This is a genomic window from Aphanothece hegewaldii CCALA 016, assembly GCF_003007785.1.
Lineage (GTDB): Bacteria > Cyanobacteriota > Cyanobacteriia > Cyanobacteriales > Microcystaceae > Chroococcus > Chroococcus hegewaldii.
Genome location: NZ_PXOH01000012.1, coordinates 1 through 55468, shown reverse-complemented (window position 1 = coordinate 55468; position 55468 = coordinate 1). Strand labels below are relative to the sequence as shown.

Below are 55468 nucleotides of genomic sequence, written 5' to 3'. Positions count from 1 at the left end.
TTTGGACAGTGGTGGGATAATCTACCATTACTACCACTGTGTCTTTCTTAAGAGAGGGATTTAAAATAGATTAATCCTTTTTGAGCTACAGTTGGCTTTAATCTATGTCTTGGAGTCCTCTTAGTTATCGTCTTGAAGAATTACCACTCATTTTAGCAGGGCCTATCCTGAAAAAAACTGAGAAACATTCTGTAACGGTTTGGGTGGCACTCAAGAAAGCTTGCACCGTGAAGCTACAAGTTTATACGACCCAAGATGGACGAGGAAACAACCAACAAGCGGTAATTTTTGCGGGAATTCGGGAAACTGTAGCCGTAGGACAGCATTTACACATCCTTGCAGTAACGGCAAAATCAATCAACGGTACAATACTGGAGTCGGGTAATGTTTATCTCTATGATTTATCTTTTCAACCAATTGAAGAAGAAAGCGAAAAGTTAACACTAAGACAAGCTCTAGAGATTAATCTTAGCTATTTTGAACATGGTTTACCCAGTTTTGTTCTACCACCGCAAAACATCAATCATTTACGCATTGCACAAGGTTCGTGTCGCAAACCCCAAGGAGAAGGTTTAGACGCGCTTCCTATTCTCGATGATTTAATTAAACAATATGCCGATAATCCTAACTTAAGACTTCATCAACTTTTCTTGACAGGTGATCAAGTTTATGCAGATGATGTAGCAGATCCCTTATTATTCGCTTTGACGGATATTGGAGATACTTTACTGGGTTGGGAAGAAAGTTTACCCTTAGCGAGTTCGTCGGTTCACCCAAAACAGCTAAAACCGGGAAAACGCAGTCAAGTCGCTAAAGTACAAGCAGGGTTAACCGCAGGACTACCAAAAAAAATCGAAGCAAAAAGCCATCTAATGAGTTATGGTGAATATTGCGCTACTTATTTGTTATTCTGGTCATCAACACTCTGGCCGCATCAATTCCCATCAGGACAAGAAATACATCAAGATAGTAAATTAGCTAAACAGTGGGACAAAGAATTAAAATCACTGACTTCCTTTATCTATACATTAAATAAGGTACAGCGTTTGTTGGCGAATATTCCCACTTACATGATTTTTGATGATCATGATATTAGCGATGATTGGTATCTTAATCAAGAATGGTGTTTAAGAGTACTCGGAAAACCATTAGGAAGACGTACCGTACAAAATGGTTTACTTGCATATTCATTATTCCAAGCTTGGGGAAATATACCCGAACAATTTACCAATGGGGAAAGTGGCGAAAAATTACTCGAATTAGTTCCCAAATGGTCACAGTCTCAAGGAAATGATCCCATTATAGAAAAATCGATCGCATCTTATCTCGGTTTACCCCCAATTGATCCTAAAACTGGACTTCCTCAGATGAGACAAGATGGTGATTATTTTATTTTAGACACTTCTGCTCACGCTTTAAAGTGGCATTACACCGTTAGAACACACAACTATGAAGTCTTAATCTTAAATACGCGAACTCAACGAGGTTATCCTGTTCCACCTGCAAAAACGATCGCACCTCCTAGTTTACTCAGTCCAACAGCATTTGAGCAACAAATCCAAAAACCTCTGCAACAAACCAAAGATAATAAAGAAATTCAAGCTACATTAGTCATTGCACCGACTAATTTAGTTAGTTTACAACTCATTGACTGGGTACAAGAAAGAGAATTAAAGAAAGGAAAAGTATTCGGTAATGATGTGGGTGATGGGTGGAACTTGAACGAATCTGCATTAGCCACACTCTTAAAAGTATTATTTGAACAACGTCAACAAGTCATCGTTCTTTCGGGTGATATCCATTATGGTTCTGCGGTTCGTTTAGAATATCAAAAATCATCAGCACAAAACCTTAATATATTAGTGCAAATGACTTCTAGTTCCTTGAGTAATGCTGAACTAAAAACCCGCATCGTTCATACAAAACTTAAATCCTTATTTCCTGAAGCGTATAGAAAATGGTATGTTTGGTTTCATCCTGCTGAAGTTAAAGAAATTAAATCCGCAAAAAAACAATTCTTGGATACACCCGATGCTATGTATTCTATCAAATGGATTAAACGCCAACCGTCACACATTGCTCTAAAAGATGTAACTTGGCTAAAATCTTATCACCAAATGCGTCGGGCTAAAAATTGGCTATCTTTCATCTGGAAAAACAAATGGCTACAAGAAGGGACAGAAGTCGTTGGATTGAACAATTTAGGGGTAATTTCTTTTAATATTGCTGAAAATACCGATATTATTCAAGATCTCTACTGGTATGCTCCTTGGAAACCTAATAATATTGTTTTTAGTCGCTATACCGTGTTGTTAGAGAAACTTTGATCCCAAGCTTGTAACGCCATTTGATGTACAATGCGCCAAGGTAAGTTATATTTACGAGCAATTGCCGCACAATCTTCGTATTCTGGTTGTATATTCAATATCTCTTGATCTTTTTGTGCAACCTTAACTCGTATGCGTCCGTATTCCGTATTGACAAAATGTATATCTCGTGCAAGAAAAGAACGCTCTTGAGTTAAACGACGAATGCCTAAAGTCGTGGTTTCCCGAAAAATAATAGCTTCACATAGTGTAATTTTTTCTGGTGGACAAATCACCGTTAACAGAAAACCGGGCCGAGATTTTTTCATGGAAATAGCTTGAGTAAAAACATCAAGCGCACCCGCATCAAAAAGGACATCATAAAGATAACCGATCGCTTGAGGATTAAGATCATCAATTTGTGTTTCTAAAACTGTAATTTTTTCCTTATGTGTGCTATGATGGGAAGTAGACCCTAAAATCCAAAGCCGTAAAAGATTAGGAATCGAAAAGACTTTAGTACCCGCCCCCAAACCGACTTTAAGGAGATTCATCGCCGGAGGAGGGCCAAACTGAACAGATAAAGCAGTAGCGATCGCAGCCCCAGTCGGTGTCACTAACTCTGCTTCAATTCCGTTACTATAAATAGGAACTTGTCGAGATTGCCAGAGTTTAAGCACAGCAGGAACCGGTACACTTAAGCGTCCATGTGCCGCTTTAACCGTCCCTCCGCCCGTCGGCATCGCTGAACAGTATACCTCATCAACACCTAACCAATCGAGTCCGATACAAGTTCCTACAATATCTACAATGGCATCTGTCGCCCCCACTTCATGAAAATGAACTTTTTCTGGTGGAATTCCATGAACTTCACCTTCTGCTACAGCGAGTTGATGAAAAATCTTGAGACTCCACTGAGTGACTTTGGGAGGTAAAGACGCGTGTTGGATGATATATTCAATGTCTTCTAGATGACGATGATGATGTGATTCATCAAAAGTGAGATCTACATGAACTTTTGTCCCTTTCTGACCGTGTTGTTTTACGATTTCCGCCCAAAGATGGTATTCTCGTTCTATAGATAACTGCTTTAATTGTTCTTGCAGATATTCTAACGGGACTCCTACATCAACTAACGCCCCTAAACACATATCACCTGCAATGCCACTTGGACAGTCAAGATAGGCTATCTTTTTCATAAATAAGCTATGGCTAAAGTATATACTCTACATCCGAAAAATCCCCAGCCTCGAAGTATACAAGAAATTTGTCGTGAGCTTAAAGGGGGGGCTATTATGTTATATCCTACCGATACAGTGTATGCGATCGGTTGTGATATGAACGTAAAATCTGCGGTCGAACGCGTCAGGAAACTGAAACAATTATCTAATAATAAACCCCTGACGTTTTTGTGTTCCTCCCTGTCGAATATATCCGAATATGCGATCGTATCTGATGAAGCATACCGGATCATGAAACGTTTAATCCCAGGTCCATATACATTTTTATTACCTGCAACGAAATTAGTCCCCAAACTCGTCGTCGATCCCAAACGCAAAACCACTGGAATTAGAGTACCAGATAACGCCGTTTGTCAAGGTTTGTTACAAGAATTAACAAATCCGATTATTTCAACTTCAGCCCATTTATCGAATGAAGAGGGAGAATTTCCGACGATTGGTTTAGAACAGGCTAAACTATTTGATGAGTTAAACAACATGGTCGATCTAATTATTGAAGATGGTTCAGAGCAAGGATTTGAAGTTTCTACAATCATAGATTTCACCAATCAACAGCCAGAAATTGTCCGCAAAGGTTTAGGATGGGAAGAATTACAACACTGGATTGATGTAGAAAATTAATGCTCTAGGTGAAATGAAACCAAAAATCAAAAATTAGAGATTATGAGCGATCGCTTTTAATTTTCTACTCGTTCAGCTTCTATATAAGCTAACATTTCATCAAATTGTAGATCATCTTTGTATTTTCCTGCCAATTTTAGCCAATGGTTGTCCCGCTCTTCTAATTCGTTCTGAAGTGCCTCAAATATCGCTTTCTTTCTTTCTAAAGGTAATCGCTTAACCAACGCAATTATTATTTGCTCAACCGTTACATCTGATAATATGGACATATTGATGACTTCAGCTAACTCATTCTAGTTTTATTATATATATCCGTCGTCGGATTAGTTCCAGCCTTGGCATCATAAGTAATTAACTGGGGAATTTATGATTCTCTCATGATAAAACTAATTAGGGATTTGGTTTTAAATTCCAGTTACTAATAGGGTCTCCAGACCAAACCCCTACAATCTTCAAATCAAGGGGCATTCACTATTGTACTAGCAAAAAAAGGATGAGTATAAACCCATCCTCTTATTAGCTTAAATTAACTTAGAATTAATAGTCAAAGTCACCACCGCCACCAGCAGGAGCAGCAGGCTTATCTTTTTCGGGTTTATCAACGACGATACATTCAGTGGTTAGAACCATACCTGCGATCGATGCTGCGTTTTGTAGAGCCGAACGAGTCACCTTAGCCGGATCAACAATCCCCGCCTCAAACATATCAGCAAACTCGTTATTAGCGGCATTATAACCGACGTTGAACGGCTTTTCTTTGACACGTTCAGCAATAACAGCACCGTTTTGACCTGCGTTTTCGGCAATGCGTTTTAGAGGTGCGGGTAAAGCACGAGCGACGATCATCGCACCGGTTAACTCTTCATTAGAGAGGTTATTGGTTGCCCACTCTTCGAGTTGAGGAGCCAAATGAGCTAAAGTTGTACCACCACCGGGGACAATTCCTTCTTCTACGGCTGCTTTAGTGGCGTTAATCGCGTCTTCTAAACGAAGCTTGCGATCTTTCATTTCAGTCTCGGTAGCCGCCCCTACTTTGATTACAGCGACACCACCTGCGAGTTTTGCGAGACGCTCTTGGAGTTTTTCTTTATCGTAAGATGATTCGGTTTCTTCGATCTGACGACGAATTTGCTCACAACGCGCTTTAACACCTGCTTCGTTTCCTTCAGCAACAATAGTCGTGTTGTCTTTGGTGATGTTGATGCGACGTGCTTTTCCAAGCATATCAATTTTAGCCGTTTCGAGCTTAAGTCCAGCTTCTTCGCTGATCACTTCGCCACCGGTTAAAACGGCAATGTCTTGTAACATGGCTTTACGACGATCGCCAAAACCAGGAGCTTTGATCGCAGCCACATTCAGAACACCGCGTAAACGGTTAACGACTAAGGTAGCTAAAGCTTCTTTTTCGATGTCTTCAGCAATAATAACTAAAGGTTTGCCTTGACGGGCGACTTGTTCGAGAATGGGTACTAAGTCTTGTACTAAAGCAATTTTTTTATCGGTGATCAAGATGTAGGGATCTTCAAGAACCGCTTCCATCCGCTCAGGATCGGTAACAAAGTAGGGAGAGATATAACCTTTATCAAAGCGCATCCCTTCGGTAATTTCAAGTTCAGTCGTCATAGACTTCCCTTCTTCGAGAGAGATCACGCCTTCTTTACCAACTTTATCCATCGCAGAGGCGATCATTTGTCCAACTTCATCGTCGTTACCAGCAGAAATGGTTCCAACTTGTGCGATCGCTCTTGAATCATCGATCGGTTTAGCGTGTTCAGCAATTTTTTCAACAAGGAATTCAGTAGCGCGATCAATTCCTTTTTTCAGGGCGATGGGGTTAGCACCTGCGGCGACGTTGCGTAAACCTTCTTTAACGACAGCGTGAGCGAGAACGGTTGCGGTAGTGGTTCCATCACCTGCGACATCGTTAGTTTTAGAAGCAGCTTGACGAATAAGAGCAACGCCAGTATTTTCGACGTGATCTTCTAGTTCAATTTCTTTAGCGATCGTAATACCATCATTGATGATCTGAGGTGCGCCGAATTTTTTTTCGAGAACGACGTTACGGCCTTTGGGTCCAAGGGTTACAGCAACAGACTCAGCAAGGATGTCCATACCTCTTTCGAGAGCGCGACGAGCTTCGTCATTGTAAATGATTAATTTAGCCATAGGTATACTTTTTGCTTGTTTGGATTAAGTGAATAAGAGTAATGATTAGACAACAACTGCTAAAATATCTTTTTCAGACAGCAGAACATATTCTTCGCCACCGAGTTTAATATCGGTTCCTGCGTATTTAGAGTAAAGAACTTTGTCGCCCACTTTTACTTCAGCAGGGGAACGAGTTCCATCGTCGTTGCGTTTGCCGGGGCCTACGGAAACCACTTCACCTACTTGGGGTTTTTCCTTAGCTGCATCGGGTAAAAGAATACCACCTGCGGTTTTTTCTTCAGATGGGCTAACTTTGACGAATACGCGTTCACCCAATGGTTTTACGGTGGATACGTTGATGCTAAGAGCGGCCATGAAAAATCCTCCTGATGACTATGACTTTGGGATGAGGTTCATCTTCTAGATTAGCACTCTCACCCCCTAGAGTGCTAATGTAGCCAATTGAGTGAAGGAAATGCAAGCACTAGCTAAGTACGGGTATCCGAACTAGATGTAAAACGGGAAATATCAATAGGATCAATTCTAATTTTCTGTAGTCTCGGCTCCATCCAAACACCAGACTAACGATATACTGAACAGTGAGATTTGTATAAAATCTTCACAAAAAACTAACCGACTATTCAATAAACTTCTTGGATCGATCAATATGAACCAAGGTATAGATTTACAAGAAACCTTCATTCAATCTTTGCTAGATTTAGGACTTTCCCCTGGACTCGCTAAGACCATTTGGATGCCCTTACCCATGTTTTCCATGATTATTGTAGCCACCTTTGGCGTATTGGTCGTGGTTTGGCTAGAGCGAAAAATTTCAGCCGCCGCTCAACAACGTATCGGGCCAGAGTTTGCCGGACCATTGGGTGTATTACAACCCGTAGCCGATGGGATGAAATTAGTTTTTAAAGAAGATATTATCCCCGCTAAAGCTGATTCTTTGTTATTTACCCTAGGACCCGTTTTAGTCGTTCTTCCTGTATTTGTTTCCTATCTCATCGTACCTTTTGGTCAAAATCTCGTCATTACAAATATCAATGTCGGGATTTTTCTTTGGATAGCTTTATCAAGTATTGCCCCAATTGGTTTATTAATGTCGGGTTATGCTTCTAATAATAAGTATTCCCTATTAGGAGGACTGAGAGCCGCCGCCCAGTCAATTAGTTATGAAATTCCCCTCGCTTTATCGGTTTTAGCTGTTGTTATGATGTCGAATAGTTTAAGTACGATCGATATTGTCCAACAGCAATCAGGTTTTGGAATTTTGGGATGGAATATCTGGAGACAGCCCGTCGGATTTATCATTTTTTGGATCGCCGCATTAGCTGAATGTGAACGTTTACCCTTTGATTTACCCGAAGCAGAAGAAGAACTCGTCGCCGGATATCAAACCGAATATTCTGGCATGAAATTCGGACTATTTTATGTAGGTTCTTATGTCAACTTAGTTCTTTCGGCTTTAGTATTTGCCGTTCTATATTTAGGCGGTTGGGAATCTCCAATACCTCTAGAAAGACTTGGCGGATTAATTGGTGTTAGTGAAACTAATTCTTGGCTACAGATTATACAAGCGGCTGTAGGCATTACGATGACGGTTCTCAAAGCCTATTTTCTGATTTTCTTGGCGATTTTATTGCGTTGGACGGTTCCTCGCGTTCGCATTGACCAACTGTTAGACTTAGGTTGGAAGTTCCTTTTACCCGTTTCTTTAGTGAACTTATTATTAACGGCTGCCCTAAAGTTAGCTTTTCCCTTCGCTTTTGGTGGTTAGTTGACAGCACTTACCCTTAGTCTAATAAAATCAAGTCTCATAAAATCAAGACCATGTTTAACATCCTCAAACAAGTTAGCGACTATGCAAAAGGCAGTATACAAGCTGCTAAATACATTGGTGAAGGTCTATCCGTTACTTTTGACCATATGCGTCGCCGACCCGTTACGGTACAGTATCCCTATGAAAAGCTGATCCCCTCTGAACGTTTCCGAGGTAGAATTCATTTTGAGTTTGATAAATGTATCTCTTGCGAAGTTTGTGTTAGAGTCTGTCCGATTAATTTGCCTGTAGTTGATTGGACTTTTAACAAGGCGATTAAAAAGAAAGAACTGAAACATTATAGTATCGATTTTGGGGTTTGTATTTTCTGTGGTAATTGTGTCGAATATTGCCCGACGAATTGTCTTTCCATGACAGAAGAATATGAACTCGCTTCCTACGATCGCCATGAGCTTAATTATGATAACGTGGCACTGGGACGCTTACCCTACAAGGTGACTCAAGATCCGATGGTGACTCCTTTACGGGAATTAGGATACTTACCTAAAGGGGTGATGAGTCCTCATGATTTACCCGCCGGTAGTCAACGTCCTGGCAAACGTCCCGAAGATTTAGTTAAAGAAATGGAAGCCGTTTCAACATCTACAAATGAATAATGTTATAGGGTGGGTCATACCACCTTATCGATCAAAAAGCAAGAGGAGAATTACACAAAGTGAATTTAGCAGAAAGCGTTCAGATTGTAACCTTTGGCATCTTATCCGCGCTGGTCATTGGTACAGCTTTAGGCGTTGTTTTACTCTCTAGTATTGTTTATTCTGCCTTTTTATTAGGGGGCGTTTTTATCAGTATTGCGGGCATTTATCTCCTATTAAATGCTGATTTTGTGTCGGCTGCACAAATTCTCGTCTATGTGGGTGCAATTACTGTTTTAATTCTTTTCGCCATTATGTTAGTTAATAAGCGAGAAGATTTTTCAATTATTCCTAACCGTTGGATTCGCAAAGCCGCTACAGGTGTCGTTTGTGTCGGTTTATTTTTGCTGTTAGCGACGATGATTTTGATTACACCTTGGTCATTATCTGCTACTTCTCCAGCAGTAATTGATAATACTTTAGTCGAATTGGGTAAGCATTTCTTTAGTGATTATCTCTTACCTTTTGAGTTAGCTTCCGTATTACTATTAATGGCGATGGTGGGTGCAATTATTCTCGCCCGTCGGGATCTTATTCCCGAAATTCTCCCCGACGATCCTAGCGTTACTGCTTTAACTTTACCCGAACGTCCACGCGAGTTAACCCCCCAGGGAACTGAATCATCTACACTTCAATAAAAACTATGGAAATAAAACTCGAATATTGTCTACTTTTAGCGGCTGCTTTATTTTGTATCGGTGTTTATGGCTTAGTAACAAGTCGGAACGCGGTACGAGTTTTAATGTCAATTGAATTATTATTGAATGCCGTCAATATTAATTTGTTATCCTTCTCCAACTTTTTAGATCCAGGAGCGATTAGAGGACAAGTTTTTTCTTTATTTGTTATTGCGATCGCAGCCTCAGAAGCCGCCGTTGGACTTGCAATTATTTTGGCGATTTACCGTAACCGCGAAACGACAGATATGGAACAATTTAATTTATTGAAGTGGTAATTCATCACATCAAAAAGTTACTAAGTCAGAGTTTATATCTCTGGCTTTTTTATTATTAGATAGTTTTTTAATTAACTTTTTGCTAATCTAGCCTTTTTCAATTAAATAAGATACAGATGATTTGTAGGGGTTTGGTCTCTAAACCCTATAGAATTTAATTTAAGAAATGCTATAATATTCAATTAATTTTTGTACTTCCTGTTTTGAATTTTGAATAATGTCATGAAGCTCATTAAAAGCATCTTCATAAATTTTTTGCTCTCTGTTTTCTAAAATCTTATCTATTTTAGATATAACTGGGGGCATATAATAAGCGTTTTTGATCGTTTCGATCAGGTTAATAAGAGTGAGAGTCAAAATGATAAATTTCCGTCAGATCACTCATAAATACTCAAGCTTAAAAAACGAAAGCAAGCTCTAATTGATTGATAACTAATGTTTTTAGAGATGACTCTGCAAGTATATCTCGCTCAGGAACAGGATGAGCCAGACTTTTCAACATTTCTTTACCGATCGCCTCAACTACGGGAGGAACAACCGCATTACCAAACTGTCTATAAGCTTGATTATCAGAAACAGGAATAATAAATGTTTCAGGAAATCCCATCAATCTTGCACATTCAGAGGGTGTTAGACGACGTGGATTTTTGCCGACTTGAGGTATCAGAATTTCGGCTCCATCTTTATAATATCTAGCACTTAGCGTTCTGGCTATACCGTCTAGATCGACTAATCCATAACCGAAACCATTTCCTTTTTCCTTATGCTTAATCGCATATTTTTGTAAGTAATTCCAGAGATGATCGCTTAAGGTATATTTACTATCGACTTCACTCTCTAAAATATCTTTAATTCTAAGTTTAACATCTGGCAATTGTGGAAAGCTAAATTGAATGGATTGATCAAATCCTACGATAAATATTCTTTTTCGATTCTGAGGAACCAAGGAACGAGCATCAATAACTTGATAGTGAATATGATAATTCAAATCTGAATAGAGAACGTTTTTAATTACCTCAAATGTTTTTCCTTTATCATGGCTCTGCAAGTTTTTTACATTTTCTAAGATAAAGGCTTTAGGTCTTTTTTCCCTGATAATTTTAACGATCTCAAAAAATAGAGTTCCTTGTGTGGGATGCTCGAAACCGTGACGAATTCCTAAAGCGTTATGTTTAGTCACTCCTGCTATACTAAAAGGTTGACAAGGAAAACCAGCCGTTAATATATCATGATCGGGAATTTCCGAAGTGGGAATTAAAGTGATATCACCGAATGGCCGATGATTAAAATTTGCTTCGTAAGTTTGTTGTGAAAATTTATTCCATTCTGATGAAAAAACACATTTACAGCCTAAATTTTCAAACGCAATTCTAAAGCCTCCTATACCAGCAAATAAATCAATAAACTTAAGCATTTTTTGTTTTTTCCTGTTACTCAGTCAACCTATAATTTTTAATTATATCTAGTATAGGGCAGACTACCACAAAGCTGACATCAGGGGCAGGATAGCTTAAAACGCCTACCTGATATACATATTTTATGAATCAAAAAGTTACTAAGTCAGAGTTTATATCTCTGGCTTTTTTATTTGTTTAACCCAAGGCAAACTCAGTATATTGTCGAACATTAGGCGCGTGATAAGCAAGTACGATATCTTTTTTGGGGACTCCTCTTTCTACTAATTGATCGGCGATCGCGTCTTCTGTTCCGTCATATTGTACCCAAATCTTTTCATCTTTAAGATCGACGTGTATGATACAACCATAAATCCGAGTATTGTTATTTTTCCAACCAACGTGTACTAATAAATATCGCTCATTTACTGTGTCAAAAACCGTCTCGCTGGTAACAGGATCATTAGGCGATCGACGTTTTGCGCGTTCAGTCAGCAATTCTTGAATATGTTGACGGTATAAGTTTATTTTATCCATTGTGCGATCTCCTGTTTTTCGATATCGTAAACTAAAAGTGGTATTTGATTACGTTTAATTACTGTTTGGATAAAAGAATTTTGAAAAAAGCGTTTATAGATATTTAACGGAATTGCCAGATAAAGTAATCTTTCGGGATCAACATCATCAAGGGCAATGCGATAGTTAATAAATTGTCCTATTGCTGTATGAAACGCTGAAATTGTCGAAGAAGAAAGAAACGTTTTAATTTCTACAGCGATTTTTTCATCATCCTTTGTAGCAGCTAATAACCGTTCTGCTCCTAAATCTATATAAAAATCAACAAACCCTAAATCTATATGATACGGGTCATGAGTAATTGTCCAACCCTCATTCTGAAGAGCCGTTTTAACAAGTTCATGAAATGTATCTCTAGCCGACATATTTCCTTGTTGTAGATCGTGATTTCTAACTCTGATTACATTGTACTAATCCCTTTGACCAAAACAAAAATTATTTTTTGGGAAAATTACGATAAAGCACTTTAGAATAAACAAAGGTTAGTGATTAACTGGAGTTTATACTAAATCATGAGAAACGCGGTAGCTGTAATGGCTTTGCTAATTTCAGTAAGTGGAATATTTGTCTCTCTAGCAAGGGAAGAAATGAGATGCTTTCTCGGTTTAGCAAATGAATGTGGTATTCAAGAAAAAACGACTGATCCTTCTCCTGAACCCATCCAAGAGGCCGTTAAAGAACCCCAAAAAGAAGAAACTGTATCCTCTCCAAAAACAGTAGAAAGAGTAAAGACAAGCAAACCCGAAGAACCAACATCAGAACCTAAAGCTGTTAGCGAGACAGAAGAAGCAAAAGAAAAACTAATGGAAAAAGATACAGCACAAAAAACATTAACTGAACCAACCAAAAGTCAAGCGATCGAAGTTATTCCACCACCCGAAGCGACTGAGCCTAGCGGAAGTATACCACTCGAAGTTATTCCACCACCCGAAAATCAGCCCTAGTTATTGTAGTTATTGCGGTTCGGCATTAAAATCGAAGTTTTCTTTAAAACTCTGACGAGTCATCGGTTGATCTATCATTAATCCATCACCCTCACCCAAAACCTCTAAAGGTTCCCCTTCTACATTAATCCAGACTTTCGCATTAGGATCTAAGCTAGTCGCCGTGTATAAAACTTGTGCGAGTCGTCCGATCATGACATCTGAACCGCCTCCTTGGGTAAATGCTTGCGAGAGATCAATATGAATCCCTTTTTTATCTTGTTTTAGTTTTAATAATTTTGTTTCTTGAGGAATTGTTGTCGTATGTGTATTATCAACTGGCCCCGCTAAAAGCAGTCTGAAAGCTTGTTTGATGGTTTTACTTTTATTCTCTGTTTTTTGTACCGAAATGGGCATAGGATTAAATTTAACTTCTCCTTGAGTCCCATCAATCCAGTACACTTGAACTGTTTCTGTTTCGGCTTTAGGTTCGGGTTTTGCTGGAATGGGTTTATTGATCTCTTTTGGAGTCGAACTCACAGGAGGGTTAACGTTTTCGGGTGAAGGCGATACAGTGGGTTTTGGGGAAACTTGAGAAGATTTCATCTGCTCAATAGCAAACCATGTCAAACCGCCTCCCGTTGCCAATAAAGCTAAAGCAACGCCAAAAATAGATCCCAAAGGAAAACGGTTTTTATTGCCTCTCTCCTCCATTTGTGCCTCCTAAAATTAAATGGATTATAATCGCCTAAATTATTGACCAGTCTAAATGTATCTACTGTTCCCTATTTTTGTGGTTCTAATCGAACAAACGCGGCAAAATCTAGCTGGTTGTTGTCTCCCTTTAATTGTAAAACTCTAGCCGTAATTCCGTTTCTCTCCAAAGACTGTAAATCAAGTTGTTCACTCAGTCTCTCGGCAAAACCATTTAAAAGACGTGTTGATAACTTTCTTCCATTTAGAGATCCAGAGGGCTGTAACAGTTGAATTTGTCTACCTCGAATGACATTAAGACTCACTTCTAATACTAACTCAAGTGTTTGGGCGGGTGCATCTGTTGTACTCGATTGTTGTAGTTGTGCTTGGAAACGATATCGATTATTGTCTTGGAGATCAAAGTTAGCGTTTAAAATTTCTAATGAAGGTACGGAAAAATCCGAACGATTGGGGAGAAGTTGCTTGACTAATTGCTGCAATTGTGCTTTGATTTTTGGGGATTGCAATGCTCGATTGATATCCTCTTCTTTGATGACAATTCTGACAGCAGCTTGTACCGGTTCACGAAATATAGATCGCGCAATTTGATTATTTTCTTTTCCTTGCAATTTATTTAGATCTATGTTAAGGCGATCGCTTTCTAATTCTAAGGTATCAATCCGTAAATCTGTTATGGGATAGACTCCGCGACTGGCTAACCGAATTCGCTCAACTTTGCCTGAAATCACTTGATAACTTGGAACATTATCGATGCGTACCGATAATTGTTCAACTTCTTTGACTTGACGACGTAAGTTATCTTCGGCGACTTTTTCTAAAATTAGACCTGTGGGTGTGAGAATGCCAAGAAGACTGGCGATAATAATGGTTAACCATTCCATATTTTTTAGTTTTTTAATTAAATATTTCCTTTAAGTTTTTATTTTAGAATTAGATTTCCCTACAAAATTATTAATTTTTTTAGATGCGTTTAAGATTTCAATTCCAATCACATTACTTTCCACGTCGTAATCTAGGATAACACCAGGGCTTATAATATCGCTTTCTTCGATTTCAGACTCACTCCAATTAATTCTTAATACATCTACTTCTAGATCATATTCAGCATTCATTTTTTTAGAGAATATATTTATTTTGTATATTGGTTTTATTTTATCCTGTGTATAAATTTAGTGTTAGGTTTAGCGCGAACAAGAGCAAAAAGTAACATTTTTGACATTCGCACCACACTACCCAAAAGTAACCAGAATGATTGTAACTCTCCTGGTGTTGCTTTAACTTTCCATCTTTCAGGTTGACAGAAAAGAAGTTCGATTAATTTTCTTTCTTGCACTCTAGATAATGATTGAAATTCTACAATAATTTTTAATCCTTTCTCAAAGGCGTTTATCTGAGTAATCTTTCCAAATAGCTTTAATTTTTCATCTAGTAAATTGATTAAAATCGATTCTTGAAGGTTGAGAAGTTCATCAATAATAATTTCTGCTCCTGCTTCGGATATATTTTGAGTAATTCCCATAATAATCTTATTTCCTTGCTGCAATTCAACAGAATAATTTAAAGAAAACCATTCATAATGATCAGGTTTAGGAGCATCAAGTAAAGCAAATAAAGCGACAGTCATTGAAAATAAATTTTGTATACTCCAAAATAAACCTAACTGGTAATTTACAGATCCTTGGCTAACTTTTTTTAGATAAATACAAATGCTTATTGCTGTAGCAAGCCATAATATTATTAAAGGTAAAGCCAGTTTGCAATTATAAATATAACGATTACGAGATATACCTTTTGGTGTTACTCTAAACCCTTTTTGGAAAGGTTTAAACATTACTTGAAAAATAGTAATTACAATTGGAATACCAGAAATCAAAGCCGCAATGTCAGAGAGAACAATTGTTCTAGAACGATAATTTAGCCAATGATATACACTAAAATTAATAAGATAATAAGGAAGAAAAATATAAACAGCTTCTACATAAGTCGCTTGAACAGGAATAATATTAGTAAAAGCATATAAAATAGGCATTAAAAAGAAAAGAAGTCGCGTAATTACCGAAAACCAAGATAACAAACCTTCTAAATGTCCGAGTCTTTGCTGAATATTTAAACCAGGAATTGTTAAAGGATTAGACTTAATAAAAAAAGCTTGTAAAGTTCCTCTTCCCCATCGTAATCGTTGTGAAATATGAGTGGAAATACTTTCAGCAGCTAAACCCGCGCTTAATTTTTCATTGAGATAAACCAGTTCATAACCTTTAGCTGATAATCTAATTCCTGTAAAATAATCTTCACTAATTGATTCTGTTGTAAAGTAGCCAACTTCTCTTAATGCACTCCGTCTAACAATAAACGAAGTTCCCGCACAAACAACACTTTTAACCCCATCTTTTAAAAGTTGTACGTGTCGGTAAAATAGTTCTTCTTCAGGAATAAACCATTGTTCTAAGCCTAAATTTCTCGATATTGGATCAGGATTATAAAAACTCTGAGGCGTTTGCACCAGTGCGATTTTTTCCTTCTTAAAATAACCTATTGTTCGCTCTAAAAAGTTTTTAGTCGGAATAAAATCAGCATCAAAAATTGCTATAAATTCACCGTTAGTTTGAGGTATCGCATGATTTAAGTTACCAGCTTTTGCATAACGATTATCGGGACGAGTGATATAATTGCAGTCCATTTTTATTGCTAATTCTTTAATTTCTGGTCTTTTTGTGTCATCTAGTAAGTAAATATTTTTGTGTGGATATTCAATCGCTTGACAGCCGATAATTGTTCGCTTTAAGATAAATTCTGGTTCATTATAAGTGGGAATTAAAATATCAACTGTTGGTAAATAATTTCCTTCTCTAACGGCTTTGCTGTATTGTTCTGCTTCCTGACGACGCTCTTTAATTCTCAGCATTAAATAAAGCTGAATAAAACCCGCGAGTAAAACGATAATTTCTATAGATAAAAGTCCTATACTAAAAATTCCGTTAATTGGAGTCGCTAAATTTAAAGTCGTTAAAATGCGCCAACAAAAATAGCGAATGCTTAAAAAGAATAAAATAAAAACAATAATATTTCTTGACCAAGTTTTAGGTTGTGGAGACGCTTTTAGTATAATTTGGGTAATATAAATTAAAATAAGTGTTGGTAAAAAAAGATAAAAGGGATGGGAAACAGAAGGAACCGTTACCCAAAATGGCGGATTTTCTTGAAACTGAGAAATCTTAGCAAAGAAATTTGTAACCGTTACTTCACCTGTTAACCACGCAAAACAAAGGGCGAAAAAAAAGACAATTACTCCGAAAAAAACTAGAGTTGCTAAATGAATCGGAAAAAAGGTGGTTAAAGGTGATAATACAGGATTTTTTTGAATAAACCTCGCAATCGGTTTTAAGCTTTGCATAATGAAAAGAAACGTAATTAGTGTTCTCTATGATTAGCGGTGTTTGTAATGATATATGAGGAAGGAGTAACAATAAGGGTAGGGATCTAATTGCTTATTTTATACTTCTTAACAAAATATGTGTGTATTTTTAGAAAATCATGAGTAAATGAATATAAACTAATTACATCAAAGAGTGTTTAGAAATGCTCTCTTTATAAGTTTTCAATGAAAGTTTAGCTCTTGTGTAGTGATGAATATATATCTTTCGACAGAGGTAAAACAAGCAGCGATCGCGTTAGGCAGTAATTTAGGAGACTCGTATAACACTCTCGAAAGCGCACTGACAGCACTTAATCACACTTTGGGAATAAATGTATTGTCGCGTTCTCACTGGTATAAAACCTCCCCTATTGGCCCGACTCAACCTGATTATCTTAATGGCTGTGCTATCCTAGAAATTCAGTTATCGCCTCAACTGTTATTAGAAACACTCCTCGAAATTGAACAAAAATTCGGCAGGATACGATTAGAACGATGGGGACCCAGAACGCTTGATCTTGATCTATTGTTATACGATAACCTAATTATAGAAACGCCAGCTTTACAAATTCCTCACCCACGCCTCACAGAGCGAGCATTTGTATTAGTTCCCTTAGCTGAAATTGCCCCAACTTGGATCGAACCTATAAGAGGAAAAGCGATCGCAGAACTCCTAAAAGATGTAGACTGTTCAGGAGTGAACCTCTATTCTCCTGCATAATTTAGTTTATGTCACACGAACCCCCCGAATTTATCCAACAACGTCTCTTTTACCGAGGGCGTGTCTTGAATTTTGAAGTCAGCAAACTCCGTCTACCCAAAGGTACAGTAGGAGAATGGGAGTGTGTGCGTCATCCTGGGGGGGCTTTAGCTGTTCCCATTACTGATGATGGTAAATTAGTCTTAGTCAAACAATACCGTTTTAGTGTTCAAGGACGTTTATTAGAATTTCCCGCCGGTACACTTGAACCCGGAGAAGATGCAGCAACAACGGTTAAACGAGAAATAGAAGAAGAAACGGGATATCGCGCCCATCGTTGGCATGATTTAGGTAAATTTCCCCTCGCTCCGGGTTATTCTGATGAATATATTTATGCTTTTTTGGCGCAGGATCTCGAAAAATTAGAACAACCGCCCGCACAAGATGCAGATGAAGATATGGAAGTGGTTTTAATGAGTTTTGATGAGTTTGAAGCTGCGATCTTATCTGGTGAGGCTATTGATGGTAAAACGATCGCAAGTTATTTCATGGCTCGTCTACATCTAAACCAATCCTAACAGAATTTGATCGCAAAAAATCCTCAAAAATAGCGCGACTCGGTAAAGATGACTGCGCCCCTTGCTGAGTTGCCGCTAATGCCCCTGCTGCTGCCCCCCATGTCATCGCGTCTCGTAAGGATAATCCCCTATCCATAGCGGCTGCCATCGCTCCATTAAAGGCATCTCCTGCGGCTACTGTATCTACAGGAGTGATCTTAAAAGCAGGTATTATAAAGTGTTCGCTTCTCGTGGCACAAAATACCCCTTTTGCTCCTAATTTCAGTACTGCAGTATTAATGTTTTTGTTAAGAAATATTTCGGCTGCTTTGAGGTACGTTTCCTCATTATTAATCTCAAAACCGACTAGACGACTCGCTTCTGTTTCGTTGGGGGTAATGACATCGACTAGGGAATAAAGTTCATCGGGTAATGTATCGGGTGCGGGTGCAGGATCTAAAATAACTTTAACTCCGGCTGTTTTAGCTTCAAGGGCTGCTTTGATAATAGTTTTTATGGGAACTTCTAACTGTAATAATAAAGCACTGGCTTTCGGTAAAAGAAGTTTTAGCCGTTCTACATCAGTTCCATCCACACAACCATTAGCACCAGGAATCACAATAATATTATTATCCGAATTCTCGTCTACTGCAATAATCGCCACCCCAGAACAAGTATTTTGTGTTACCCTCACATTGTCGGTATTTACATTCGCTTCTTTGAGGCTATTTAGTAATGTAATGCCAAAATCATCATCACCTACTCGCCCTATCATATAAGTCTCTATCCCTAATTTAGCGGCTGCTACGGCTTGATTGGCTCCTTTTCCACCAGATTTGATAAAAAAGTTTTTGCCCAAGACTGTCTCACTTTTGCGGGGTAAGCGAGTCGTTTGAGCCACCAAATCCATATTAATACTGCCAAAAACAATAAGACTCATAATATTAAGATGTTTGACACAGATGTTGATAAGCCTAAATCATGAATGGAAGACGATCGCGATCGGTTATTTCACAGGCTTAAAGGAATATTCTTTCATAATTGAGTGACAGCAGATTGAGTTAAATAAGGAAAAAATTTATGCCCAGTCCCATTGTTGATCCCATCGAACACAAGCGAAGAATGGATACTTGGTGGTACATTGCTGAGGAACTTTGGGGGAACCCTAAACACAACCTCACATACGATGAAATAATTAAAATTGTCGATGACTTCTTTGCCCCCACTATTACGGTTGAAGAATTGCAGGAACGGTACGCTAGGGGTGAGCGAGACTTCATTGATATCAGTTTGCCTCACAAAGTCGATCTTAGTGGAATTAATTTAGCAGGAGCTAACTTGACGGGGGCTAAGTTCAATTACTCCAACTTCACTGGGGCTAACCTCAAAGGAGCTAACTTGAGTTACGCTTGGCTTAATGGAGTCAACTTTACGGGAGCCAACTTGGAAGGGGCTAATATCTCTTGGGCTACTGCTGGTAGTGCTATTTTTAGAAACGCTAATCTCCTCAACGCCATTGGACAATTTAGTAGGGATCGTAACTGCATTTACGAAAACACTGTCATGCAATCTGGACACTTGAGGAAAGGACCCTGCATCCCCTTCGGATAGTTGTATTAAAGACATCATCATTGGCAAATAACGAACTATTTAGAAAGGGATTGTGATAGGCTTTCCAAGCAGTATTTATGTTCTAACCATTGCATTAGCTAAGATGACGACACCCAAAGTAAAAATTATTCTTGATACTGATCCAGGTGGAGATGATGCGTTTGCTTTATTATGGTTACTTAGTCTCGTTAAACAAGGATTAGTAAATTTAATTGCAGTGACAACCGTAGATGGTAATGTTCATGCAAAATATACTTTTGTTGGAGCGAGTAAACTCCTCAAACTCGCGGGTTTTGATGATGTGGAAGTCGCTAAAGGTATAATTGGAGGATCAGCAAGCGATATCGAAGATGCAGGATCGCTTCATGGTGCGGATGGCATGGGTAATCTTACTCATATGCTACCCGAATGTACGAATAATTATGAAACTGCCCGTTTTGCTGATGAAGTTTTGATCGAGAAATTGAACGCATTACCGGGGGAAATTACAATTATTGCGATCGCTCCTTTAACTAATTTAGCGGCTGCCGAAATAAAATCGCCTGGTATTCTCAAAAAAGCCAAACAAATTATTATCATGGGTGGAGCATTTCTCACGCATGGTAATCTTACCCCAGAAGCCGAATTTAATATCGCCTACGATGCGATCGCGGCTAAAATCGTCTTTCAGAGTCGAGATGATCTCATTGTCTTACCGTTAGATGTCACCCGAAAACTCATTTTTACCAACCTCATAGCACAAAATATTATAAAAGTCAATATTAATAGTGCTATTTCCAGATTTATTCGATCGCTGTGTGAGTTTATGTGTCAGAATGCCCTATCATATCGTGAAACCAATGGTCTTGAAGGTTTTTTAGTTCACGATGCGGTTACTTTAGCCTATTTATTTTATCCTGAAACCTTATCTTTTCGTCGCGCTCTCGTTAAAATTGAAACAGCCGGAGAATGGACAATGGGTAAAACCCTGTTTGATAATCGTCATAAAACCAAAGTTGGCGCTAATGCTTGGGTTGCGATGGATGTTGATCCCGTTAATCTTTTAGCAGCAATGAGCGAAGATCTAAAAATACTCATTCAGAATACTTAATTTTTTAGTATGACCCCTAATATTACTGAAATTGCCATTACCGTTAAATTATTTGCTGCGTATCAAGAAGCTTACGGTGTTCCCGAAATAATACTTTATTTTCCGTCATCTATTCCAGTCAAAGAAGTCCTCGCTCAAATTTTAATCGAACATCCAGAGTTAGAACAATGGCGAAGTGTTACCCGTTTTGGGCTAAATCTTCAGTTTGTTGATGGGGATACTTTAGTTCAAGATGGTGATGAAGTGGTTTTAATTCCTCCCGTGAGTGGGGGATAATTTTTAGACGAAGTGATAAATTAATTGTGTTTCTAAGTGTTGTAGGATTTCTGAAGGTTTTTTATTTAAAGAAAATGTTTTGCGATCGAGATTCACTTGTAGTTTTAGCATTGGATCAGTACCATCAGAAACTAGAAACTCTAGGCGTTTAATTTGTGGCCAAGCAACTAAATGATCTAAAATATCGAAAATTCCTTTAAACGTCGCAGAATCTTGATCTTGATACCAGTTTAGAGGAATCGCTTGAGATTGATCGACTCCCAAATGGAAGATCAAAGAAGCCTTATCAAAAAGTGCGATCGCAACTGGTCTAACTTCTTCCTGTAATAATAATTGCACCGAACGACCTAAATGGCGAAGTTTTTCTAATTTTTCATAACGAAGTGCGATAGTTTCTGCGGGATCTTGCCAATCGATCGCAATGGTGACTAAATAGTTATTAAGGAGTAAATGACCTAATTTTTCAGCTTTAGTGGCTAAATAACTGGAATTATAATCATTTGCTTCAATGAGTAAGGGCATTCTTTCGACTACTTCTAAACCATAACCTTTTAATCCAGCAATTTTTCGCGGATTATTGGTAATGAGTCGAATATTCTTCACACCCAACTCATTTAACATTTGTGCGCCCATTCCATAATCGCGTAAATCCGCCGGAAATCCTAATCGTTCATTTGCTTCTACGGTATCAAGTCCCAAATCTTGTAAAGAATAGGCTTTTAATTTATTCACCAAACCGATTCCTCGCCCTTCCTGACGCAGATAAACCACCACACCTAACCCCGCCTGTTCGATCATCTTTAAGGCTGCTTGTAGCTGCATCCGACAGTCACAGCGCAGAGATCCTAGGGCATCTCCAGTTAAACATTCTGAGTGCATTCGTACCATCACTGGATGATCACCAAACTGTGAGGGATCACCTTTAACGATCGCCAAATGTTCTGTATTATCTAACGTATTACGATAGGCATACAATTTAAACTCCCCAAATTGACTGGGAAAATTGCAAACACTTTCACGATAAACAAAGCGATCGTGTTTTAATCTATAACTAATCAGATCCGCAATACTAATCAGTTTCAGATTATATTTTTTCGCATATTCGGCTAACTGTGGTAATCTAGCCATCGAGCCATCAGAATTTTGTATCTCACAAATCACCCCTGCGGGATATAATCCGGCTAAACGGGCTAAATCTACAGCCGCTTCCGTATGTCCCGCCCGTTTGAGAACACCACCTTGTTTAGCGCGAATGGGAAAGATATGACCAGGACGGGTTAGATCTTCGGGGCGTGATGCAGGATTAATGGCGATTTGGATGGTTTTTGCGCGATCATCTGCCGAAATTCCTGTCGAAACCCCCAAACGAGGCGACGCATCGATACTAACCGTAAAAGCAGTTTGATTACTATCGGTATTTTTCGTCACCATTAAGGGTAAATCTAAAGCGTCTAGACGTTCTCCCGTCATTGCCAGACAGATTAAACCTCTGGCATGGACTGCCATAAAATTTATGATGTCAGGGGTTGCAAATTGAGCCGCACAGATGAGATCGCCCTCATTTTCTCGGTTTTCGTCATCCACAACAACAATCGAGCGTCCTGCCTTAATTTCGGCTAGGGCAGTATCAATAGAGTCAAATTCGATCGTTAGGGGCTGTAGCGATGTCACAGGATAAGTACTTAGATAGATTCTTCTTCGATTCTAACTGATTACTGCATTACTATCTTTTGGAGACCAAATCCATATATATTTAAAATCTTTTTACTGTATCAAAGGGTTTGGAAACCAAACCCCTACAGTTACTGACTGGGTAACTTATATTTAAAATCTTTTGGCCCGGTGTATCCTGAAAGTTCGGCTAATTTTTCTAGAGTTTGAGTTCCTGAAATCATTTCTCCTTTAATATTCCAAGTGGGAAATCCTTTTACTCCCGCATCTCGACAAGCTTGAGTTTGAGGATTATTGCCTTGTGGGTCGCATTCAAAGTAATTTAATTCTTTAGCGGCTTCTTTACCAAATAGTTGTTTCTGATCATAGCAATGAGGACACCAAAACGCCCCATATTCTTTGGCTCCAATTGCGGTTAAATGTTTAGCTAGAGCGATTTCCGATTCTCCTGATGTTGTGGTGATTTCCCATCCGTAAGGGGGTTGTGCGGCTACAGTGGGTACAGGAATGGGTGTTCTTGCACCGCCTCCAGTTGTGGTAAGATCTCCTGCATTAGCATACAGTCCTAATGCACCGACGAGGGTCACGACTCCAGCAATAATAATCGAAAAGAACATCTGTCCCATTTCTTCCCATTCCCGACCAAATAACGCCATTAGAAAAAGTCCTATAGAACAAAGCGCGGAACCAATACAATAAAGACAAAAATCTTTTAGAACAAAAAAAGCAATGTACATTAAATAACCACTAAAAATGGCCATTGCTGTTCCACCGAGTAATAATAATTGCCATGTCCCTTGATCGACTTGATTACGGAACTTTTTGTTACTTTCCGCATTAATGACAAAAGGACTGAGGGCAAAAACCAGCATACTCAGATATGCGAGTAACCCGAATAAACTAAGGGGCCATCCGAAAACTTTCGCATAGGGACTACTCAGAACAATATCACATCCTGACACGCCTGGATTTGCACCAATCGGACAAGCTACCAAGCCACCGCTAAAAGCTTTAATTGTTAGATAAAATGTAATAAGAGCGCCAACAACGGCTAAAATTCCCATGATGACACGGGCATAGCGTTGTATCCAAGGCTGAGAACGTCGGCGAGTCATAGAAGTTGATGTTATCCACAAGCGTCGTTATTTTGTGATTCTAGCAATCTCTGTACAATGCTGATAACCTTTTGTTTCATTCTATTAAGAAATGTCGCATAACTTGACAAATGTACAGATTTGGGTTAATAATCTTGACCAACCTTCAGAAACAATCCAAAATCTTGAAAAAATACTATCAGAAGACGAAAAAGAAAGGGCAATGCGTTTTCGGTTTGCAGAACATCGTCGGCGTTTTATTGTAGCGCGGGGTGGTTTACGAGAGATTTTAGGGCATTATCTTAATCTTGCTCCCCAAGATGTGAGGTTTGAATATAATGCTAAAGGTAAACCGTTTCTATGCTCTAGTTTAAATCGGGAATTACAATTTAATGTATCCCATTCTCATGAGTTGGCTTTGTATGGGGTTGCACAATCGAGTAAAATTGGGGTAGACTTAGAGTATGTGCGTACTGTTAAGGATTTAGAACATATAGCAGAACGTTTTTTTTGTCCCAGTGAAGCCGCAATTGTGAAAACCCTATCCTCAAAAGAAAAAGAAAAAGCTTTTTTTAAAATATGGACAGCGAAAGAAGCTTATCTAAAAGCAACGGGTGAGGGTATAGCAGGAGGATTAAACCAAGTTGAAGTATCGATCTCGAAGAGATCCGCTTCGCAGCGCGCATCAGGACAATTTCAGGGATTGAAAAGCATAGCAGGAGATGAGCAAGCAGTCAATCAATGGCGTTTATGGTCTTTTTTTCCCAAACCTGATTATGTTGCTACAATAGCCGTAGAAGATGTGGATCGAGTATTATCTTGGAAGATTTTTGACTGGAATCTTTTTGATAAAAATGCGTAATCCTTGCACAGAAGAGCAAGGAGTGTCAAAATTTAGTATTTATAATCATTAATTTTTCTGGCATTTTGTAAAGAAATCCTACACAATCAATCATATGACTACAGAGGTTTTTATTAAGCCTAAATCGAAGTTAGACAGTCAGCAAGTCTCGGATGGAGCAATTGTCGAACTGGCTAAAGATTCTGTTCCTTTGCCTTCAACGAATGGGAATGGTGACTCATTTCTAACACAACTCGTTGAAAAATTGAGAAAAACTTTAGAAAATCATCAAGGTGAGCGGCAAATCGTTGTTATACAGGATTTCCCTGATCCCGATGCTCTATCCAGTGCTTGGGCTTATCAGTTGATCGCCGAGCATTATAATATTCAGTGTGATATTGTCTATGCTGGAACGCTTTCTCATCAAGAAAATATCGCTTTAGTTAAACTGACTGGTTTACCCGCAAGAAAATGGGGCGTACAAACTCTTAAAGAGCGAGATTTCTCAGTATATCAAGGCTGTGTTTTAGTCGATAGTCAAGGAACAAATTGTCAGTTAATTCCGTTGATCCAACAAGCTAATATTCCGCTTGTAGTCGTCATCGATCATCATAGTAAACAAGGCGAACTGAAAGCAGAATTTATTGATTTACGTTTACAAATGCGGGCAACGGCAACAATAATGACTCAGTATATTCAATCGGGGTTGTTAGAATTTGATAATGGAAATCCTGTTCATGTTAAATGTGCTACAGCATTAATGCACGGTTTACGCTCTGATACTAATCAGTTAATGCAAGCACAAGAAAAAGATTTTCTAGCGGCTGCTTATTTGAGTCGTTATTATGATGCTCAGTTACTCAATTCGGTGTTACAGTCTTCTCGTTCTCGCCGAGTAATGGATGTCATTGAGCGATCGCTAAAAAATCGTATCATTAAGAATAATTTTACCATCGCTGGAGTTGGTTATCTTCGCTACGAGGATCGAGATGCCATTCCCCAAGCAGCCGATTTTTTAGTCACCGAAGAAAACGTACATACGGCGGTTGTTTATGGTGTAGTTCATGATGAAAACAATGATGTAGAACTCGTGATTGGTTCACTCAGAACAACTAAAATAACTTTAGATACCGATGAATTTATTAAAGAAGCTTTTGGACAAGATAGTCAAGGGCGCTTTTTTGGAGGTGGGCGTTATATGGCGGGAGGTTTTGAAATTCCTGTCGGCTTTTTAGGCGGTTTTAATGATAATGCTGAATATGCGCGTCTGAAATGGGAAACTTTTGATGCTCAGATTAAGCAAAAATTAGCCCGTTTAGTTAATCCTGATGATTAAGTGATTGGAACTTAGAATTGATAACCGTTAAGACTGCCAGAGAATAAATTCTCTGTCTCATAGCCGAAGTCGGTTTAAACCGACTGATTGAATAGATTTTAATCCGTTTTAACGGATTTACGCTTTGAGCCGTGAAATTGATTTCACGGTGGATTATAATACTAACAATATAATTTAAGGTAATTCGCCGAATTGCTGCCGATAACGTTTTAATTCTGCCTCTAAGTCACTAGCCCGTTGTCGTTCTAATTCAGCCCGTTGGCGTTCTTGTTCAGCCCGTTGTCGTTCTAATTCAGCCCGTTGTCGTTCTTGTTCGACTCGTTGGCGTTCTAATTCGACTCGTTGGCGTTCTTGTTCAAGAGTTTGTTGAGCGATCGCAATTTCTTCAGAACCCCACAGTAACATATTTCCTGAATGATCCCACCAACGTAACCAATTTGCTAAGATTTGTTGTCGGGTTCCCGCCCAAACGCCCAAAAATAAATCAAAACAAGGAATATAGTAACGTCCTTGTTGATTGGGTTGTAATAATACATATGTTCCAGACTGTAGGTGACGAACTTCGAGCAAAGGAAGACTAGGATCGAAAATAATGTAAAAAGGAACTTTTAAAATTTGTTCGTAATAATACAGTTTTCCGTAAGGATATGTGCTGTTGTTTGAATATTCTCCTGCATCGGTTTCCGAGAGAAATTCCATGACGATTTCAGGAAGATCGCCCTCAGTATAAGGGGTATAGCTACGACGAATTTTTCCCTCACTCAATGGTAGAACTTGAGGAACAAAGAACCAATCTGGGGCTTTAATGACGGTTTTGCCGTTGATTTTGGCACAGAGCCCCATATTTGAGGCAATGAGCATCACTGATGTGATTAAACCCGCGAGATCGAGAGATTCTGATAAAGCAAATGCCAGTAAAGGTTGTAAGATACTCTCCACAGGTTCATCGGGTAAGATGTAATCGTCGGGCAGCTTTTCCCAAACGATATTCGGTTCAGTTTGGTTTAACGATCGAGTCATGGTTCATCGTTGAATGATGACTTGAATAGGACAATTATACTGTATTAAAGTTTTGTCTGGTGATTTTGAGCCTAGAATAGGAAATAAAAGAGGAAAATTAACGATGTCTCAAATCTTAACTGTGACTTTTGATGGAAAGGCTTTTTATCCTGAAACTCAATTAAATTTAGAGCCTAATAAACGCTATCAAATTCAGATTGTAAGAGAGGAAAAACCATTATTTGAGAGGGAAAGTGAGGTAGAGCAGTTTTTGGAAAATGCCGATAAAGCATGGCAAGCGTTACGCAATGATCCGCAAGTATGGCAAGAGGAATTAGTAGAAAGGCAACTCTGGGATATTACCTTACTCGACGGAAATAAGGATTAAAAAATGGCTCATATTTTGAGGGAGGAAGTTTGGTTAGTAGATTTAAACCCAGCCCGAGGTCGAGAACAAGCAGGAACAAGGCCTAGCTTAATTATTTCTGTTGATCGGTTTAATCAAAGCGCGGCAGCTTTAGTAATTTGTCTTCCCATAACTTCTAAAGATAAAAAAATTCCCTTTCACGTCAGTCTTGCTCAACCAGAAGGCGGCTTAAATGTAAAAAGCTTTATTAAGTGTGAGGATGTCCGTTCTTTGAGTAGCGATCGATTGATTAAATGTTTAGGTGTGGTTTCTGCCGAGACAATGGTTCAAGTTGAGGCTAGATTAAGAATTTTAATGGGGTTGTAGGACAAGAATGTAATTATGAGGAGAAAATTAAGTATTTGTATTCCTGCTTATAATAGACCTCAATGGCTGAAACGAGCTTTAAAGTCTATTATTTCTCAAGATATTTTAGAAGAAATTGAGATTATTGTTACCGATGATTCGTCAGATGAAGAGTGTCATCAAGTAACGAATGAAGTGTTAGAAAATTGGTTAGGACAATGGATGTATGAATTTAATCAACCAAGATTAGGAATGACTGAAAATTGGAATCATTCTCTAAAACTGGCTTCAGGTGAATATGTTTTAGTCTTGCATGATGATGATTTTTTGTTAGTTAATTCTCTTAAAGTTATTTTAGAAACAATTGAACAATATCAAAATAAATATGCTGTTTTTTTATTTGGGGTTAATGTGGTTGATGAACAAGAACAGGTGTTAAAACAACAAACATTTAAACAACCTCAATATTTATCACCAAAGCAAGCTTTAATCCGTTTATTGTCTAATTCTTCATTTGTGCGATTTCCTGCGATCGTTTTTCAGCGTCAAGTCTTAGAAGAAGTAGGGTATTTTAATCCAGTATGGGCAGAACCGACAGATTTAGATATGTGGATACGGTTATTTAGTCGCTATGGTGTAATGTGTCTTCCTGATGTGACCTGTGCTTATACGGTTCATTCCCAAGCGTTAACGATGGGTGTTTTTAATGAAAAGACAATTAGAACGTTACTGGATATTTTTGCTCAAGTAGATGTATTGAGTAAAGATGAGTTAGAACAGTGTAAAGCTACTTTTTTCCATCAGTTTATATTAGCAGGTGCATTTCGGAAACTTCGACGCGGACAGTTACAAGAATTTACTCAGGTGATGCAATTGTTTGAATTATCGGAGTTACAGGGTTTAAAATGTCCCTCAAAGTGGCTTTTATTGCGTTGGGTGTTTGAGGTTTTAGCTAAACTGAGTTTTAGTCTTTTTTAAGATCATTATCTATAGCTTGCTCTTCAAGTTCGGCTAATCCAGTTATGATAACAGATGGTCGATCTGGAAATTTTACAATTAGTTGAAGATCTCCTCCCATCGCTTCAATATAGCTACGAAGTGTAGAAATCAGAAGATCGGTACGCTTTTCGATTCTTGAAACACTATCTTGACGAATTTTTAAAAGATCTGCCATGCGCTCCTGTGTTAACTCTCGCGCTTTTCTAAGATCTCTAAGTGTCATTTGTTCAGCTATCAGTTCTTTAGCTCGTGCTTCAATTTTCTTGCGACGTTCAAGAGGAATTTGTTCCATGATTTGAGCTAGTTTCTTAGCCATAATTTTATTCTCCTGTCTGCTTCAATTTTTCAAGATGAGAATCAAATCTTTGATCAGCTTTGAGTATAAGTTGCTTGTAAAAGCGTTTTTCTTTAACTCCTGCCTTGTTACCTGCTACAAGTACGATCGCTTGCCGTTTTGGGTCAAAAGCAAATGCTACACGCCACACTCCATCATCAGCTTTAAAACGAAGTTCTTTCATATTGGCATGACGAGAACCATTAAGTGTATCAGCATGAGGTCTTTGGAGGTTAAGCCCATATGTTTCTAACAGTCTTGCATAGGCTAACAGTTCGTCTTGAACTTCTTCAGAAAGCTCATCGAACTTTAGCACAAATTTGTCATGGAATAAAACTTCCCATCCCATAATCTAAATTATGTATCTAAAACCATATGGAGCCAACACCATTTTAGTCGGTTTTTAAATCAAATGAGAGAAAATTACACTGATTTTCAAGAAAAATTTACTTTATTGATGAAAATTACTGCCAAGATTTACCTAATTCTCCTCGAAAACCGTCATAAGTCCCACGTAGGCAAGCCCAAAGTTTTAACAGGGTTAAGTCATGTTCAAAAAGAGCAATTTTAATCGTCAAAATTAGAAGAAATTGTAAACGCCGAAGAATTGAAAAAATGAGTTTATTGTTTTTATTGGCTAGACGGGTTTCTAAATAAGTATAATTTCGATGAATGTAATAATAACGTAAAGGTGAATAGTTGTAGATAGTAATTAATTTTTTAAAAGGAAAAATTTTAATTTGTTTAGAGTTGCCAAAGCGATGATTTAATGTAATGTCTTTAGCAACGACTATATCAAAACCTTCCTGTCGGAACTTCCAGCAGTATTCCCAATCAACTGCATCAATAAAAAAGTTTTCATTGGGTAAGGGTACTTGTTTAGCCGCAGCAATTGAAATTAATGATCCTGATGTAATTACAGAGTCACAATAATAATAGCTTTCTGTTAGTTCATGATTAACATTCTCTCGAAATCGGTAGCCATCAAAATTGATTCCGTGCCATTCTTGTCCCGTAATTTTATCAACTGGTAAAGGTGCGATGATTCCGATATTTTTTCGTGTATCGATTAAGTTATAAGTTTCTAATAATTTTTCTAATGTATCTGGGTCAGGTTGACTATCTTGATCGAATGTCCAGAGAAAGTTATATTGATGAGCGATCGCCCATTGTAATCCGATTTTTAATCCTCTAGAGATTCCAATGTTTTCTGGATAACTTTTAATAATTAATTTTTCATCTAATTTTTTGGATAACAAGCATTGAGGAGAGTTATCTACTACAAAGATATTATCCACCGAAAAACTTTGATTTTTGATAGATAAAATACACCTATCAATAGATTCTCTGTCTTTGTAAGCGGTAATATAAGCTAAAATTTTATACATTCTTTTGCTTGTAGAAGTAGTCCAATAAAATTTTATTCCATTTTTTTGACTGTTGTTGTAAGTTGTACTTACTTAATATATCTATACAAGAAAATTTATAATTTTTAGGATTTGACATTACTTGAATCATTTTTTCTACTATATCGGATATATGCCCAGACTCTACGATATGACCCATTCCTTTAGAAATAATCTCTCTCGTTCCTCCACAATCATAAGATACAACAGGTTTACCCATATACAAAGCTTCAATTGTTACTAGAGAAAAAGATTCTTTAGAAGAAGTTAAAACAAAAGCATCAGCTATTTGTAAATAATTATAGTATTTATCACCAGTTAACACGCCAGTCCAGATAATTTTATCACTAATTTTTAGGAATTTTGCATATTGTTTAGCATAAGTGTCAAGACCAGATAGAGAATTGTTACCTAACCAGATAAAACGAGTATCAGGATATAAAGTATTTAGGTGATGGGCTATTTCTACAAAACGTACTGGATTTTTATTATAATCAGTTGACCCAGACATCGCCCAAACAAAAGTCGAATTATCAATTTGAAGTAATTCTCTGATTTTTTTTGATTTACTATTATCAAGAGTAATTTTTTCTATATTGAGACAAGGAAAACAAACTTCTAAGTTATTTTCTCTACCTAATATTGATAACATTCTGGCTGAATTTTCAGAGCAAGCAATAATTCCTAACGGATAAGTTATTAATCTTTCTACATCTTTGCTTTCGATTCTTTCAAGCATTTGCTCTACTTCATGACAATGAACGATACAAGGAATTTGATGTTCCTGAGCATAACGTATCGCTTCAGGTTGAATAATACTATTAATGTACCAAATATCTGGCTTAAGACGTTTATGAATCTCGTCAAGAAAATTCTCATAATAATTTTTTCCTAATAGCTTAGATTTTGCTAGACTTATTAAAGTAGTAAATTGATTTAGATATTTATCAAAACTATAAATTGATATATCGGGAGGATAAGCAGGTTCTAGTTGTCCTGAAAAACGACACACTATGCCAATAGGTTTAAATTTTTCTCTATCAAGATTATGTATTAGATTAAATAAGGTTTTTTCGGCGCCTGTCGGTCTTGTTGTGGTAGTGACAAATAAAATTTTTAACATCGGATTAATTATAATATTAGTTGGTTAGCTTCGCTTACTAATTTTAGTGTACGCTATCCAAGCTTTAATGATCATCAAGCCATTGAGTAGCCAATGTTTCAAAAGTAAGAATTTATGAGTTGCGATAATTTTTTTCACTTCTAATGCAGTATTAGATAAGTTACTGGATAATCCTCCTTCTTGAAAATCAGTAATGACGATAGAAACTAAATCTGTACGGATATCTTGACTCAACAGGCGAAGCCATAATTCTCCATCCATAGCAATTTTGAAATCTTCGTCAAAACCTTTAACTTGCTGAAGTAAATTTTTATTTATTATTGTTCCAGGATGAGAAATCCAATTAAAAACTGGTGGCCACAAATAAGGTAATGATGGACGTTGAGAGAATTTATTTTTTTCATATTCAATATCAAAAATAATAACTTTGGCTAGAGAGTTTTGTAAAATTTGTATAAAAAGATCTATATTTAGGTCTGAATGTAATTTATCTCCACTGTTCAAAAACCATACCCAACGTCCTTCTGCTTTTGATAAACCATAATTAAAAGCGGCTGAGATTCCTTGAGGTTTTTGAAAGAAGTATTTAGTATTAACTTGTTCAGAAAAAAGTTTAATTTTTGTTTGAATTGAACTCTCACTACTATCTATAATCAAGTGTTCCACTGAATATTCTTCTCTAAGATTTTGGGTACTTTTTAGTGTTTTTTCTAGTCCTTCAAAATCGTTTTTCGTAATAGTAATTATGGTTAATAGCATAGTGAAATATCTAAATGTGTTAAAATATTCTTTATTAAAAAAGGTAATTTTTTGATTGCAACATATTTTGATACCATTGTAAATACTCGTCAATCATTCTTTGTAAGCCATAGTTTTGTCGTGCTTTGAATGATGCTTCTTGGCTCATGGATTGCTGTAAATCAGAGTTTTCTAGTATTCTTCGTATCGAGTTCGCCATTGTAATAGCATCTCCTACTGGAACAAGAAAACCGTTTTTTCCTTCCTCAATCTGTTCTGGAATACCTCCTACTTTTGTTGCTACTACAGGAGTACCACAAGCGAAAGCTTCAGTTATGACTAATCCAAAAGTTTCCGCTTTTGCAGCATGAATGTATAGATCGACTGATTGATAGTATTTTGCGATTACAGAGGGATCTTTTTGATAAGGTACAAATTGAATTTGTGCTGAACCGATATTTTCGGGTGGACTATTCTCTCCTAGCGCGAGAAAAATAATTGCTTGGTCTGGCATTTGTTTAGCAACTATCTCTATTGCTGTCTGCATTGTTTGATAATCTTTCCAGGGATTTTGACGAATACCGTTGGCGGTAAAAAGAATAATTTTTGAGTCTATGGGTAAGCCTAATTCACTACGGACACGGTTTTTTTCTGTGGGATGAAAGATATCTAAATCTATACCGTTTGGAATGACTCTACTTTCGATAATACCCTCTACTAAGATGGACTGTTGTACTTTATCCATTAGCCATTGTGAGGGTGTGGCAACATATAACTGGCTTTGACGATAAATCTCTCGTTTCCTCTGCCAGTTGTAGGCAGTCGCGTCGCGTTTGATAGCGGGAGCAATCTGTAGATCAGGGCATTGTCCACAGCCAATTTTCCAGCGATCGCACTCAAAAGAATGGGCGCAATGTCCACTCAGTAACCAAGCATCATGAAGGGTTAAGAAGAGGGGGACTTGACGAGAAAGCCACGATAAAACCCGCAAATCAAAATACTCTCCATGTAAATTATGACAATGAACGATATCGGGTTTTTCTGGTGGAAGATCGAGAAGTTGATCGGTAGCAGGAAAATCAAAATTCTCTTGACCCCGTTGTCGTGTGAACCATGTAGCAGGTTGGCCAATGCCTTTGATAAGGCCGTGTACTTTGGCAATTGCGCGATGTTTTTCAGTAACAGGATATAGAGAATCAGCTATTGCGTAGCAGAATCGTGTCCATAAATGGCGATGTTCGCGGTTAGGGATGGGTAGTATGTCTAAGCGATCAGATTTTTTTCGTCCTACGGCTAACCATGCTGTTCGTTCTCTCGCTCGATAGCCTTCGTGCAGAGTCCAAGCAATTTTCTCTGCACCTCCTCCAATATCCTCTGTGCTAACTTGTAGAATTTTCATAAGATTTTATCTCCACAATAGTTGAGTTAACTGTTGGAGGTGGGGGGCGAGTACATTATTAAATCCAGATCGTTTAGAAAGTCTCAATAATAATCGGGTGATTTTGTGGATTTCTTGACGTTTTAAGCGATTTTTTTCGGGATGAGTGGCGTAGGTGTTAAGAAAAGCGGAGAGCATAGATAAGTAGATGGCGATCGCTTCTTTAAGTTTATCTACTTTTAAGATTCCCGTTTCGTCAAAAAAATTCTCGGTGATCAGTAACGACCTCATTAGGGTTACTTGTTCAGGAGTGATTGAAAAATCTGGAAGTGTTGTGCGGATAGTTCGATGAGCAATAAAGTCATGTTCTTTTAACTGTTGTTGACGTTTACTATTAGTAATCCCATTTCGCAGTCTATAACGAACTAATGGGTAATTAAGATTGAAGCTTTTAGTGTATTTTAGTAATTCAGTCCACAAATTATAATCTTCTGTAGCTTTAAATTGTCCATCATACCTTAAGTTATGTTCAATAAGTAAATGCCGTCTCATCATGACAGAAGGATGAGCGAAAGGACAGTTTAAAAGGCTAGTCCAGCGAATGGCTAAATCAAAAATAGGAACAAGAAAAACTCCTATTTTATCTGATTTATCATCAAACAACTGGCAAAAGCTTCCAAGAATTCCTACTTCTGGATGTTTTTCTAAAAAATTAAATTGTATAGCTAAACGATTGCTGTGAGCAATATCATCAGCATCCATACGAGCAATATATTTACCTGTTGCTAGAGTAATCCCTTTATTTAAAGAATCGGCTAAACCTAAATTTTTTTTATTAGAGATTACCTTAATCCTTGTATCAGAAAATGAACGAATATCCTTTAGCGAATCATCAATTGAGCCGTCATCAATAATAATAAATTCAAAATTTGTAAAAGTTTGATTTAAAATACTATTTATTGCTTTTTGAAGGTATTCCTCCTCATTATACACAGACATTAAAATAGTAATTTCTGGGTTCATCATCAAATAAATATAATTAAGTAATTAATGACTTAAAGCGTAAGCCATGTATCAGGAATTAAATCTGTTGTATCTCTATAACTATCGTTGAACCACTGCCGAGGAGTGCAGACAATTTTATCGGGATTATCATTTAGCCATGCCCCCCACCAGCTAAAAGTACTGTTCGCTATGATATTATGTTGGCACTGACTCATTAATCTTAAATCTTCATAATTTTTAGAAGCATTATTGTGAGCGATTATAATTGTAGGGAAATTAATTTTTATGTTTTCTTTTGCCCAATCAGGATCGTCAGAGAAAATAAAAAAATAAGGATTATTAATTTTCTCTGCAATATAATTAATACAACGCTCATAATAATCTAAATCACATACCCCATGAACCGCGTATGCTGACGGATTGGTTACATAATCTGTTCGTCGAATATGTAAGGAGACTGAAACAGTATCTTGAATTAACTGACTAATTTCCCGATTTTTATGATCTTGAGGATACTTAAATGTAAACTCACGTCTTAAAACATCTTCTATATCCTCAAAATATTTATCTGATTGCCAGTATCCCTGTAAATAGCTATTATTAGAAGCTTCAAGAATTACGGAATCAAAATTAAAAGCTGTTTCTTTGTAAACTGTGTTAGAGCTTTTTTTCTTGGGGCTGATTCTGACTAGTTCTAATATTGTAGATAAATAGCTTGGTCTGTTATGTAGATACTCCTCGATTTCCACTTGAGTAGCTAAATATTCCCAAATATTAAAACAGTGCAAACTATAGCGATGGAGTTTGTAACTTTCAAAACCAGTGACATCAAGCTTGAGAATAGTAGAATGTTTCTCCGCTAGTCTTCTAGCCGTAGCATATTGAAACATCTGGTTTCCTAAACCCCCCGTCAGAGAAACAATAATCATTAGTTTTACTAGCCCTATTTATACTTGCTTAGAAACTGCTGTAAACAATCCATTAACTTATTCAAATCTTCATCACTATGAAAAGGTGATAGTCCTAAATAGAAACCTCTTTCATGTATCGCGTCCGCGCCAAGATAAGTATCTTGCTCAAAAGCATCGAATAATTTACCGACTGGATGACGGGCGATATTTCCTGCAACGATCGGACGGGTTTCTACTCCCTGATTTTCGAGATAGATAGTGATCTCTTTTCGAGAGAAAGGCGCGTCGGATGTGATCAAAAGAGGTAAGGAAAACCAAGAGGGTCGCGCTCGTGGGCTGACGAGAGGTCGTTGGAGAAATAATTCCCCGTCAATAAACTTAAAAAATCGATTTGCTAATTCTTCTCTCCTTTGATTAAATATTGGGAGTTTTTGTAACTGATGAAGTCCGAAGCCAGCTTGAAGATCAGTCGGGCGAACATTAAAACCCCAGTTAACAAAGGCATAACGAGGATCGATATCGTAGCCAGCTATTTCGTGTTGTGCTAAATCCACATTTCGTAACCAACCATGCGCTCTCAGTATTTTCAGGTGATCGGCGGTAAGCGCGTTTGGACAAGCAATCATTCCTCCTTCCATCGTCGTCATGTGGTGAGAGAAGAAAAAAGAGAAACTACCTCCTATGCCGAAGTTACCGACTTTAATACCGTCCCATTCTGCTCCCAATGCCTCACAACAGTCTTCAATGATTAATAAATTGTGGGCTGTGGCGATTTCTAAGATTCGATCCATCGGGCAGGGATTACCCATCAAGTGAACGAGGAATATCGCTTTAGTTTTGGGAGAAATCTTAGCCGCGAGATCGTCAACGTCAATATTGAGTGTCTCTGGACTGACATCAACAAAACGAACTTTCAACCCCGCCATCATAGCTGACCAAATCTGTGTTGGCCACGTGACGATAGGCACAAGAATTTCATCACCAGGCTGTAAAAGGGGATTACAAGGATTAGTTAGGAGAAATGTGAGCAGTAAATCGGCTGAAGAACCGCTATTGACCATCACACAGTCAGCACAGTTTTGATAAGCGGCGAAGCGACGTTCAAAAAGTAGGGTTTTTTCCCACATAGTCGTCCGAAAACTACACATTGAATCGATCGCCTCGATAATTTCATCCACACCGTAAGTTGCTAAACTTAGAGGATACCAGTAACGGCGTGGTTTTGCTTCATTAATTCGGCTAGAGGACTCTAAAAGGAGTTCGATAACACCTTCCAGTTTTCGGGTACTTTCATTATTTAAGCTACTCATCTTACCTTACCTTCCTTTTTTAGTTGTTGATATTCTAAAATCGTTTTTTTTATCCCTTCTTCAAGAGTAATTTTCGGATAAAAACCTAGTTCGTTTAGTCGGCTAGTGTCTAGGCATTTACGAAGCATTCCATCTGGTTTCGTAGCGTCCCAGTGAATTTCACCTCGATAGCCAACTTCTTGAGAAATTAAATAAGCTAAATCGTAAATTGAGATGTCTGTACCTGTTCCCAAATTGACGAGATCTGGACTATCGAAAGTCTCCATTAAAAAGATGATTGCTTGCGCTACATCATCTACATGAATAAATTCTCGTTTAGCTATTCCAGTTCCCCACAAAGTTACGGACGGTAAACATTCATCTTTTGCATCAACAAATCGCCGAACCAAAGCTGAAAGAACATGAGATTTTTCAAGGTCAAAATGATCGTTTGTTCCATAAATATTGCAAGGCATGGGGCAGACTGTTAGCATCCCGTATTGTTGATAGTAATACTGAGCTAGTTTTAAACCCATAATTTTTGCTAACGCATAACCTTCATTAGTGGGTTCTAGAAGTCCTGTAAGTAAATATTCCTCTTTCATCGGTTGCGGACATTCACGGGGATAAATACAGGAACTTCCCAAAAATAAATTTTTATGAGTACCGTACTTATGACAAGCCTCAAATAAATTGAGTTGTATTCGAGCGTTACTACTCAGAAAACCAACTGGATCAGATTTATTTGCAGCAATACCACCTACTTGAGCAGCAATCATCAATACATATTCTGGTCGATGTTTATCAAAGTATTCATTAACTTGATTTTGGTCAGTTAAATCAAGTTCTTTCCGACTAGGTAGTAATAAGTTATCAAATGATTTTTGATCTAAAATTTTAGTAAGTGCCGAGCCGACCATTCCCGTAGAACCAGTGATTAAAATTATACTATTAGTATTCATATCCGCTAGTGCCTTGATCTTGTTTTAGTTGCCAATTTTCCCAAACAAAAGGATACTGCCAAATCAATTCATGTGTTTTTGAAAGTTGAGCTTGAATATCATTCATTCTCTCTTCAGCATTAGGTACAAAATCATGAAACTGAATTTGAAGATTTTTCAGGTATTTAATACAGCCTGTAATAATTAAATGTTCTATAAGATCATATTCACCACCTTCAATATTAATTTTTACTAAATCGACTAATTGAATATTTTTGTCTTCAAAAAAATCTTGAGCTTTAATCATTTGAACTGTTTGAACATTTACTCCATTTTTAAAAGTGGAGGAACTATCTTGCGAAAGCGATATTTTACAAGTTTCTGTTTGATTGGATAATCCAAAATTATAAACACATATTTTGGAATTATCTTTAAATCGAGTTGTGATTTTGTTGGCGTATTCTTGAACTGGCTCAAAAATATAAATATAACAGCAATATTTTGAGAAGATGTCACTCGACCATTGTCCTTCATATCCTCCTAAATCGAAAACCACAGAGTTTTTATTAAGGTTATAATTTAAACGTAGTGTTTTATCTCCTTCGATTTCAAACCAAGACACAACTCTTTTTTCTTGAGGATAGAGATAAATTTTATGCCTTAGCAATATTAATTTATTGCAAATTATATCTATAATTTTTCTTAATAAAATTTTCATATTTTTTATGCTTACTAATTTTTATGTTTTAATCAAAAACTTTAATTTATCTTTTATTTTATTTTTAAAATTATTCAAATATACATCTTCTGAATTTATTTGAATTTGTCTAGGTGATTTTGAAATTTTACTTTTAGAAAGTTTATTAATTGTATTAGCGATTAAAGCAAAAAAACTATAGTTTGCTAAATATCTATTTTTTGAGTCTATTAGTGAGTGTTGGCAAGATGAATAATGAGAAGAATTAAAAATTTTTTCTTCAATTAACTTTATACTACTTTTGAAATCATTAATATCTATTAATTGAAAAGAGTTAGATTGAAAATAACTACCAACATTTGGACATCCATAATAAAATGGAAATGTTTCTGCTAAAAAGCAATCAGGTAATTTTTCTGTCAGCCAGTCTTCAAGAACTAAATTTTCAATCGCTATCGAATATTTATAAGGAGCTAATACTTCCCACTTATCATTAAAATCTTTAATTCCTCTTCCATAAAGGTCAATTGCGTCTCCAAAATAATCTTTAAGTTTCATAGCAAATTCATAACGCTTCTTATGTCCATCGGTAAATAATTTATCAGAGGTTATAATCGAGAGTAGTTTTGTTTTTTGGATCGACAAATTAGATTGAAGTTCATCATATGTTTTTCCTACAAACCAAGGATGGCCTTGTTGGGAATAAATAACATGAGGATGAGTAATATTTCTTTGACAAGTTATAATTGTGGCGAATTGTTTGAGAAAATTATTGTTGTAGGTTTTGATAGTTGGTGGCTCTCCAGTAATAAAAATTATGTTTTCAGGAGAACATTTAGTTTGTTCTTTTTGTAATAATTGATCAAAAACGACCCAATAATCACATTCTTCAATCTCTTGATTTACAAAAAATTGATAATTTTCCCAAGTTCCAGAGCCATTGGGCGTTTGTCGTAAAATCGGCCAGTCAGGGAATGGAAATGTTAATTTTACATTAATCATCAATTTCTACCTTTTGCAATAACCATTGACAATTAGCCAAAACTAATCCGAAGCTCCGTTCTCCAAGATGGCACGGATTGAAGTTTATAGGAGCTTTAATTGCTAAATGAGTATTAATTAGTTCCTCAAAACAGTAATCTTTTATACCATATCTACTCGAATGTAATTCTAAAATATAATCGCCTGTTACAAAAAATTTTTGAGGAATTTTTCCTTGACATTTATATCTACCTTTGTTTAAAGTTTCTACTTTCTCATTCCAATCAGCAATTAAGGCACGAAAAATTATATTACCTAAAATTGTTTTTAAAAATATACCTATTCTAAACACTGTTAAATTCTGTGTAAGCTCAAAATCAATTTCTATGTCTATAGGTTTTCCTCCATCGCATTCATTTACAATATAACCATTTTGTAAAACTTTGAAGTCATGAATAATTACTTCATCTTTACAAACTGGAAATTGAAGATTATAAGAAGATTGATGTTGAAGATGATATTTAGAAATAGCACTTTCAATACTTTGCTTACCTACAGTCTTTCCATTGTGTAAGAAAATACACACTTGACATAGATTTTCTATAGCGGTCATATTATGACTGACAAATAAAACTGTTTTTCCCTCTTTTGTCGCAACATCGCCCATTTTCCCCAAACACTTTTTTTGAAATTGTATATCTCCTACAGCTAATACTTCATCAACTACTAAAATCTCTGTTTCCATATGTGCAGCTACGGCAAAGGCTAATCGTACATACATCCCTGATGAATAACGTTTAACAGGTGTATCGAGAAACTTTTCAACCTCCGCAAAATCGACTATCTCATCAAACTTTTTATCAATTTCCCGTTTAGTCATCCCTAGAATTGTACCGTTGAGATAGATATTTTCTCTACCTGTCAACTCTGGATGAAAACCCGTACCAACTTCTAATAAACTGCCAACTCTCCCCCGTATTTTTACGCAACCGCTAGAAGGTTTAGTAATTCGTGACAAAATCTTGAGTAATGTACTTTTTCCTGCACCGTTACGCCCAATTAAACCAACTACCTCCCCCTGTTTAACCTCAAAAGATACATCTTTCAACGCCCAGAATGTTTCCTCTGGGTTGGGTTCTCTGACTTTACTGTGTAAATACTTAAATGGTGCGCTAACAATATTACGAATGGCTTCCCCTGTGGTTTTGGGTAACTCCTCTTTCGCGCCAATAAAGTAACGCTTACTTAAGTTTTCTACACTGATAACGGTATCTGACATTCCTCCCTCTCTTGAAAGCTAATGAGTTTGCAGAAGCGATTCTTAACCCCTGTTACTCATATAGTTCCCAGATTAAATAGAGAAATAACACAAAGAGCGAAAATTTACTGAGGCGGATATTTTTGCGATCGCTTTTACCCCTATTTAGCTAAAGAAGAATACTAAAACCCTCTTGAGTGAAGTGTTTATCGTGGGTTAATACTTCAGATAAGTTTCTATTTCTCATGACTATCATGGAAATACAGTCAACCATGCTGTAACCTTTGTCGGGACGATGTTCGTAAAGCGTTAAACTTGACAAAAAAAGGTCATGGGTAATTGGTACCACCTCAATTTTAGAATCTTCTAAAATATCATTAGTAATTCCTACAACTGTCTGACGCATGAATGAGTTGTATAACGAAAAGTAGTTAAGATACTCTATCAAAACAGCTTCCGTAGTAATCAAATTACAGGATACTAAGCTTGCTTGAATACTTTTAGCTCTCTCATGCCATTGATCATTAGAATTAGTTAGAGCTACCCAATACAATGTATCCACAAAAACTGATTTCACTCTTTAGAAACTCCATATAAGTAATGATCTAAATTTTCTGAGGAGTCTGATGGTAGTTCTGCGATCGCGTCTTCTGGTAGCTTTGCAATACGTTCTTCAATTTTATCCCAAATGGTTTGACGAGGCTGATCTCTATGTAATAAAAATTCAATAAATGTTAGTGCTTCTTGTTGTTGAGTCGGTGAAAGCTGATGAACTTTTTCAATTAGGGTATCAGTAGTCGGGACTGAAGAAGCTTCTAAAGGCGTTTGAGAAATCATGGGTGTTTGCTCAATAAGTTGAAACTATCTTTATTCTATATTTTAGACAGTGAAGTGCATTGACCTAATACAGTTTAAGCCATTTTGTTTAAAGAGAAGAATATCGAGTCAGTGAAAATTCGTATGCGATCGCACGTCGTACTGTAAATCTAACTTAAGCTAACCTGTTATAATATGTTATAAAAATTCATCAGCAATCTATGAATTTCAACGTATATATAGATGACGAATTGGGTCAAAGACTAGAAACGGTCTGTCAGTTAACAGGAAAAAAACGTAACACACTCATACGCGTACGCACTTCTGATGTGTTTATCACAATATACCTTTTCTCAGTGGCCTAATTCTATTCAAGAATTCAAAGGAGATAGCGAAATTGTTCCCTTTGAGTCTTATCGAGATGAATTAAATCAACCAACTGATGAGGACATTTTCTAGATGGTTTATCTTCTCGATACGTGTACGGTTAGTGACTTTGTTAAAGGTGAACCGAATACACTTTCTCATCTTAAAAGCGTTTCTCCCTCTCTAGTCTCAATTTCTGTGCTAACTTTAATGGAAATTCGCTACGGAATGGCTATAAACCCCCAACGTGTCGCCAAAATCCGTCAAGTTATTGAAGATTTTCTAATTTCAGTTACGATAATTCCATTTGCTGAAAAAGAAGCGGAAGAAGCTGCATTAATTCGTAGTATTTTAAAAACGCAGGGAAATCCAATAAGCTCTTACGATTTACTGATTGCTGCAACAGCTAAAAAACATCATCTCAAACTTATTACTTCAAATATTAATGAATTTAATCGCATATCAGGCCTAGAGATTGAAAATTGGCGACAAAATTAGATACAGCAAACAGTTTAAAACTAATTTGTTATATTATCTCAATATTTTCATCTAATAGTTTTAGGAAGTTGAGTAAAACCAGCTTGTGAAAAATGTTTATCAAAGGTTAAAGCATAATTTAAACTTGTCTGTTGCATCACCACAAAAGAAACACAATCTGTCATAGAATAAGACTTATCATTGTATTTTTGAAATAATTGCCATGCTTGCTCAAATAGAATTATATCTACTTGAATTAACTCTACCTTTTGACTCGTTAAAAGACGTTGACCAACCTCTACCGCTTTAGCATGGCGATAACGACTATTAAAAAAATTCACTATTTCAGTAAAAACATAAGATGTAGTTATCAATTGGAAAGGCGATTCAATTAACTTTTGCCAATGTGTTGTGGCTAAATTATGAGACTGATCATCGTCTGTTTCTAAAGCAATAACATAGCTAGTATCTAAAAAAAGTCGGTTCATTAGTTTGAATCAGAAAGATAATAGTCATGATTTTCTGAAGCATCAGCTATACCACAACTAACGGGATTAGTACCTAAGCCAAAAATTGGATCTGGCTCATCTTGAATGATTTTTTTGACTAAAATTACATCATTGTTTTGACTAATCTCGACTTCCTTAACACCTAAAAGTAATTCTTTTGGAATGATCACGCCTTGTTCAGTTACTTTAACTTTCATAAAGATCAACACAAATCTCTAAATATATTTCTATTTTACTCATTTTTGCTCATAATTTATTTAAAATTTCTTGTAGTTTTTCTTCTGTTAAGCCTTTAGCTTCTGCTTGTTGCCCAACTTGATCACAAAACTGTTGAAAGTCAGCTTTATTAAAATTTATTAATCTTTCGTATTCTTGTATAGATAAAATAACTGCAATTTTTTGATCACTTTGAACAATGGCAATCGGTTCATCTTGAATTGAATCTAAAAAACTCAATAAATTTTCTTGAAGCAAGTCTTCGGATACATTTTTCATAATAATCTTCTATTTACAGTTACTTTAATTTTTAGGCTTCTCTTTGACTAACTTTTAAACTAAATTAATCTAAATAATTCCATCGAGATATAAAACAAAATTTGATAAAACGTTTTCACCATCTAAATGTGTTGGATTATAAAGAACTTCTTTAGGTTGTCCTTGGCGATAAATTTCAACTTGTTTCGTAAGTGGATCAATCAACCACCCTAGACGAATCCCATTATTAATATATTCTTGCATTTTATCTTGTAAATTTTTAAGGCGGTCACTTTTTGAACGTATTTCAACCACAAAATCTGGACAAATGGGGGGAAAAGTTTCCTTTTGTTCTTCGGTTAGAGTATTCCATCTTTCTAAACTAATCCATGCCGCATCAGGTGAACGAAATGCACCGCTTGGAAGTTGAAACATTGTCGAAGAATCAAAAGCTACACCTGTTCCATCTTGTTCTGTCCAAATTCCTACTCTCACAGTAAGTTTATTATTGCGAATACCACTTCCACCGCCAGTTGGTGACATAACTACTAATTCTCCTTGTTCAGTGAGTTCTAAGACAGCATCAGGATTAGCAAACGCAAGTTTTTTAAATTGTTCGGGACTTAAATGGATAATACTTTCTAGGTTTAGCGTAATCATAATAGAGAAATTTAGAAACAATTGGGGATATAACAATTCTAAATCTCATCGACGATACTACCTTCAGTTTGTCGAAAATAAAAAGCACCAGAAATTAACAATACTATTACTAAAATAACGGCTAAAAGTGAAATAATATTAGGTGGTTGTCCATTACCTAATAATGCCCAGCGAAACCCTTCAACAACTTGTGTCATGGGATTGAGTAAAAACAAATTCCGCCATTTCTCAGGTACGATGCTAGTGGGATAAATAACCGCCGTTGCATAGAACCAAATTTGTACTAAATAGGTAACAGCGATCGCCACATCTCGAAATTTCACTGACAAAGACGCTAACCATAAACCCACTCCCCAAGCAGTACCCATCGCTAACAGGATATACAATGGCAAGGTAATTACAGCAAAAGTTGGATAAATACGGTAAAACAGCATCATTAATAGCAAAACACCAAAAGAAGCAGCAAAATCAGCTAAACTGACTAAAACTGCTGCAATTGGGACAATAATTCTAGGAAAATAAACTTTTGAGATGAGATGAACATTATTAACCAGACTATCTGATGCTTTAACTGTAGCGGTGGCGAATAATTGCCAAGGTAACAAAGCAGCATAGGCAAAAATCGGATAAGGAATACCATCAGAGGGAATCTTCGCAAAACCACCAAATACAACACTAAAAATAGCGATCGTCATCAAAGGTTGTAGTACAATCCAAAGGGGGCCTAAAGCCATCTGTCGATAACGACTACGGATATCGCGCCACACCAATAAGTACAATAAATCCCGATAAGCCCAAATTTCATCGATATTAAGCGGTAGCCAGCCTTGATCTGCTTGAATAATTGTTAGTGGTTGTTCTTGTTTCATCTCAATTGTCGAAAATCGATTGACAATCTAAGAGTACCCATCCGTTTGCTGTAAAATCACTCTTTCAAGACATAGCCCACACTACGCACAGTATGAATTAAGCGTTTGTCCTGATTCTCTTCGAGTTTAAGGCGCAAATAACGCACGTAGACTTCAATGATATTAGAATCGCCCAAAAAATCATAACCCCAAACTCGTTCTAAAATCCGATCGCGGGTGCAAACTTGTCGCGGATGTGTCATGAGATAATCGAGTAAATCGAATTCTTTGGCAGTTAATTCAATAGCGCGATCGCCTCTTTTGACTTCTCGTGTTAAACGGTTTAATCGTAAATCTTCAAATTGCAATACATCTGTATCTATTTCTTTAGTACGTCGAAGGTGGGCGCGAATTCGAGCGAGTAGTTCTTCTATACTAAAAGGCTTAACCACATAATCATCGGCACCCGCATCTAAACCCGTAACACGATCGCCAATTTCATCTCTTGCTGTTAATAATATTACTGGAACTTGGTTTCCTGTTGCCCGCAGACGACGACATAATTCGGGTCCTGATAACCCAGGTAACATCCAATCTAAAATCAGTAAATCGAAAGACGTTTCTCGAACCAGTGTCAACCCCGTCATTCCATCATTAGCGACACTGACTTGATAACCTTCGCTGCTTAATTCCAATTCAACAAAACGAGCGAGTTTTACTTCATCTTCGACTAATAGGATGTGTGCTGTCGTCATCGCAGAACCCTCCAAGTTTTCTACAAAAGTTGGCAGAAACCCTGTTTTAATCATAGTTGTCTACTTGGTAAATGATTATACTGAGATAATAAAGATCAGCTTTTTATCCCAACAATGACTGTTTCACCAATTCAGAGTCTTACTCTTGAACAATTCTTTAAAATGCCATACTTAGAAGACTCTCCAGCATGGGAATATGTAGAAGGGATTGCTGTACAAAAACCTATGCCCAAAACTAGACATTCTATTTTACAAAAATGTTTATTGATAGAAGTTGATCAACATAGCAATGACTACACTGCTTTACCTGAATTAAGATGTACTTTTGCAGGGCGATCAATTGTACCAGATGTGGCCGTGATTGCTTGGAATCGAATTTTGATTAAAGAAAATGGAGAACCCGAAGATCATTTTATGGAGGCACCTGACTGGGCGATTGAGATTCTGTCGCCCGATCAGAAAGCAACTCGCGTGATCGATAATCTCATACACTGTGTGAAGCACCTATGACTAAAGTCAAAGGCTTCCCAGACTCAATTCGCAACCGAACTGATTCACACTCGATGAACTACTTTTTGAGTAGCCACCACAAACACGAGTGTCTTCCGTGGGCGTAAGTTTCCGCACGGGAGTGCGGTACTTAATAATTATACCATAGTTTCGCCGCTAGGATGGCTTATCGATCCAGATGATTACTCGATTTTAATTTTTGCTCCTCACCAAGAACCTGATGTTATTAGAGGCGATCGCCACCTAAGAGTTATTGAAAAAATTGATCTAACACTCACAGCAAGTCAAGTTTTTGAGTGTCTAAAAGTGGGAAAAAGATAAAGCACATTTTTTCGATTATTTACGCACGGTTTGCAGGGGTGCATAACCGAAAGTTGCATTCGCCATCCGACACCAGATTACAACAGATTTATATTGAGCAGCATTAATAGAATCAGGAATAGGATAGCGTTGAGTTCCTGTCACACTATGTAGCTTACCTAAATTGAGGGGACGACCCATATTTTGATAAGTTTGAGGGGGTTTAGCATCGGGATCAAGGAGTACGTGTAAATCAGGCCCTTGATTACTGGTACTAAAAGCAGAATCTAAGACTAAATATTTGTGTCCACCTTCAGTAATAATAGTCGCTTTTCCTGTGGTGGGTGCTTCTGCTTTCATGAAATTTCCTGACATTAAAGCAACGGTTTGATTTTGAGCTATTAGAGTGACGGGAGGATTAGAAGATTGCTCAGTTTTGGGATTATTGAGCGCGTCCACCGATAAAGCTATTGTCGAAACTAATAGGGAAGATGTACCAAGAAGAATTAAAGAATTGAGTTTCATTGTAACCTCAGAAGACTTTTTAGATAGGAGTGTCTGCGTTTTCTAGTTTTCATTCTCATCCTCTAATCTGAGTTCTCACTGAGAAATATTTAAGAAATCCTGAAAGAAAGGCTGTAAAACCTCTCAGTTATGCTTTCTTATTTTTTTAGATAAAGTAACAAGGACACAATCAGTATTACTCATTGCGTCCTTTTTGATTCCACTTCCCTACCACAGGAAGAATATTTTATGAAACTTTTGTACTATAAAAGCTTTTTGCTTAGATTAGTGCCTGAAGCGTTGTTATATACTATGACAATTTTTACTCATAGTGTCAATCCCTAGCTAGGATTATCGAAAAAAGAAAATTTCATGAAATATACGCTTGACAGATTAGCAATTTTGTGCATAAAAAATGACGGTATTTTGCACTTGTTGAGTACGGAAATGCGTCACTCTTAACAATAGGAAGACAAGCGTCGTTATGCCTAAAATAAGAAATGGATCACTTAAATTAAGAGCTAGAGACGAACTGTGACGCAGACTATATCCCCTCAAGAAACCCACTACAATCAAGCAAAAGCCTGTTTGCAGCAAGCCCTATCTTGGTATGCTAGTTTTCGTCGTCATTGGAATTATCCTCCGAATGTTGAATTACAAGCGGCGGTCAAAAACGATTTACAATCCTTAAAGTCTGCCCTCGATAAACTAGATCAAAAAGTGATCCGTTTAGCCACATTTGGGTTAGTTAGTCGCGGAAAATCAGCCGTTGTCAATGCTTTAGTTGGTCAAAAAGTCTTAGAAACTGGTCCCATAAATGGTGTTACTCAGTGGCCCCGATCGGTCCGTTGGACACCCCCAAGCGGTAAAATCCAAGTAGAATTAATCGATACTCCTGGACTAGACGAAATCAATGGACAAGTACGGGAGACAATGGCGCGAGATGTTGCCCGACAAGCGGATCTAATTTTATTCATCGTTGCAGGTGATATTACTCGAACCGAATATCTGGCGTTATGTGAACTGAGAAAAAGCGGTAAGCCGATTATTTTAGTATTTAATAAGATTGATCTATATCCTGAAACCGATCGCCAAGAAATTAGAAGACAATTACAAAAACTGGGAACCGGAACACCCCAAAATACGTTACAAGAAGTGTTACCTACTGATGAAATCGTCATGGTTGCTGCTGAACCTCAACCGATCCCCATACGAGTCGAATGGCCCGACGGTAGAATTACCGAAGAGTGGGAAAACGTCCCCCCACAAATCGACGAACTTCAAGAAAAAATACTAAGCATACTAAATAATGAAGGTCGATCGCTAATTGCCCTCAATGCCTTATTTCAAGCCAAAGAAGCGGAAGAAAACATTGCTCGTAAAACTTTAGAATTACGTTCAACTGAAGCAGAAACCCTCATTTGGCAATATGCTAAATATAAAGCGATCGCAGTGGGTGTTAATCCGATCGCTTTTCTCGATGTTGTTGGGGGATTTGTTGCGGATCTAGCTTTAATTCGTGCCTTAGCCCGATTATATGGCTTACCGATGACCAGTCATGAAGCTGGACAACTTTGGCGAACGATTTTGCTCAGTTCGGGTACACTAATTTTAGGCGAGATCGTCAGTAATATTCTCGTTGGTTTTGGTAAAAGTGCTGCGGCAATTTCCAGTATTTTTGAAAGTCCTGCCGCCCTCACTTTGTATACAACGACTGCTGCTACCCAAGCTGCGATCGCTGGCTATGGAACTTATAATATCGGGAAAGCTGCCCAAGCTTACTTAGAAAACGGTTGTAGCTGGGGATCAATGGGGCCAAGTACTCTGATCCAAGAGATTTTGAGTCAAGTTGACTCGGCGACGGTGATTCATCGTTTACGACAAGAATTACCTAATTTTTGAATATTACGAAATTTTAGCCTAAAATATCTGTAATTTACTTATTTTACAAATGCTATGTCCGTTTCACCACTGATTGCTAAACCGCAAAAGAAAATTACTAAATCACCTCGTTTTGAAAACAATCTGAAAAAATTGCCAGTAAAAAAAGAACAATTGTCCTCTAAATTACAATTCTTGTTATTTATTCAAAAAGGCTTTTCATTTATTACCTTTTGCTTGGTGGCTACAACCTTGGGGATGTATGCTTGGACTGTGTATTTTCCGAAACTTTGGACAAGTGAGTATAAAAAACTGGAAACATTACAGCGTTACGAACGTCATATAGTAGCAACAAACGAATCCTTAAAAAATCAACTCGCCCAACAAGCGGAAAAGCCTGAAACGGGTTTATCTAATCCTAGTCCCACTCAATCAATTTTTCTAACCCCAACGTCAGAAGACAACCCGCGTCACCCCAATAAACCCAAAAATCAGATTTCATCTAATAGTGATGCGAAGCCAACGACACCTATTACGAACGCTTATTGATGGCTTAAAAGGACTTAGGACTAATGACGAATGACTGATACAAGCCGTAAATTAATTTCCCATTCATCGAAAGGTCGAGTAAACAAAAAACGGCCTCAAAAACCCAACTCACGCACCAAAGCAACTCATTTTAAAGCTAAACCCAGTCAGTCATCAATTTTTCGACTTATTATGGTTTGGGCTTTTTTACTTGCGGGAATGTTTGGTTTAGGATGGAGATTGTATCAGTTACAAATTGTTCAATTTACGTCCTTACACTCAAAAGCACGACAGCAACAAACCGTTAGTCTTCGTCCTTATATTCCTCGACGCAGTATTATTGATCGTCAGGGTAATATATTAGCAACCGATCAACTTATTCATAGTCTCTACGTTCACCCGAAATATTTTCAACAGTCTAACGAAGAAGTTGCCCAGAAGTTAGCCCCTCTACTAAAAGTTAACCCACAAAAATTAGTCGAGCAATTTTCACGACAAGAAACTGGTATTCGTTTAGCTAAAAATTTAGATGAATCAGACACCAGTAAGATCAAAGCCCTAAAATTAGATGGAGTAGATTTACTCGAAAATTATGCCCGTTTTTATCCGCAAAATGATCTTGCTGCTGATGTTTTGGGTTATGTTGATCAAGAGCGTCAAGGACAAGCCGGACTTGAACTGAGTCAACGTAAACTATTAGAACGGGATTTATATAGTTTTTCTACCCGCAGAAATGGTGAAGGTGTGATTTTACCCGCCTTTTTGCCGAAAGAAGTCTTTAATTTTGATGAATTACAACTACAATTAACCCTAGATACTCGCTTACAACGTGCAGCGAGGGCAGCTTTAAAAAGACAACTTCAAAAATTTAAAGCTAAACGGGGTGCAGTGTTAGTAATGGATGCGAAAGATGGTTCATTATTATCTCTCGTCTCGGAACCTTCTTACAATCCTAATGAGTATTACAAATCTAATGTGAGTTTGTTTAAAAACTGGACGGTTTCTGATTTGTATGAACCGGGTTCAACCTTTAAACCCCTGAATGTGGCGATCGCAATTGAAGAAGGAGTGATTACACCGACTACGATTATTAATGATACAGGATTAATAACAGTTGATCGCTGGCCGATTAAAAACGCGACTCAGAAAGCCAACGGTAAACTAGATATTGCGGGTGTGCTGCAAACTTCGAGTAATGTAGCGATGGTTCAAATCATGCAACGTCTCAACCGCAAAGTTTACTATCAACGATTAGCCGCTTTAGGACTTGACCAAGGCGTAGGAATCGACCTTCCAGGCGAAGTTTCTGGACACCTCAAAACAGAAGAAGAATTCACGCGACAAGCCATAGAAGCCGCTACAGCATCATTTGGACAAGGATTCTCATTGACCCCCATCAAACTTGTTCAGTTACACGCCGCCTTAGCCAATGGAGGTAAGTTAGTCACGCCTCATATTGTACGCGGTTTAGTAGATGAATATGGGCAAATCCACTGGCAACCGACTCATACTAAACAAACTATTTTTACCCCACAAACCACGCAAAAAGTCATTGAAATGATGGAAACAGTGGTATCGGATGGTACGGGTGAAGTGGCTAAAATCGATAAATATCGCATTGCTGGAAAAACCGGAACCGCCCAAAAAGCCAGCCCTAGAGGTGGTTATTTAGCGAATGCGAAGATTACCAGTTTTGTAGCGATTTTGCCGGTAGAATCTCCCCGTTATGTTATTCTAGCGGTAGTTGATGAACCCAAAGGAGCAAATACCTTCGGTTCAACGGTGGCCGCACCGATTGTCAAATCTGTCATGGAAGCGTTAATCTCAATTCAAGGGATTCCGCCGTTTCAAGTTAAACCCCGTGAAGGTGTAAAAGAAAGAATTCAACAGTAAATTATTGTTATGACATATTGTTTAGGTATTCTCAACCGTTTTGGTATTGTCATGGGATCTGACTCAAGAACCAATGCTGGAGTTGATTATATTTCTGCTTACAAAAAGATGTTTAAATTTTCGCTCCCTGGTGAACGAGCCATTATGATTTGTACATCAGGCAATTTATCGATTACTCAAGGGGTGATTACTCAAATTAATCGAGATATCCAAAATCATGAAAGTGAAAATCTCTACACTTTATCTAGTTTATATGATATTGCTTATTATGTTGGCAGTAAAAGCCGACAAATTCAAGACCGCGATCGAACTTGGTTAGAAAAAGACAATGTAGATTTTCATTGTAATTTCTTATTGGGGGGACAAGTTAAAGGAGAAGAACCCCAGCTTTATCTTATTTATACCCCAGGAAATTTTATTAAAGCGACTCAAGAAACACCCTTTATGCAAATTGGCGAAACTAAATACGGTAAACCTATTTTAGATCGCACTATTACTTATGATACCCCGTTAGAAGCAATGGCAAAATGTGCTTTACTTTCCATTGATTCGACGATGAAATCTAATATTTCAGTGGGACCACCGATTAATTTAGTAATGTATGAAAAGGATAGTTATACTATTCGTCACACCCTAGAATTACGCTTAGGAGATCCTTATTTAGCCAAAATGCGTAAACTGTGGGAAGATTATGTACAACAAGCTTTTGAAGCGATGCCGAATATCGAATGGAAGTATAAAGATGATGATTCACAAGTCGATATTTTGATTGATTGAAAACCAGTCAAATTTAGATTAGAGTTGAAAGAAACTGGATTTTAATACAAGACAAATGTCTATTTATGAAGAAGCGATCGCCAAAATTCAACAACTGCCAGAATCTCTGGTTATAGAAGTCAATGATTTTATTGATTTTCTGATCATACAACACAATCAGAACAAGCAAGAGCAGAAGCAATCATTAACTCAATCACTAGACATGGCTGAAACGGATTTTTCCGATTATCTATCGAATGAATGAGGATTACGAAAACCGTTTAGCTAATGGGGAAATTCAGTGGTAGTCCTTAGAAGAGGAGATGTCGTTTTATGTGATCTTAATCCAGTGAAAGGAACTGAACAAGCAGGACAACGACCTGTTGTTATTATACAGATTGATCGAGCTAATTTGGTTAGCCCTCATACGATTATTATTCCTTTAACTTCAAAAATTAGACAAACTCTTTTACCCTCTCATGTTTTTATTCCTGCTGGTGTTGGTGGATTATTTCAAGATTCCGTGATGCCCGTGCGAACAAATTCGAGTCGTTGATAAATCTAGAATTATCAGGATTTTGGGGCATTTAGAGCTAAATTATCTAGCAAGAATAGAGGAAGCTTTGTCGATTATTTTAGGGATTTCTCGTTAATTTATCAAAAAATTCCCCCATATTAAATCAGTAGGGGGAATCTATTCTTTAACTTAAGCTAAACCAACGAGCTTTTTACTCAAATCCCACACCAAAACAGCTTTTTCATCATCACGCGCTTGGGGTGAGACGGTTTGTACAAAAGATTTACCGCCTTTTTTCTGACGATTTCCCCAACTCCAATAAGCCCCAGATTGTTTATACTCAGGATCAGCAACAACAGCAGCTACTCTTTCACCTGCTAATTCTTGGGAGACATATCCTCCAGTAATATTCTTTTGGAACAAAGGGAAAAGTTTTTGGAATAAGGGGTAATGGTTACGGAATAGAGGTGTATCAGCAACGCATCCAGGATACAGAGAGGTAAAAGTAATACCTGTAGATTCATGATAACGGCGATGGAGTTCGCGCATCGTCAGCACATTACAGACTTTACTATCTTTGTAAGCTTTGACGGATTCAAACTTTTTGCCATCAGCCATTGTAACTGGGGCTTTAAAACCTTTAGCAAAACCTTCTAAATTACCTAAATCCGGACGCGGAGGAATTTTTCCGCCTAATTCATCAGGATTATGAGTTACTGTCCCTAAAATAATCATCCGACGGTCAGGATAAGTCGATTTTTTCATATCCTCTAACATCATGTTACACAAAAGGAAATGACCGAGATGATTCGTCGCCATACTTAACTCGTAGCCTTCGGGACTCCGCAGAGGTTCTTTGAGTAAAGGCATATAAATCGCCGCATTACCGACTAAAGCTTCTAAAGAGCGTCCAGATGCCCGAAAATTCTGGACAAACTTGCGAACACTGGCTAAATCGGCTAAATCAATTGGCATAATGGTGTAACTATCTTTCGGGATGCCCACTTCTTGCGCTGCTGCTTCGGTTTTAGGGATATCTCGACAAGCCATTACCACAAACCAACCTCTTTGGGCTAAAGCTTTTGCGGCATATAAACCCACTCCCGAAGAAGTTCCCGTGATTACAACTGTTTTTTGATTGGATGCCATTTTCTTAAAACTTCATTAATCGTCTTATGATCATGATCTCACAAGACGATCGCCACTCTTCAAAAAAATTAGGGCTTGAAACCTCAAACCCCAATAAAAATTAATGATTTAAACGATAGCGAAGCTTCTATCTGCGTCGAAAACTGCGAGACGGTGTACGACGAGCGCCAGAACTTGTACCAAAACCTGAACGGGGTTTAGTGGTTGAAGGACTTGGGCCAGTTTTCAGACGACTTGTACCATAGCCTGAACCTGTTGATCTGGTTCCCGTCGCAGGTGAGGGCTGTCTAACCGTTGTTGAAGGGGTTCTTAAACCTCCTGTGGTCCGGAATACCTCCCGGTTTCTAACAGCAGCAGGAGGCGCGTTATAGGTCGTTCTGTAGCGTTCTACAGCCCCATTATAGGTACTACCATAACCCCCAAACCCTGTCATACCACCTGGAGAAAAGGCGGGAGGAACATAATACTGTGGTCTAAATAATAGACTACCAATGGCTTGACCAGCTAAAGCACCTGCAAAGGGACTCCAGAAATTAGACTGTTGACGAACAACGACGGTTTCAGTTTGTCCAGTTTGCGGGTTTTCTCTCGTTTCGGTGACGTTGTGAATGTACTCAATTTTAAAATCTTCGGTGAGGTACATCACTTGTGTATCACCGTTAACCTCTAAGTAAGTTTGTTCTCCTTGGGCAATTTGTTCATCCGTCAAACGAGCCATCTGTAAATTAGTGACTTGATGTTGAGGGGGAGTTCCCGGGGGAGTATTGAGCAACATCAGACTATAGGTTCCGTCTGCATCATTGTAGGTCGCTTGTTGAACGGGATAACGTCCATTGGCGAGCGCTGGTGTATTAACAGCAGGACTACTGTTGGTTGTCGGTTGTTGGGATTGAGTTACCTTAGATGAATTACTACCGCAAGAAACAGTAGTAAAACACAAAGTTAGTGCCATCAAAAGTGCTGTGAATTGACGAAACATAATGGATGTAATCAATTTTTTCTATGGTTTCAAGCTATAGGGGAATTAATTCAGGAAAGTTAAGCAATAATTGATCATTTGTTAATTCATCCCCAAATCGTGCGGGCGAAAAATGTACCTGAATTGCTTCTAATCTTTCTTGATAGTGTAAATTAATAATCGCTTTTATTGCATCTTCGAGTACCTCTCGATCCCCTAAATTGGTTTCTAATTCAGGACTCTCACCTGTAGCCGCTATTGTGATCATAACAACTAAATTGTGAGTAATGGGGATAGAAAAAGGTTCGTTTTCCCCTACTGGTTTACCGTAATTGGGTTCACTAAGATAGCGTTGCGCCGAATCGGTGAATAATTCTGTAACATAGTTTCCCGCTTCCCCTTCATTCCAAAAAACATCGCCCTCATTGGCTACAGAAAACCAGTAGAGGTTCATCTGAAGCAAATTTTGACAAATTTCAACTAAACCCTCACTTAATACCTCTAAGTCGCCTTCTGCGTTCATAGCTTCTCTGGCTTTTTCGTTGAGTACTCCTAATAAGGGTGCGATTTCATCTCCCGCTAGATGTATCATTATTCGACAAACGACATAGCGGGTTTTACCAATCATTCGGTTAAAGCGATCGCCTAATGGTGACATACTTGATCCTAATTTGTTAGATTCCTTTGTCTTCTTCAAGATTAACCGACATCAGAAGACAGATCGTTTTTAGCAAGTTTCGGCTGAAAGTTATTACAGATCTTACCCTCTTTTGTTAGATAAGGAAGTAAAATAGAAAAAACAACTGATGGAGAGAAGGAGTTAGAAATGGTAACTCTAAT

The 55468-nt window shown here is 37.6% G+C and carries 68 protein-coding genes; 27 read left to right on the top strand and 41 right to left on the bottom strand.

What is annotated here, in order from left to right:
- The first annotated feature begins 104 nt into the window (after positions 1–104).
- Positions 105–2327: a metallophosphoesterase family protein gene (locus tag C7H19_RS12505; RefSeq protein ID WP_106457218.1), complete on the top strand. Its 2223-nt coding sequence runs from the start codon at positions 105–107 to the stop codon at positions 2325–2327.
- Here C7H19_RS12505 and larC read toward each other — a convergent pair.
- Positions 2300–3505, bottom strand: coding sequence for a nickel pincer cofactor biosynthesis protein LarC (larC, locus tag C7H19_RS12500; protein ID WP_106457217.1), 1206 nt, complete (start codon positions 3503–3505; stop codon positions 2300–2302). The genes C7H19_RS12505 and larC overlap by 28 nt on opposite strands.
- A 9-nt stretch (positions 3506–3514) precedes the next feature.
- Here larC and C7H19_RS12495 point away from each other — a divergent pair, with 9 nt between their 5' ends.
- Complete coding sequence (locus C7H19_RS12495) at positions 3515–4168, top strand: L-threonylcarbamoyladenylate synthase (RefSeq protein WP_106457216.1); 654 nt, start codon at positions 3515–3517, stop codon at positions 4166–4168.
- Between the two features lie 56 nt (positions 4169–4224).
- On the opposite strand, the gene C7H19_RS12490 is transcribed toward C7H19_RS12495, so the two are convergent.
- From C7H19_RS12490 to groES, 3 genes are all read right to left on the bottom strand, one after another.
- Positions 4225–4437 carry a hypothetical protein gene (locus C7H19_RS12490; protein WP_106457215.1) on the bottom strand — a complete coding sequence of 71 codons (213 nt, stop codon included), beginning with the start codon at positions 4435–4437 and terminating at the stop codon, positions 4225–4227.
- A gap of 268 nt (positions 4438–4705) precedes the next feature.
- The gene (gene groL / locus C7H19_RS12485; protein ID WP_106457214.1) at positions 4706–6334 is read right to left on the bottom strand and encodes a chaperonin GroEL; all 1629 of its coding nucleotides are present in this window, start codon (positions 6332–6334) and stop codon (positions 4706–4708) included.
- A gap of 45 nt (positions 6335–6379) precedes the next feature.
- Entirely contained in the window at positions 6380–6691 is a 312-nt protein-coding gene (gene groES / locus C7H19_RS12480) for a co-chaperone GroES (protein WP_106457213.1), read from the bottom strand.
- Positions 6692–6983: 292 nt separating this feature from the next.
- On the opposite strand from groES, the gene nuoH reads away from it, so the two are divergent.
- The 4 genes from nuoH to nuoK are packed head-to-tail and all read left to right on the top strand — an operon-like array spanning position 6984 to position 9755.
- On the top strand, positions 6984–8102 hold the full coding sequence (gene nuoH / locus C7H19_RS12475; protein WP_106457212.1) for an NADH-quinone oxidoreductase subunit NuoH: 1119 nt from the start codon (positions 6984–6986) through the stop codon (positions 8100–8102).
- Between the two features lie 53 nt (positions 8103–8155).
- The gene (ndhI, locus tag C7H19_RS12470) at positions 8156–8761 is read left to right on the top strand and encodes an NAD(P)H-quinone oxidoreductase subunit I (protein ID WP_106457211.1); all 606 of its coding nucleotides are present in this window, start codon (positions 8156–8158) and stop codon (positions 8759–8761) included.
- Positions 8762–8820: 59 nt separating this feature from the next.
- Positions 8821–9438, top strand: coding sequence for an NADH-quinone oxidoreductase subunit J (locus tag C7H19_RS12465; RefSeq protein ID WP_106457210.1), 618 nt, complete (start codon positions 8821–8823; stop codon positions 9436–9438).
- An 11-nt stretch (positions 9439–9449) separates the two neighbouring features.
- A complete protein-coding gene (nuoK, locus tag C7H19_RS12460) occupies positions 9450–9755 on the top strand; it encodes an NADH-quinone oxidoreductase subunit NuoK (RefSeq protein ID WP_219907647.1) in 306 nt (101 codons plus the stop codon).
- Between the two features lie 159 nt (positions 9756–9914).
- On the opposite strand, the gene C7H19_RS12455 is transcribed toward nuoK, so the two are convergent.
- From C7H19_RS12455 to C7H19_RS12440, 4 genes are all read right to left on the bottom strand, one after another.
- Positions 9915–10112, bottom strand: coding sequence for a hypothetical protein (locus C7H19_RS12455; RefSeq protein ID WP_106457208.1), 198 nt, complete (start codon positions 10110–10112; stop codon positions 9915–9917).
- A 40-nt stretch (positions 10113–10152) separates the two neighbouring features.
- Positions 10153–11169 carry a DNA (cytosine-5-)-methyltransferase gene (dcm, locus tag C7H19_RS12450; protein ID WP_106457207.1) on the bottom strand — a complete coding sequence of 339 codons (1017 nt, stop codon included), beginning with the start codon at positions 11167–11169 and terminating at the stop codon, positions 10153–10155.
- Between the two features lie 178 nt (positions 11170–11347).
- Entirely contained in the window at positions 11348–11686 is a 339-nt protein-coding gene (locus C7H19_RS12445; RefSeq protein ID WP_106457206.1) for a XisI protein, read from the bottom strand.
- A complete protein-coding gene (locus C7H19_RS12440) occupies positions 11674–12090 on the bottom strand; it encodes a XisH family protein (RefSeq protein WP_106457205.1) in 417 nt (138 codons plus the stop codon). The genes C7H19_RS12445 and C7H19_RS12440 overlap by 13 nt, the downstream gene beginning before the upstream one ends.
- 147 nt (positions 12091–12237) lie before the next feature.
- On the opposite strand from C7H19_RS12440, the gene C7H19_RS12435 reads away from it, so the two are divergent.
- Positions 12238–12669, top strand: coding sequence for a hypothetical protein (locus C7H19_RS12435; RefSeq protein WP_106457204.1), 432 nt, complete (start codon positions 12238–12240; stop codon positions 12667–12669).
- Positions 12670–12678: 9 nt separating this feature from the next.
- Here C7H19_RS12435 and C7H19_RS12430 read toward each other — a convergent pair whose 3' ends face one another.
- The 4 genes from C7H19_RS12430 to C7H19_RS12415 all read right to left on the bottom strand — a co-directional run bounded on the left by C7H19_RS12430 (position 12679) and on the right by C7H19_RS12415 (position 16759).
- Positions 12679–13362 carry a GerMN domain-containing protein gene (locus C7H19_RS12430; protein WP_106457203.1) on the bottom strand — a complete coding sequence of 228 codons (684 nt, stop codon included), beginning with the start codon at positions 13360–13362 and terminating at the stop codon, positions 12679–12681.
- A gap of 71 nt (positions 13363–13433) precedes the next feature.
- Positions 13434–14246 (bottom strand): LmeA family phospholipid-binding protein, encoded by an 813-nt coding sequence (locus C7H19_RS12425; RefSeq protein WP_106457202.1) that lies wholly within the window; start codon positions 14244–14246, stop codon positions 13434–13436.
- 30 nt (positions 14247–14276) lie between these two features.
- The gene (locus tag C7H19_RS12420) at positions 14277–14477 is read right to left on the bottom strand and encodes a DUF2283 domain-containing protein (RefSeq protein WP_106457201.1); all 201 of its coding nucleotides are present in this window, start codon (positions 14475–14477) and stop codon (positions 14277–14279) included.
- Positions 14478–14512: 35 nt separating this feature from the next.
- Positions 14513–16759, bottom strand: coding sequence for a glycosyltransferase (locus C7H19_RS12415; RefSeq protein ID WP_106457200.1), 2247 nt, complete (start codon positions 16757–16759; stop codon positions 14513–14515).
- Between the two features lie 232 nt (positions 16760–16991).
- Between C7H19_RS12415 and folK the strand changes: the two genes are divergently transcribed.
- Complete coding sequence (gene folK / locus C7H19_RS12410; RefSeq protein WP_106457199.1) at positions 16992–17501, top strand: 2-amino-4-hydroxy-6-hydroxymethyldihydropteridine diphosphokinase; 510 nt, start codon at positions 16992–16994, stop codon at positions 17499–17501.
- Positions 17502–17509: 8 nt separating this feature from the next.
- Positions 17510–18058: an NUDIX hydrolase gene (locus C7H19_RS12405; RefSeq protein WP_106457198.1), complete on the top strand. Its 549-nt coding sequence runs from the start codon at positions 17510–17512 to the stop codon at positions 18056–18058.
- On the opposite strand, the gene rbsK is transcribed toward C7H19_RS12405, so the two are convergent.
- Positions 18027–18977 carry a ribokinase gene (rbsK, locus tag C7H19_RS12400; protein ID WP_106457197.1) on the bottom strand — a complete coding sequence of 317 codons (951 nt, stop codon included), beginning with the start codon at positions 18975–18977 and terminating at the stop codon, positions 18027–18029. The genes C7H19_RS12405 and rbsK overlap by 32 nt on opposite strands.
- A 140-nt stretch (positions 18978–19117) precedes the next feature.
- On the opposite strand from rbsK, the gene C7H19_RS12395 reads away from it, so the two are divergent.
- From C7H19_RS12395 to C7H19_RS12385, 3 genes are read left to right on the top strand one after another with little or no spacing between them, the layout of a single operon-like run.
- Positions 19118–19648, top strand: coding sequence for a pentapeptide repeat-containing protein (locus C7H19_RS12395; RefSeq protein ID WP_106457196.1), 531 nt, complete (start codon positions 19118–19120; stop codon positions 19646–19648).
- 52 nt (positions 19649–19700) lie between these two features.
- Entirely contained in the window at positions 19701–20738 is a 1038-nt protein-coding gene (locus C7H19_RS12390; RefSeq protein ID WP_219907645.1) for a nucleoside hydrolase, read from the top strand.
- Between the two features lie 9 nt (positions 20739–20747).
- The gene (locus C7H19_RS12385; RefSeq protein ID WP_106457194.1) at positions 20748–21014 is read left to right on the top strand and encodes a MoaD/ThiS family protein; all 267 of its coding nucleotides are present in this window, start codon (positions 20748–20750) and stop codon (positions 21012–21014) included.
- Between the two features lie 3 nt (positions 21015–21017).
- Here the strand turns inward: C7H19_RS12385 and ribBA are convergent, their stop codons facing one another.
- The gene (gene ribBA, locus C7H19_RS12380) at positions 21018–22685 is read right to left on the bottom strand and encodes a bifunctional 3,4-dihydroxy-2-butanone-4-phosphate synthase/GTP cyclohydrolase II (RefSeq protein ID WP_106457193.1); all 1668 of its coding nucleotides are present in this window, start codon (positions 22683–22685) and stop codon (positions 21018–21020) included.
- 131 nt (positions 22686–22816) lie between these two features.
- Positions 22817–23800: a vitamin K epoxide reductase family protein gene (locus C7H19_RS12375; protein ID WP_106457192.1), complete on the bottom strand. Its 984-nt coding sequence runs from the start codon at positions 23798–23800 to the stop codon at positions 22817–22819.
- A gap of 91 nt (positions 23801–23891) precedes the next feature.
- On the opposite strand from C7H19_RS12375, the gene C7H19_RS12370 reads away from it, so the two are divergent.
- Positions 23892–24641, top strand: a complete 750-nt coding sequence (locus C7H19_RS12370) for a 4'-phosphopantetheinyl transferase family protein (protein WP_106457191.1) — start codon at positions 23892–23894, stop codon at positions 24639–24641.
- A gap of 94 nt (positions 24642–24735) precedes the next feature.
- Positions 24736–25956, top strand: coding sequence for a DHH family phosphoesterase (locus tag C7H19_RS12365; RefSeq protein ID WP_106457190.1), 1221 nt, complete (start codon positions 24736–24738; stop codon positions 25954–25956).
- A gap of 174 nt (positions 25957–26130) precedes the next feature.
- On the opposite strand, the gene C7H19_RS12360 is transcribed toward C7H19_RS12365, so the two are convergent.
- Complete coding sequence (locus tag C7H19_RS12360; RefSeq protein WP_106457189.1) at positions 26131–26976, bottom strand: Uma2 family endonuclease; 846 nt, start codon at positions 26974–26976, stop codon at positions 26131–26133.
- A gap of 103 nt (positions 26977–27079) precedes the next feature.
- On the opposite strand from C7H19_RS12360, the gene C7H19_RS12355 reads away from it, so the two are divergent.
- From C7H19_RS12355 to C7H19_RS12345, 3 genes are read left to right on the top strand one after another with little or no spacing between them, the layout of a single operon-like run.
- Positions 27080–27343: a hypothetical protein gene (locus C7H19_RS12355; RefSeq protein WP_106457188.1), complete on the top strand. Its 264-nt coding sequence runs from the start codon at positions 27080–27082 to the stop codon at positions 27341–27343.
- A 3-nt stretch (positions 27344–27346) separates the two neighbouring features.
- Entirely contained in the window at positions 27347–27688 is a 342-nt protein-coding gene (locus C7H19_RS12350; RefSeq protein WP_106457187.1) for a type II toxin-antitoxin system PemK/MazF family toxin, read from the top strand.
- Positions 27689–27703: 15 nt separating this feature from the next.
- Positions 27704–28645, top strand: a complete 942-nt coding sequence (locus tag C7H19_RS12345; protein WP_106457186.1) for a glycosyltransferase family 2 protein — start codon at positions 27704–27706, stop codon at positions 28643–28645.
- Here C7H19_RS12345 and C7H19_RS12340 read toward each other — a convergent pair.
- The 15 genes from C7H19_RS12340 to C7H19_RS12270 form a co-directional block, all read right to left on the bottom strand.
- Positions 28632–28982, bottom strand: coding sequence for a helix-turn-helix domain-containing protein (locus tag C7H19_RS12340; protein ID WP_106457185.1), 351 nt, complete (start codon positions 28980–28982; stop codon positions 28632–28634). The two genes, C7H19_RS12345 and C7H19_RS12340, sit on opposite strands and share 14 nt — an antisense overlap.
- A gap of 4 nt (positions 28983–28986) precedes the next feature.
- Complete coding sequence (locus C7H19_RS12335) at positions 28987–29349, bottom strand: type II toxin-antitoxin system RelE/ParE family toxin (RefSeq protein ID WP_106457184.1); 363 nt, start codon at positions 29347–29349, stop codon at positions 28987–28989.
- A 115-nt stretch (positions 29350–29464) separates the two neighbouring features.
- The gene (locus C7H19_RS12330; RefSeq protein ID WP_106457183.1) at positions 29465–30388 is read right to left on the bottom strand and encodes a glycosyltransferase family 2 protein; all 924 of its coding nucleotides are present in this window, start codon (positions 30386–30388) and stop codon (positions 29465–29467) included.
- On the bottom strand, positions 30381–31529 hold the full coding sequence (locus C7H19_RS12325) for a glycosyltransferase (RefSeq protein ID WP_106457182.1): 1149 nt from the start codon (positions 31527–31529) through the stop codon (positions 30381–30383). The genes C7H19_RS12330 and C7H19_RS12325 overlap by 8 nt, the downstream gene beginning before the upstream one ends.
- Positions 31530–31553: 24 nt before the next feature.
- On the bottom strand, positions 31554–32288 hold the full coding sequence (locus tag C7H19_RS12320; protein WP_106457181.1) for a glycosyltransferase: 735 nt from the start codon (positions 32286–32288) through the stop codon (positions 31554–31556).
- 34 nt (positions 32289–32322) lie between these two features.
- The gene (locus C7H19_RS12315) at positions 32323–33666 is read right to left on the bottom strand and encodes a glycosyltransferase (protein WP_106457180.1); all 1344 of its coding nucleotides are present in this window, start codon (positions 33664–33666) and stop codon (positions 32323–32325) included.
- 6 nt (positions 33667–33672) lie between these two features.
- Complete coding sequence (locus tag C7H19_RS12310) at positions 33673–34671, bottom strand: glycosyltransferase (RefSeq protein WP_106457179.1); 999 nt, start codon at positions 34669–34671, stop codon at positions 33673–33675.
- Between the two features lie 29 nt (positions 34672–34700).
- Complete coding sequence (locus C7H19_RS12305; protein ID WP_181280598.1) at positions 34701–35540, bottom strand: alpha-1,2-fucosyltransferase; 840 nt, start codon at positions 35538–35540, stop codon at positions 34701–34703.
- Positions 35541–35593: 53 nt separating this feature from the next.
- The gene (locus C7H19_RS12300) at positions 35594–36871 is read right to left on the bottom strand and encodes a DegT/DnrJ/EryC1/StrS family aminotransferase (RefSeq protein ID WP_106457177.1); all 1278 of its coding nucleotides are present in this window, start codon (positions 36869–36871) and stop codon (positions 35594–35596) included.
- Entirely contained in the window at positions 36868–37812 is a 945-nt protein-coding gene (locus C7H19_RS12295; protein ID WP_106457176.1) for a GDP-L-fucose synthase family protein, read from the bottom strand. The genes C7H19_RS12300 and C7H19_RS12295 overlap by 4 nt, the downstream gene beginning before the upstream one ends.
- Complete coding sequence (locus tag C7H19_RS12290) at positions 37802–38509, bottom strand: FkbM family methyltransferase (protein ID WP_106457175.1); 708 nt, start codon at positions 38507–38509, stop codon at positions 37802–37804. The genes C7H19_RS12295 and C7H19_RS12290 overlap by 11 nt, the downstream gene beginning before the upstream one ends.
- A gap of 21 nt (positions 38510–38530) precedes the next feature.
- A complete protein-coding gene (locus C7H19_RS12285; protein WP_106457174.1) occupies positions 38531–39490 on the bottom strand; it encodes a glycosyltransferase family 10 domain-containing protein in 960 nt (319 codons plus the stop codon).
- Positions 39483–40748 (bottom strand): ABC transporter ATP-binding protein, encoded by a 1266-nt coding sequence (locus C7H19_RS12280; RefSeq protein WP_106457173.1) that lies wholly within the window; start codon positions 40746–40748, stop codon positions 39483–39485. The genes C7H19_RS12285 and C7H19_RS12280 overlap by 8 nt, the downstream gene beginning before the upstream one ends.
- A 148-nt stretch (positions 40749–40896) precedes the next feature.
- Positions 40897–41133 (bottom strand): type II toxin-antitoxin system VapC family toxin, encoded by a 237-nt coding sequence (locus C7H19_RS27100; RefSeq protein WP_342752282.1) that lies wholly within the window; start codon positions 41131–41133, stop codon positions 40897–40899.
- 167 nt (positions 41134–41300) lie between these two features.
- On the bottom strand, positions 41301–41564 hold the full coding sequence (locus tag C7H19_RS12270; protein WP_106457171.1) for a hypothetical protein: 264 nt from the start codon (positions 41562–41564) through the stop codon (positions 41301–41303).
- A 306-nt stretch (positions 41565–41870) separates the two neighbouring features.
- Between C7H19_RS12270 and C7H19_RS27035 the strand changes: the two genes are divergently transcribed.
- Entirely contained in the window at positions 41871–42002 is a 132-nt protein-coding gene (locus C7H19_RS27035) for a hypothetical protein (RefSeq protein ID WP_281261725.1), read from the top strand.
- Complete coding sequence (locus C7H19_RS12260; protein ID WP_106457170.1) at positions 42003–42407, top strand: type II toxin-antitoxin system VapC family toxin; 405 nt, start codon at positions 42003–42005, stop codon at positions 42405–42407. It abuts the gene before it with no gap.
- Between the two features lie 47 nt (positions 42408–42454).
- On the opposite strand, the gene C7H19_RS12255 is transcribed toward C7H19_RS12260, so the two are convergent.
- From C7H19_RS12255 to C7H19_RS12230, 6 genes are all read right to left on the bottom strand, one after another.
- Positions 42455–42874 carry a type II toxin-antitoxin system VapC family toxin gene (locus C7H19_RS12255; protein WP_106457169.1) on the bottom strand — a complete coding sequence of 140 codons (420 nt, stop codon included), beginning with the start codon at positions 42872–42874 and terminating at the stop codon, positions 42455–42457.
- Positions 42874–43092 (bottom strand): AbrB/MazE/SpoVT family DNA-binding domain-containing protein, encoded by a 219-nt coding sequence (locus C7H19_RS12250; RefSeq protein WP_106457168.1) that lies wholly within the window; start codon positions 43090–43092, stop codon positions 42874–42876. Before C7H19_RS12250 ends, C7H19_RS12255 begins: the two co-directional genes overlap by 1 nt.
- 49 nt (positions 43093–43141) lie before the next feature.
- Complete coding sequence (locus C7H19_RS12245) at positions 43142–43390, bottom strand: apurinic/apyrimidinic endonuclease family protein (RefSeq protein WP_106457167.1); 249 nt, start codon at positions 43388–43390, stop codon at positions 43142–43144.
- 69 nt (positions 43391–43459) lie between these two features.
- Positions 43460–44029, bottom strand: a complete 570-nt coding sequence (locus C7H19_RS12240; protein WP_106457166.1) for a Uma2 family endonuclease — start codon at positions 44027–44029, stop codon at positions 43460–43462.
- A 38-nt stretch (positions 44030–44067) separates the two neighbouring features.
- Complete coding sequence (locus C7H19_RS12235; RefSeq protein WP_106457165.1) at positions 44068–44898, bottom strand: ABC transporter permease; 831 nt, start codon at positions 44896–44898, stop codon at positions 44068–44070.
- 56 nt (positions 44899–44954) lie between these two features.
- On the bottom strand, positions 44955–45632 hold the full coding sequence (locus tag C7H19_RS12230) for a response regulator transcription factor (protein ID WP_106457287.1): 678 nt from the start codon (positions 45630–45632) through the stop codon (positions 44955–44957).
- A gap of 114 nt (positions 45633–45746) precedes the next feature.
- On the opposite strand from C7H19_RS12230, the gene C7H19_RS12225 reads away from it, so the two are divergent.
- Complete coding sequence (locus C7H19_RS12225; protein WP_106457164.1) at positions 45747–46142, top strand: Uma2 family endonuclease; 396 nt, start codon at positions 45747–45749, stop codon at positions 46140–46142.
- 336 nt (positions 46143–46478) lie between these two features.
- Here the strand turns inward: C7H19_RS12225 and C7H19_RS12220 are convergent, their stop codons facing one another.
- Positions 46479–46967, bottom strand: coding sequence for a DM13 domain-containing protein (locus C7H19_RS12220; RefSeq protein ID WP_106457163.1), 489 nt, complete (start codon positions 46965–46967; stop codon positions 46479–46481).
- A gap of 513 nt (positions 46968–47480) precedes the next feature.
- Here C7H19_RS12220 and C7H19_RS12215 point away from each other — a divergent pair.
- Genes C7H19_RS12215 through C7H19_RS27200 form a run of 7 tightly spaced genes read left to right on the top strand, consistent with a single transcriptional unit; the run spans position 47481 to position 52657 of the window.
- Positions 47481–48848, top strand: coding sequence for a GTP-binding protein (locus tag C7H19_RS12215; RefSeq protein WP_106457162.1), 1368 nt, complete (start codon positions 47481–47483; stop codon positions 48846–48848).
- A 54-nt stretch (positions 48849–48902) separates the two neighbouring features.
- A complete protein-coding gene (locus tag C7H19_RS12210) occupies positions 48903–49376 on the top strand; it encodes a hypothetical protein (RefSeq protein WP_106457161.1) in 474 nt (157 codons plus the stop codon).
- A gap of 30 nt (positions 49377–49406) precedes the next feature.
- A complete protein-coding gene (locus C7H19_RS12205; protein WP_106457160.1) occupies positions 49407–51248 on the top strand; it encodes a peptidoglycan D,D-transpeptidase FtsI family protein in 1842 nt (613 codons plus the stop codon).
- 9 nt (positions 51249–51257) lie between these two features.
- Positions 51258–52025, top strand: coding sequence for a proteasome-type protease (locus C7H19_RS12200; RefSeq protein ID WP_106457159.1), 768 nt, complete (start codon positions 51258–51260; stop codon positions 52023–52025).
- 55 nt (positions 52026–52080) lie between these two features.
- Positions 52081–52269, top strand: coding sequence for a DUF2281 domain-containing protein (locus tag C7H19_RS12195; RefSeq protein ID WP_245927486.1), 189 nt, complete (start codon positions 52081–52083; stop codon positions 52267–52269).
- Positions 52270–52305: 36 nt separating this feature from the next.
- Positions 52306–52560 carry a type II toxin-antitoxin system PemK/MazF family toxin gene (locus C7H19_RS12190; RefSeq protein ID WP_281261724.1) on the top strand — a complete coding sequence of 85 codons (255 nt, stop codon included), beginning with the start codon at positions 52306–52308 and terminating at the stop codon, positions 52558–52560.
- A gap of 22 nt (positions 52561–52582) precedes the next feature.
- Positions 52583–52657, top strand: coding sequence for a hypothetical protein (locus tag C7H19_RS27200; protein ID WP_425428904.1), 75 nt, complete (start codon positions 52583–52585; stop codon positions 52655–52657).
- A 53-nt stretch (positions 52658–52710) separates the two neighbouring features.
- Here C7H19_RS27200 and C7H19_RS12185 read toward each other — a convergent pair whose 3' ends face one another.
- The 3 genes from C7H19_RS12185 to C7H19_RS12175 all read right to left on the bottom strand — a co-directional run bounded on the left by C7H19_RS12185 (position 52711) and on the right by C7H19_RS12175 (position 55286).
- Positions 52711–53670, bottom strand: a complete 960-nt coding sequence (locus C7H19_RS12185) for a protochlorophyllide reductase (RefSeq protein WP_106457158.1) — start codon at positions 53668–53670, stop codon at positions 52711–52713.
- A gap of 127 nt (positions 53671–53797) precedes the next feature.
- Complete coding sequence (locus tag C7H19_RS12180; RefSeq protein ID WP_106457157.1) at positions 53798–54649, bottom strand: hypothetical protein; 852 nt, start codon at positions 54647–54649, stop codon at positions 53798–53800.
- A 34-nt stretch (positions 54650–54683) separates the two neighbouring features.
- Positions 54684–55286, bottom strand: coding sequence for a DUF1517 domain-containing protein (locus tag C7H19_RS12175; protein ID WP_106457156.1), 603 nt, complete (start codon positions 55284–55286; stop codon positions 54684–54686).
- Positions 55287–55468: the final 182 nt, after the last annotated feature.

What these genes read in the sequence shown, in the direction of transcription:
- larC (WP_106457217.1), bottom strand. Translation starts at nt 3,505, where the DNA reads ATGAAAAAGATAGCCTATCTTGACTGTCCAAGTGGCATTGCAGGTGAT.
- C7H19_RS12325 (WP_106457182.1), bottom strand. Translation starts at nt 31,529, where the DNA reads ATGTTAAAAATTTTATTTGTCACTACCACAACAAGACCGACAGGCGCC.
- C7H19_RS12340 (WP_106457185.1), bottom strand. Translation starts at nt 28,982, where the DNA reads ATGGCTAAGAAACTAGCTCAAATCATGGAACAAATTCCTCTTGAACGT.
- C7H19_RS12350 (WP_106457187.1), top strand. Translation starts at nt 27,347, where the DNA reads ATGGCTCATATTTTGAGGGAGGAAGTTTGGTTAGTAGATTTAAACCCA.
- C7H19_RS12280 (WP_106457173.1), bottom strand. Translation starts at nt 40,748, where the DNA reads ATGTCAGATACCGTTATCAGTGTAGAAAACTTAAGTAAGCGTTACTTT.
- C7H19_RS12220 (WP_106457163.1), bottom strand. Translation starts at nt 46,967, where the DNA reads ATGAAACTCAATTCTTTAATTCTTCTTGGTACATCTTCCCTATTAGTT.
- ndhI (WP_106457211.1), top strand. Translation starts at nt 8,156, where the DNA reads ATGTTTAACATCCTCAAACAAGTTAGCGACTATGCAAAAGGCAGTATA.
- C7H19_RS12335 (WP_106457184.1), bottom strand. Translation starts at nt 29,349, where the DNA reads ATGGGATGGGAAGTTTTATTCCATGACAAATTTGTGCTAAAGTTCGAT.
- C7H19_RS12255 (WP_106457169.1), bottom strand. Translation starts at nt 42,874, where the DNA reads ATGAACCGACTTTTTTTAGATACTAGCTATGTTATTGCTTTAGAAACA.
- C7H19_RS27035 (WP_281261725.1), top strand. Translation starts at nt 41,871, where the DNA reads ATGTGTTTATCACAATATACCTTTTCTCAGTGGCCTAATTCTATTCAA.
- C7H19_RS12320 (WP_106457181.1), bottom strand. Translation starts at nt 32,288, where the DNA reads ATGCTATTAACCATAATTACTATTACGAAAAACGATTTTGAAGGACTA.
- C7H19_RS12175 (WP_106457156.1), bottom strand. Translation starts at nt 55,286, where the DNA reads ATGTCACCATTAGGCGATCGCTTTAACCGAATGATTGGTAAAACCCGC.
- C7H19_RS12415 (WP_106457200.1), bottom strand. Translation starts at nt 16,759, where the DNA reads ATGCAAAGCTTAAAACCGATTGCGAGGTTTATTCAAAAAAATCCTGTA.
- C7H19_RS12440 (WP_106457205.1), bottom strand. Translation starts at nt 12,090, where the DNA reads ATGTCGGCTAGAGATACATTTCATGAACTTGTTAAAACGGCTCTTCAG.
- dcm (WP_106457207.1), bottom strand. Translation starts at nt 11,169, where the DNA reads ATGCTTAAGTTTATTGATTTATTTGCTGGTATAGGAGGCTTTAGAATT.
- C7H19_RS12405 (WP_106457198.1), top strand. Translation starts at nt 17,510, where the DNA reads ATGTCACACGAACCCCCCGAATTTATCCAACAACGTCTCTTTTACCGA.
- C7H19_RS12375 (WP_106457192.1), bottom strand. Translation starts at nt 23,800, where the DNA reads ATGACTCGCCGACGTTCTCAGCCTTGGATACAACGCTATGCCCGTGTC.
- C7H19_RS12180 (WP_106457157.1), bottom strand. Translation starts at nt 54,649, where the DNA reads ATGTTTCGTCAATTCACAGCACTTTTGATGGCACTAACTTTGTGTTTT.
- C7H19_RS12250 (WP_106457168.1), bottom strand. Translation starts at nt 43,092, where the DNA reads ATGAAAGTTAAAGTAACTGAACAAGGCGTGATCATTCCAAAAGAATTA.
- C7H19_RS12185 (WP_106457158.1), bottom strand. Translation starts at nt 53,670, where the DNA reads ATGGCATCCAATCAAAAAACAGTTGTAATCACGGGAACTTCTTCGGGA.
- C7H19_RS12245 (WP_106457167.1), bottom strand. Translation starts at nt 43,390, where the DNA reads ATGAAAAATGTATCCGAAGACTTGCTTCAAGAAAATTTATTGAGTTTT.
- C7H19_RS12345 (WP_106457186.1), top strand. Translation starts at nt 27,704, where the DNA reads ATGAGGAGAAAATTAAGTATTTGTATTCCTGCTTATAATAGACCTCAA.
- C7H19_RS12225 (WP_106457164.1), top strand. Translation starts at nt 45,747, where the DNA reads ATGACTGTTTCACCAATTCAGAGTCTTACTCTTGAACAATTCTTTAAA.
- C7H19_RS12490 (WP_106457215.1), bottom strand. Translation starts at nt 4,437, where the DNA reads ATGTCCATATTATCAGATGTAACGGTTGAGCAAATAATAATTGCGTTG.
- C7H19_RS12240 (WP_106457166.1), bottom strand. Translation starts at nt 44,029, where the DNA reads ATGATTACGCTAAACCTAGAAAGTATTATCCATTTAAGTCCCGAACAA.
- C7H19_RS12385 (WP_106457194.1), top strand. Translation starts at nt 20,748, where the DNA reads ATGACCCCTAATATTACTGAAATTGCCATTACCGTTAAATTATTTGCT.
- C7H19_RS12210 (WP_106457161.1), top strand. Translation starts at nt 48,903, where the DNA reads ATGTCCGTTTCACCACTGATTGCTAAACCGCAAAAGAAAATTACTAAA.
- C7H19_RS12435 (WP_106457204.1), top strand. Translation starts at nt 12,238, where the DNA reads ATGAGAAACGCGGTAGCTGTAATGGCTTTGCTAATTTCAGTAAGTGGA.
- C7H19_RS12420 (WP_106457201.1), bottom strand. Translation starts at nt 14,477, where the DNA reads ATGAATGCTGAATATGATCTAGAAGTAGATGTATTAAGAATTAATTGG.
- C7H19_RS12365 (WP_106457190.1), top strand. Translation starts at nt 24,736, where the DNA reads ATGACTACAGAGGTTTTTATTAAGCCTAAATCGAAGTTAGACAGTCAG.
- C7H19_RS12290 (WP_106457175.1), bottom strand. Translation starts at nt 38,509, where the DNA reads ATGAAAATTTTATTAAGAAAAATTATAGATATAATTTGCAATAAATTA.
- nuoH (WP_106457212.1), top strand. Translation starts at nt 6,984, where the DNA reads ATGAACCAAGGTATAGATTTACAAGAAACCTTCATTCAATCTTTGCTA.
- C7H19_RS12235 (WP_106457165.1), bottom strand. Translation starts at nt 44,898, where the DNA reads ATGAAACAAGAACAACCACTAACAATTATTCAAGCAGATCAAGGCTGG.
- C7H19_RS12195 (WP_245927486.1), top strand. Translation starts at nt 52,081, where the DNA reads ATGTCTATTTATGAAGAAGCGATCGCCAAAATTCAACAACTGCCAGAA.
- C7H19_RS12305 (WP_181280598.1), bottom strand. Translation starts at nt 35,540, where the DNA reads ATGTTTCAATATGCTACGGCTAGAAGACTAGCGGAGAAACATTCTACT.
- C7H19_RS12425 (WP_106457202.1), bottom strand. Translation starts at nt 14,246, where the DNA reads ATGGAATGGTTAACCATTATTATCGCCAGTCTTCTTGGCATTCTCACA.
- C7H19_RS12300 (WP_106457177.1), bottom strand. Translation starts at nt 36,871, where the DNA reads ATGAGTAGCTTAAATAATGAAAGTACCCGAAAACTGGAAGGTGTTATC.
- groL (WP_106457214.1), bottom strand. Translation starts at nt 6,334, where the DNA reads ATGGCTAAATTAATCATTTACAATGACGAAGCTCGTCGCGCTCTCGAA.
- C7H19_RS12270 (WP_106457171.1), bottom strand. Translation starts at nt 41,564, where the DNA reads ATGATTTCTCAAACGCCTTTAGAAGCTTCTTCAGTCCCGACTACTGAT.
- C7H19_RS12370 (WP_106457191.1), top strand. Translation starts at nt 23,892, where the DNA reads ATGTCGCATAACTTGACAAATGTACAGATTTGGGTTAATAATCTTGAC.
- groES (WP_106457213.1), bottom strand. Translation starts at nt 6,691, where the DNA reads ATGGCCGCTCTTAGCATCAACGTATCCACCGTAAAACCATTGGGTGAA.
- folK (WP_106457199.1), top strand. Translation starts at nt 16,992, where the DNA reads ATGAATATATATCTTTCGACAGAGGTAAAACAAGCAGCGATCGCGTTA.
- C7H19_RS12230 (WP_106457287.1), bottom strand. Translation starts at nt 45,632, where the DNA reads ATGACGACAGCACACATCCTATTAGTCGAAGATGAAGTAAAACTCGCT.
- C7H19_RS12200 (WP_106457159.1), top strand. Translation starts at nt 51,258, where the DNA reads ATGACATATTGTTTAGGTATTCTCAACCGTTTTGGTATTGTCATGGGA.
- C7H19_RS12310 (WP_106457179.1), bottom strand. Translation starts at nt 34,671, where the DNA reads ATGATGAACCCAGAAATTACTATTTTAATGTCTGTGTATAATGAGGAG.
- C7H19_RS27100 (WP_342752282.1), bottom strand. Translation starts at nt 41,133, where the DNA reads ATGCGTCAGACAGTTGTAGGAATTACTAATGATATTTTAGAAGATTCT.
- C7H19_RS12495 (WP_106457216.1), top strand. Translation starts at nt 3,515, where the DNA reads ATGGCTAAAGTATATACTCTACATCCGAAAAATCCCCAGCCTCGAAGT.
- C7H19_RS12395 (WP_106457196.1), top strand. Translation starts at nt 19,118, where the DNA reads ATGCCCAGTCCCATTGTTGATCCCATCGAACACAAGCGAAGAATGGAT.
- C7H19_RS12355 (WP_106457188.1), top strand. Translation starts at nt 27,080, where the DNA reads ATGTCTCAAATCTTAACTGTGACTTTTGATGGAAAGGCTTTTTATCCT.
- C7H19_RS12315 (WP_106457180.1), bottom strand. Translation starts at nt 33,666, where the DNA reads ATGAAAATTCTACAAGTTAGCACAGAGGATATTGGAGGAGGTGCAGAG.
- C7H19_RS12285 (WP_106457174.1), bottom strand. Translation starts at nt 39,490, where the DNA reads ATGATTAATGTAAAATTAACATTTCCATTCCCTGACTGGCCGATTTTA.
- C7H19_RS12205 (WP_106457160.1), top strand. Translation starts at nt 49,407, where the DNA reads ATGACTGATACAAGCCGTAAATTAATTTCCCATTCATCGAAAGGTCGA.
- C7H19_RS12295 (WP_106457176.1), bottom strand. Translation starts at nt 37,812, where the DNA reads ATGAATACTAATAGTATAATTTTAATCACTGGTTCTACGGGAATGGTC.
- C7H19_RS12505 (WP_106457218.1), top strand. Translation starts at nt 105, where the DNA reads ATGTCTTGGAGTCCTCTTAGTTATCGTCTTGAAGAATTACCACTCATT.
- C7H19_RS12360 (WP_106457189.1), bottom strand. Translation starts at nt 26,976, where the DNA reads ATGACTCGATCGTTAAACCAAACTGAACCGAATATCGTTTGGGAAAAG.
- C7H19_RS12430 (WP_106457203.1), bottom strand. Translation starts at nt 13,362, where the DNA reads ATGGAGGAGAGAGGCAATAAAAACCGTTTTCCTTTGGGATCTATTTTT.
- C7H19_RS12330 (WP_106457183.1), bottom strand. Translation starts at nt 30,388, where the DNA reads ATGTATAAAATTTTAGCTTATATTACCGCTTACAAAGACAGAGAATCT.
- rbsK (WP_106457197.1), bottom strand. Translation starts at nt 18,977, where the DNA reads ATGAGTCTTATTGTTTTTGGCAGTATTAATATGGATTTGGTGGCTCAA.
- C7H19_RS12260 (WP_106457170.1), top strand. Translation starts at nt 42,003, where the DNA reads ATGGTTTATCTTCTCGATACGTGTACGGTTAGTGACTTTGTTAAAGGT.
- C7H19_RS12445 (WP_106457206.1), bottom strand. Translation starts at nt 11,686, where the DNA reads ATGGATAAAATAAACTTATACCGTCAACATATTCAAGAATTGCTGACT.